The organism is Sodalis sp. RH19 (assembly GCF_047324215.1).
In the GTDB taxonomy this organism is placed as follows: Bacteria; Pseudomonadota; Gammaproteobacteria; order Enterobacterales; family Enterobacteriaceae; genus Acerihabitans.
Genome location: NZ_CP178734.1, coordinates 688,043 through 745,594, shown reverse-complemented (window position 1 = coordinate 745,594; position 57,552 = coordinate 688,043). Strand labels below are relative to the sequence as shown.

Annotated in this window: 50 protein-coding genes (2 of these 50 only partly in view); 21 read left to right on the top strand and 29 right to left on the bottom strand. The window is 60.5% G+C overall.

The window, feature by feature from the left end; all coding sequences use genetic code 11:
- Positions 1 to 393: the end of a sugar kinase gene (locus ACL2XF_RS03420; RefSeq protein WP_413727997.1), read on the top strand. 609 nt of this gene lie to the left of the window's left edge; 393 of the gene's 1,002 nt are visible here — the last part of the coding sequence; the start codon falls outside the window, past its left edge; it ends in the stop codon at positions 391 to 393.
- Between the two features lie 193 nt (positions 394 to 586).
- Positions 587 to 1,597 carry an NAD(P)-dependent oxidoreductase gene (locus ACL2XF_RS03415; RefSeq protein ID WP_413727996.1) on the top strand — a complete coding sequence of 337 codons (1,011 nt, stop codon included), beginning with the start codon at positions 587 to 589 and terminating at the stop codon, positions 1,595 to 1,597.
- A gap of 47 nt (positions 1,598 to 1,644) precedes the next feature.
- Here the strand turns inward: ACL2XF_RS03415 and ACL2XF_RS03410 are convergent, their stop codons facing one another.
- The 3 genes from ACL2XF_RS03410 to apbC form a co-directional block, all read right to left on the bottom strand.
- The gene (locus tag ACL2XF_RS03410; protein ID WP_410014341.1) at positions 1,645 to 2,055 is read right to left on the bottom strand and encodes a type II toxin-antitoxin system VapC family toxin; all 411 of its coding nucleotides are present in this window, start codon (positions 2,053 to 2,055) and stop codon (positions 1,645 to 1,647) included.
- Position 2,056: 1 nt separating this feature from the next.
- Complete coding sequence (locus ACL2XF_RS03405; protein WP_410014340.1) at positions 2,057 to 2,308, bottom strand: type II toxin-antitoxin system Phd/YefM family antitoxin; 252 nt, start codon at positions 2,306 to 2,308, stop codon at positions 2,057 to 2,059.
- A 176-nt stretch (positions 2,309 to 2,484) separates the two neighbouring features.
- The gene (gene apbC, locus ACL2XF_RS03400; protein WP_410014339.1) at positions 2,485 to 3,597 is read right to left on the bottom strand and encodes an iron-sulfur cluster carrier protein ApbC; all 1,113 of its coding nucleotides are present in this window, start codon (positions 3,595 to 3,597) and stop codon (positions 2,485 to 2,487) included.
- A gap of 141 nt (positions 3,598 to 3,738) precedes the next feature.
- Between apbC and metG the strand changes: the two genes are divergently transcribed.
- A complete protein-coding gene (metG, locus tag ACL2XF_RS03395) occupies positions 3,739 to 5,775 on the top strand; it encodes a methionine--tRNA ligase (protein ID WP_413723263.1) in 2,037 nt (678 codons plus the stop codon).
- Positions 5,776 to 5,961: 186 nt separating this feature from the next.
- The gene (locus ACL2XF_RS03390) at positions 5,962 to 7,185 is read left to right on the top strand and encodes an MFS transporter (RefSeq protein ID WP_410014337.1); all 1,224 of its coding nucleotides are present in this window, start codon (positions 5,962 to 5,964) and stop codon (positions 7,183 to 7,185) included.
- A 1,398-nt stretch (positions 7,186 to 8,583) separates the two neighbouring features.
- Here the strand turns inward: ACL2XF_RS03390 and ACL2XF_RS03385 are convergent.
- Positions 8,584 to 8,826 carry a hypothetical protein gene (locus ACL2XF_RS03385; RefSeq protein ID WP_413727995.1) on the bottom strand — a complete coding sequence of 81 codons (243 nt, stop codon included), beginning with the start codon at positions 8,824 to 8,826 and terminating at the stop codon, positions 8,584 to 8,586.
- Positions 8,827 to 8,895: 69 nt separating this feature from the next.
- A complete protein-coding gene (locus ACL2XF_RS03380; protein WP_410014336.1) occupies positions 8,896 to 9,801 on the bottom strand; it encodes a dihydrodipicolinate synthase family protein in 906 nt (301 codons plus the stop codon).
- A 253-nt stretch (positions 9,802 to 10,054) separates the two neighbouring features.
- On the opposite strand from ACL2XF_RS03380, the gene ACL2XF_RS03375 reads away from it, so the two are divergent.
- From ACL2XF_RS03375 to ACL2XF_RS03350, 6 genes are all read left to right on the top strand, one after another.
- On the top strand, positions 10,055 to 10,459 hold the full coding sequence (locus tag ACL2XF_RS03375; RefSeq protein ID WP_410014335.1) for a CidA/LrgA family protein: 405 nt from the start codon (positions 10,055 to 10,057) through the stop codon (positions 10,457 to 10,459).
- Positions 10,459 to 11,154 (top strand): CidB/LrgB family autolysis modulator, encoded by a 696-nt coding sequence (locus ACL2XF_RS03370; RefSeq protein WP_410014334.1) that lies wholly within the window; start codon positions 10,459 to 10,461, stop codon positions 11,152 to 11,154. The genes ACL2XF_RS03375 and ACL2XF_RS03370 overlap by 1 nt, the downstream gene beginning before the upstream one ends.
- Positions 11,155 to 11,367: 213 nt before the next feature.
- Positions 11,368 to 12,399, top strand: coding sequence for a cytidine deaminase (cdd, locus tag ACL2XF_RS03365; protein ID WP_413727994.1), 1,032 nt, complete (start codon positions 11,368 to 11,370; stop codon positions 12,397 to 12,399).
- Positions 12,400 to 12,589: 190 nt separating this feature from the next.
- A complete protein-coding gene (locus ACL2XF_RS03360; protein ID WP_410014332.1) occupies positions 12,590 to 14,287 on the top strand; it encodes an NAD-dependent malic enzyme in 1,698 nt (565 codons plus the stop codon).
- Positions 14,288 to 14,405: 118 nt separating this feature from the next.
- Positions 14,406 to 15,161 (top strand): outer membrane permeability protein SanA, encoded by a 756-nt coding sequence (gene sanA / locus ACL2XF_RS03355; protein ID WP_413727993.1) that lies wholly within the window; start codon positions 14,406 to 14,408, stop codon positions 15,159 to 15,161.
- A gap of 273 nt (positions 15,162 to 15,434) precedes the next feature.
- Positions 15,435 to 15,668 (top strand): YgdI/YgdR family lipoprotein, encoded by a 234-nt coding sequence (locus ACL2XF_RS03350; RefSeq protein ID WP_410014330.1) that lies wholly within the window; start codon positions 15,435 to 15,437, stop codon positions 15,666 to 15,668.
- A gap of 154 nt (positions 15,669 to 15,822) precedes the next feature.
- On the opposite strand, the gene ACL2XF_RS03345 is transcribed toward ACL2XF_RS03350, so the two are convergent.
- The 13 genes from ACL2XF_RS03345 to ACL2XF_RS03285 all read right to left on the bottom strand — a co-directional run bounded on the left by ACL2XF_RS03345 (position 15,823) and on the right by ACL2XF_RS03285 (position 28,917).
- The gene (locus ACL2XF_RS03345) at positions 15,823 to 16,275 is read right to left on the bottom strand and encodes a type II toxin-antitoxin system HigA family antitoxin (protein ID WP_410014329.1); all 453 of its coding nucleotides are present in this window, start codon (positions 16,273 to 16,275) and stop codon (positions 15,823 to 15,825) included.
- Positions 16,272 to 16,583 (bottom strand): type II toxin-antitoxin system HigB family toxin, encoded by a 312-nt coding sequence (locus tag ACL2XF_RS03340; RefSeq protein ID WP_410014328.1) that lies wholly within the window; start codon positions 16,581 to 16,583, stop codon positions 16,272 to 16,274. The genes ACL2XF_RS03345 and ACL2XF_RS03340 overlap by 4 nt, the downstream gene beginning before the upstream one ends.
- A gap of 124 nt (positions 16,584 to 16,707) precedes the next feature.
- Positions 16,708 to 17,718: a galactose/methyl galactoside ABC transporter permease MglC gene (mglC, locus tag ACL2XF_RS03335; protein ID WP_410014327.1), complete on the bottom strand. Its 1,011-nt coding sequence runs from the start codon at positions 17,716 to 17,718 to the stop codon at positions 16,708 to 16,710.
- Positions 17,719 to 17,736: 18 nt separating this feature from the next.
- On the bottom strand, positions 17,737 to 19,257 hold the full coding sequence (mglA, locus tag ACL2XF_RS03330; RefSeq protein WP_410014326.1) for a galactose/methyl galactoside ABC transporter ATP-binding protein MglA: 1,521 nt from the start codon (positions 19,255 to 19,257) through the stop codon (positions 17,737 to 17,739).
- Positions 19,258 to 19,327: 70 nt separating this feature from the next.
- Positions 19,328 to 20,329 (bottom strand): galactose/glucose ABC transporter substrate-binding protein MglB, encoded by a 1,002-nt coding sequence (gene mglB, locus ACL2XF_RS03325; RefSeq protein WP_410014325.1) that lies wholly within the window; start codon positions 20,327 to 20,329, stop codon positions 19,328 to 19,330.
- A 182-nt stretch (positions 20,330 to 20,511) separates the two neighbouring features.
- The gene (galS, locus tag ACL2XF_RS03320) at positions 20,512 to 21,552 is read right to left on the bottom strand and encodes an HTH-type transcriptional regulator GalS (protein ID WP_410014324.1); all 1,041 of its coding nucleotides are present in this window, start codon (positions 21,550 to 21,552) and stop codon (positions 20,512 to 20,514) included.
- Between the two features lie 320 nt (positions 21,553 to 21,872).
- Positions 21,873 to 22,169 carry a hypothetical protein gene (locus ACL2XF_RS03315; protein ID WP_410014323.1) on the bottom strand — a complete coding sequence of 99 codons (297 nt, stop codon included), beginning with the start codon at positions 22,167 to 22,169 and terminating at the stop codon, positions 21,873 to 21,875.
- Positions 22,170 to 22,178: 9 nt separating this feature from the next.
- The gene (pmrB, locus tag ACL2XF_RS03310) at positions 22,179 to 23,261 is read right to left on the bottom strand and encodes a two-component system sensor histidine kinase PmrB (RefSeq protein WP_410014322.1); all 1,083 of its coding nucleotides are present in this window, start codon (positions 23,259 to 23,261) and stop codon (positions 22,179 to 22,181) included.
- Complete coding sequence (gene pmrA / locus ACL2XF_RS03305; protein WP_410014321.1) at positions 23,258 to 23,935, bottom strand: two-component system response regulator PmrA; 678 nt, start codon at positions 23,933 to 23,935, stop codon at positions 23,258 to 23,260. Before pmrA ends, pmrB begins: the two co-directional genes overlap by 4 nt.
- Positions 23,932 to 25,584: a phosphoethanolamine transferase EptA gene (gene eptA, locus ACL2XF_RS03300; protein WP_413727992.1), complete on the bottom strand. Its 1,653-nt coding sequence runs from the start codon at positions 25,582 to 25,584 to the stop codon at positions 23,932 to 23,934. The genes pmrA and eptA overlap by 4 nt, the downstream gene beginning before the upstream one ends.
- Positions 25,585 to 25,752: 168 nt before the next feature.
- Positions 25,753 to 26,913, bottom strand: coding sequence for a DUF418 domain-containing protein YeiB (gene yeiB / locus ACL2XF_RS03295; RefSeq protein ID WP_410014319.1), 1,161 nt, complete (start codon positions 26,911 to 26,913; stop codon positions 25,753 to 25,755).
- A 57-nt stretch (positions 26,914 to 26,970) separates the two neighbouring features.
- Entirely contained in the window at positions 26,971 to 27,636 is a 666-nt protein-coding gene (gene folE / locus ACL2XF_RS03290; RefSeq protein ID WP_162368522.1) for a GTP cyclohydrolase I FolE, read from the bottom strand.
- 156 nt (positions 27,637 to 27,792) lie between these two features.
- On the bottom strand, positions 27,793 to 28,917 hold the full coding sequence (locus ACL2XF_RS03285) for a YbfB/YjiJ family MFS transporter (protein ID WP_413727991.1): 1,125 nt from the start codon (positions 28,915 to 28,917) through the stop codon (positions 27,793 to 27,795).
- A gap of 102 nt (positions 28,918 to 29,019) precedes the next feature.
- On the opposite strand from ACL2XF_RS03285, the gene ptrR reads away from it, so the two are divergent.
- Complete coding sequence (ptrR, locus tag ACL2XF_RS03280; protein WP_410014317.1) at positions 29,020 to 29,934, top strand: putrescine utilization regulator PtrR; 915 nt, start codon at positions 29,020 to 29,022, stop codon at positions 29,932 to 29,934.
- Positions 29,934 to 30,782 carry an S-formylglutathione hydrolase gene (gene fghA / locus ACL2XF_RS03275; protein ID WP_413727990.1) on the top strand — a complete coding sequence of 283 codons (849 nt, stop codon included), beginning with the start codon at positions 29,934 to 29,936 and terminating at the stop codon, positions 30,780 to 30,782. The genes ptrR and fghA overlap by 1 nt, the downstream gene beginning before the upstream one ends.
- Positions 30,783 to 30,899: 117 nt before the next feature.
- Here fghA and ACL2XF_RS03270 read toward each other — a convergent pair whose 3' ends face one another.
- The 3 genes from ACL2XF_RS03270 to yieE form a co-directional block, all read right to left on the bottom strand.
- A complete protein-coding gene (locus tag ACL2XF_RS03270) occupies positions 30,900 to 31,997 on the bottom strand; it encodes an oxidoreductase (protein ID WP_413727989.1) in 1,098 nt (365 codons plus the stop codon).
- Positions 31,998 to 32,231: 234 nt separating this feature from the next.
- Positions 32,232 to 33,755 (bottom strand): amino acid permease, encoded by a 1,524-nt coding sequence (locus tag ACL2XF_RS03265; RefSeq protein WP_413727988.1) that lies wholly within the window; start codon positions 33,753 to 33,755, stop codon positions 32,232 to 32,234.
- Positions 33,756 to 33,942: 187 nt separating this feature from the next.
- Positions 33,943 to 34,827 carry a DNA-binding transcriptional regulator YeiE gene (gene yieE / locus ACL2XF_RS03260; RefSeq protein ID WP_410014313.1) on the bottom strand — a complete coding sequence of 295 codons (885 nt, stop codon included), beginning with the start codon at positions 34,825 to 34,827 and terminating at the stop codon, positions 33,943 to 33,945.
- Positions 34,828 to 34,952: 125 nt separating this feature from the next.
- Here yieE and ACL2XF_RS03255 point away from each other — a divergent pair, with 125 nt between their 5' ends.
- The gene (locus tag ACL2XF_RS03255) at positions 34,953 to 36,026 is read left to right on the top strand and encodes a YeiH family protein (protein ID WP_413727987.1); all 1,074 of its coding nucleotides are present in this window, start codon (positions 34,953 to 34,955) and stop codon (positions 36,024 to 36,026) included.
- Positions 36,027 to 36,100: 74 nt separating this feature from the next.
- On the top strand, positions 36,101 to 36,958 hold the full coding sequence (gene nfo, locus ACL2XF_RS03250; protein WP_413727986.1) for a deoxyribonuclease IV: 858 nt from the start codon (positions 36,101 to 36,103) through the stop codon (positions 36,956 to 36,958).
- A 74-nt stretch (positions 36,959 to 37,032) separates the two neighbouring features.
- On the opposite strand, the gene narI is transcribed toward nfo, so the two are convergent.
- The 5 genes from narI to ACL2XF_RS03225 all read right to left on the bottom strand — a co-directional run bounded on the left by narI (position 37,033) and on the right by ACL2XF_RS03225 (position 45,321).
- Positions 37,033 to 37,710 carry a respiratory nitrate reductase subunit gamma gene (gene narI / locus ACL2XF_RS03245; protein WP_410014310.1) on the bottom strand — a complete coding sequence of 226 codons (678 nt, stop codon included), beginning with the start codon at positions 37,708 to 37,710 and terminating at the stop codon, positions 37,033 to 37,035.
- Positions 37,711 to 37,712: 2 nt separating this feature from the next.
- Positions 37,713 to 38,498, bottom strand: a complete 786-nt coding sequence (gene narJ / locus ACL2XF_RS03240) for a nitrate reductase molybdenum cofactor assembly chaperone (RefSeq protein ID WP_413727985.1) — start codon at positions 38,496 to 38,498, stop codon at positions 37,713 to 37,715.
- A complete protein-coding gene (gene narH / locus ACL2XF_RS03235; RefSeq protein WP_410014308.1) occupies positions 38,491 to 40,032 on the bottom strand; it encodes a nitrate reductase subunit beta in 1,542 nt (513 codons plus the stop codon). The genes narJ and narH overlap by 8 nt, the downstream gene beginning before the upstream one ends.
- Positions 40,029 to 43,811 (bottom strand): nitrate reductase subunit alpha, encoded by a 3,783-nt coding sequence (locus ACL2XF_RS03230; protein ID WP_413727984.1) that lies wholly within the window; start codon positions 43,809 to 43,811, stop codon positions 40,029 to 40,031. The genes narH and ACL2XF_RS03230 overlap by 4 nt, the downstream gene beginning before the upstream one ends.
- Positions 43,812 to 43,896: 85 nt before the next feature.
- Positions 43,897 to 45,321, bottom strand: a complete 1,425-nt coding sequence (locus ACL2XF_RS03225) for a NarK family nitrate/nitrite MFS transporter (RefSeq protein WP_413727983.1) — start codon at positions 45,319 to 45,321, stop codon at positions 43,897 to 43,899.
- Positions 45,322 to 45,647: 326 nt separating this feature from the next.
- On the opposite strand from ACL2XF_RS03225, the gene narX reads away from it, so the two are divergent.
- A complete protein-coding gene (narX, locus tag ACL2XF_RS03220; RefSeq protein ID WP_413728759.1) occupies positions 45,648 to 47,504 on the top strand; it encodes a nitrate/nitrite two-component system sensor histidine kinase NarX in 1,857 nt (618 codons plus the stop codon).
- 12 nt (positions 47,505 to 47,516) lie between these two features.
- Entirely contained in the window at positions 47,517 to 48,167 is a 651-nt protein-coding gene (gene narL, locus ACL2XF_RS03215; protein WP_413723280.1) for a two-component system response regulator NarL, read from the top strand.
- 100 nt (positions 48,168 to 48,267) lie between these two features.
- Here narL and fruA read toward each other — a convergent pair whose 3' ends face one another.
- From fruA to fruB, 3 genes are read right to left on the bottom strand one after another with little or no spacing between them, the layout of a single operon-like run.
- Entirely contained in the window at positions 48,268 to 49,965 is a 1,698-nt protein-coding gene (gene fruA / locus ACL2XF_RS03210; protein WP_413727982.1) for a PTS fructose transporter subunit IIBC, read from the bottom strand.
- Positions 49,962 to 50,918, bottom strand: coding sequence for a 1-phosphofructokinase (gene fruK, locus ACL2XF_RS03205; RefSeq protein ID WP_162368505.1), 957 nt, complete (start codon positions 50,916 to 50,918; stop codon positions 49,962 to 49,964). Before fruK ends, fruA begins: the two co-directional genes overlap by 4 nt.
- The gene (gene fruB, locus ACL2XF_RS03200; protein ID WP_410014303.1) at positions 50,915 to 52,048 is read right to left on the bottom strand and encodes a fused PTS fructose transporter subunit IIA/HPr protein; all 1,134 of its coding nucleotides are present in this window, start codon (positions 52,046 to 52,048) and stop codon (positions 50,915 to 50,917) included. The genes fruK and fruB overlap by 4 nt, the downstream gene beginning before the upstream one ends.
- 428 nt (positions 52,049 to 52,476) lie before the next feature.
- On the opposite strand from fruB, the gene ACL2XF_RS03195 reads away from it, so the two are divergent.
- The 5 genes in view from ACL2XF_RS03195 to ACL2XF_RS03175 are tightly spaced (at most 53 nt apart) and all read left to right on the top strand, a layout consistent with a single transcriptional unit that may run on beyond the window.
- Complete coding sequence (locus ACL2XF_RS03195; protein WP_413723472.1) at positions 52,477 to 53,727, top strand: sugar efflux transporter; 1,251 nt, start codon at positions 52,477 to 52,479, stop codon at positions 53,725 to 53,727.
- A gap of 30 nt (positions 53,728 to 53,757) precedes the next feature.
- Complete coding sequence (yeiP, locus tag ACL2XF_RS03190) at positions 53,758 to 54,330, top strand: elongation factor P-like protein YeiP (protein WP_410014302.1); 573 nt, start codon at positions 53,758 to 53,760, stop codon at positions 54,328 to 54,330.
- Positions 54,331 to 54,367: 37 nt separating this feature from the next.
- Positions 54,368 to 55,858, top strand: a complete 1,491-nt coding sequence (locus ACL2XF_RS03185) for a mannitol dehydrogenase family protein (protein WP_413727981.1) — start codon at positions 54,368 to 54,370, stop codon at positions 55,856 to 55,858.
- Complete coding sequence (locus ACL2XF_RS03180) at positions 55,858 to 56,835, top strand: CobW family GTP-binding protein (protein ID WP_413728758.1); 978 nt, start codon at positions 55,858 to 55,860, stop codon at positions 56,833 to 56,835. The genes ACL2XF_RS03185 and ACL2XF_RS03180 overlap by 1 nt, the downstream gene beginning before the upstream one ends.
- Positions 56,836 to 56,888: 53 nt before the next feature.
- Positions 56,889 to 57,552 carry the 5' portion of a phosphatase PAP2 family protein gene (locus ACL2XF_RS03175; RefSeq protein ID WP_413727980.1) on the top strand. Its footprint extends 50 nt past the window's final position, so the window shows 664 of its 714 coding nt (coding positions 1–664); its start codon is at positions 56,889 to 56,891; its stop codon lies beyond the right edge, outside the window.

Genomic DNA, 57,552 nt, shown 5'->3' with positions numbered 1-57,552 from the left:
TATGTGCTGCCGGGAATTAAGGAAGGCCTGATCCTGACCGGCCACGAAAGTCCTGAGGCGATTGCGGATTTTTACCTGGCGCACGGCGTGCGGGCGGTGGTGATCAAGACCGGCGCGGACGGCGCGTATTATAAAACCGACGCCGGTGCTGAGGGCGTTGTGCCTGCGGTGCGGGTGGTTAACGTGGTGGATACCGTGGGCGCCGGCGACGGTTTTGCGGTGGGCGTGGTTAGCGCCCTGCTGGAGGGGCTGACGCTTGATGAGGCGATTGTGCGCGGCAACCATATCGGCGCGCTGGCCATCCAGGTTATCGGCGACAGCGAAGGATTGCCGGATCGCCGGCAGCTGGCGCGGGCCATGGCGGGTAGCACCACCGGCGCACTGACGGCGTAAAGGACGTCACCAGACCGCGCGATACGCCGTGCGGCTGCCGGAGGTAATGCACCTGCGGGTCAAACCGGCCCCACCGTCGCGCCCCTGCCGCCGGGCAGGCGCCGCTGTGCCCCGGGAGCTGCCCGGGGCAGAGACATACGGCTCCGTCCGGCAATCCGGGCGCGGCTGATAACCAATTGCAAAAGGAATCGTTATGAAACCCAACGTCGTCCTGTATAAAACTATTCCCGCCGATCAACTGGCGCGGCTGCAGGCTGCTTTTAACCTGACCCGATTCGACAGCATCACCGACGCCAACCGGCAAGAGGTCATAGCCTCTCTGCGCCATGCGCAGGGCCTGATCGGCGCCAGCCATCCCATCGGCAACGAACTGCTTGATGCCGCGCCCGGATTGCGCGCCATTTCCACCATTTCGGTGGGCTATGATCAGTTCAGCGTGCCGGAACTGACGCGCCGGGGCATTACCCTGATGCATACCCCGGGCGTATTGACCGAAACCACCGCCGACACCATTTTCACCCTGATCCTGACCAGCGCCCGGCGCGCCGTGGAGCTGGCGGAGCTGGTGAAGCGCGGGGAATGGCGGCGCAGCATCGGCGAGGAATATTACGGCACCGACGTCAACGGCAAGACCATCGGCATCCTCGGCATGGGCCGTATCGGGTATGCGGTGGCCAAACGCGCGCATCTGGGATTCGGCATGCCGGTGATGTATTACAATGATAAGGTGAACGAACAGGCGGAGAGCCTGCTCCATGCCCGCCGCGCTACCCTGGATCAGGTGCTGGCCGAGGCGGATTTTGTCTGCGTGGTGCTGCCGCTATTGCCGGAAACCGAGAAATTGATCGGGTACGCCGAAATCAGCAAGATGAAGCCGGGCGCCATCCTGATTAACGGTTCGCGCGGTAAAATCATCAATGAGCCGGAGCTGATACGCGCCCTGCAAGACGGCGTGATACGCGGCGCCGGGCTGGATGTGTTCGAGCAGGAGCCGCTGCCGGCCACCTCGCCGCTCCTGGCGCTGCCCAACGTGGTGGCGCTGCCGCATATCGGTTCGGCAACGCATGAAACACGCCACGCCATGGTGGCCTGCGCGGTGGACAACCTGATTGCCGCGCTGGCGGGCGATGTGACTCAAAACTGCGTTAATCCTGGGGCGTTGCGCAACGTGGCAGCTACTGGCAATGAATTTAAGGGAATGTAACGACAATCCCGATCAATCCCCGCCCCTGGCGGCGGGGCAACTGGCCGTCACAGCCAGGGATTTAATAACGTTACGCCGGTTAATCCGAAATCTTTCGTGTTGCGGGTAACAAGCGTAAGACGGTTCGTTATGGCGGTTGCTGCGATTAATGAGTCTGTCATACATTTAGGGTCAGGGACATGCATTTTGGCACAGCATAGCGCTACAGCGGCATCAACTGCCAGGATCCTGTCATGAAAACCTTTTATTACTGTATGCTCAAACCAAGACCGCAATTTGACCGCTTGCGTTAAATCTTTCCTTTCTTTTAGTAAGATACCTTTTTCAATTTCCATAATAACTAATGCGGAAGTATACATTTCATAGTGTTCGTTACTTGCCGCCCATTCCCTGACGTTGGGATCAGCTTTATCCCCCTTAAAAAGCTCGGATATCACATTGGTATCTAACAGAAACATATTAAAACTCAACAGGCCTTGCTTGAATGTGCGCGCGTTCCGTTTCTAGATCGAACGATTCACCATCGGGGGGAGACAGCGCGTCAAGAATACTTTTACGCCCCCCCGTGATACTGCGGTAGGCTTCTTCGCTCAGCAGAACATGGGTTATTTTGTTGCGGGATTTTATAAACACCGGACCTTTGACAGCATCCCGTTTTGCTTTGGTAATGTTTTGATTGAGTTCCCGACTTGATATGTAGGTTACGCTCATCTTATCACCCCCTCATAACACAGCGTATGTAGTAACATTACTACATTACCGTTACCCGGGCAAGTAAGGAAGATAGCCTCACCGGCGACGTCAAGGGCAGGAACCGTGGGTCCGGCACGTCATCCATTTTTATCACCCCGTGCCGGCCATAACACATAAGCAGGATTATTCTGCCCTTATAATGCCTTAAACGATATCTCGGTGGGGATAACCTCGCCCTGCCAGTACAGCTGCGCCGCCACCTGTCCCGCCAGTTGGCGGTAGAGCTCGGTGAACTCGCTGTCCGGCCGGCTGACCACCGTCGGCTGGCCACGGTCCAGATCTTCGCGTAGGCTGATATGCAGCGGCAGTTGCCCCAGCAGCGCGCAGTGGTACTGCTCGGCGAGTTTTTCGGCGCCGCCGGTACCGAAGATGGCCTCCAGATGGCCGCAGTGGCTGCAGATATGCACGCTCATGTTTTCCACGATGCCGAGCACCGGCACGCCGACTTTTTCAAACATCACGATACCTTTGCGCGCGTCGGCCAGCGCGATATCCTGCGGCGTGGTCACCACCAGCGCGCCGGTGACCGGGATATTCTGCGCCAGCGTCAGTTGGATATCGCCGGTGCCCGGAGGCATATCCAGCACCAGGTAATCCAGCTCCGGCCACAGGGTGTCGTTAAGCAGCTGCAGCAGCGCCTTGCTGGCCATCGGCCCGCGCCAGACCATGGCGTTATCTTCCGTTACCATATACCCGATGGAGTTGGTGGCCAGGCCGTGCGCCATGATGGGGGCCATATGCTGGCCGTCCGGCGACGTGGGGCGTTCCTCGGTGGTGCCGAGCATGGCGGGAATCGACGGGCCGTAGATATCCGCGTCCAGCAGGCCGACGCGGGCGCCCTCGGCGGCCAGCGCCAGCGCCAGGTTAACCGCGGTGCTGGATTTGCCGACGCCGCCCTTGCCGGAGCTGACGGCAATCAGGTTGCGCACGTTTTTTACCCCGGGTTGATCCTTGACCCGCTTGAGCGTGGCGATATTGTGGGCCAGCGTCCAGTCGATGGCCCGCGCCCCGGTGACGCGCAGCAGGTCCGCGCTGGCGGATTCCTTCAGCTCCTCAAAGGCGCTGTGCCAGGCGAAGGGCATGATTAGTTCGATATGCAGCGTGCCGTCCAGCAGCGCGCAGTGGTTCAGCGCCTTGAGTTCGGCCAGGCCGCGTTTGAGCGTGGGGTGCTTGAAGCGGGCGAGCACCTTGGCGACCTGGGCGCGCAGCACCTCGGGAGTAGACTGTTCGGGTGATGGAGGATTCATCACGGCTCCTTAATTTCTCATTCTGGGGGTGGTAACCGATGCCCATAGCATAACAGAACTGGCGGCGCTTGTTTACGTGAGGTGTCGCTATCGGTTACCATCGAAACTCTTTATTTCATCTGATAAAAGCACATTCCCAACATGACTCAAGTCGCGAAAAAAATATTGGTAACCTGTGCGTTACCATACGCTAACGGTTCAATTCATCTCGGCCATATGCTGGAGCATATCCAGGCAGATATTTGGGTCCGTTTTCAGCGAATGCGCGGCAATCAGGTTTATTTCATCTGCGCTGATGACGCGCACGGCACGCCGATCATGCTTAAGGCCCAGCAGCTCGGCATCGCGCCGGAAAAAATGATCGATGAAGTGAACCAGGAGCATCAGAAGGATTTTGCCGGTTTCGGCGTCAGCTATGATAACTACCACTCGACGCACAGTGATGAAAACCGCGAGCTGTCGACGCTGATTTACCATCGGCTGAAAGATAACGGCTATATCAAGACCCGCACCATTTCCCAGTTGTTCGACCCGGAAAAAGAAATGTTCCTGCCGGACCGGTTTGTCAAGGGCACCTGCCCGAAGTGCAAATCCCCCGATCAGTACGGCGACAACTGCGAAGTGTGCGGCGCCACCTACAGCCCGACCGATTTAATCGATCCTAAATCGGCGGTGTCCGGCGCCACGCCGGTGATGAAGGAGTCGGAACACTTCTTCTTCGACCTGCCGGCCTTCAGCGATATGCTGAAAGCCTGGACCCGCTCCGGCGCGCTGCAGGAGCAGGTGGCCAACAAAATGCAGGAATGGTTTGAATCCGGCCTGCAGCAGTGGGATATCTCCCGCGACGCGCCCTACTTCGGCTTTGAAGTGCCGGACGCGCCGGGCAAGTATTTCTACGTCTGGCTGGACGCGCCCATCGGTTATATGGGGTCGTTCAAGAACCTGTGCGACAAACGCGGCGACATTGATTTCAACGAATACTGGCGCGTGGGTTCCGATGCCGAGCTGTATCATTTTATCGGCAAGGATATCGTCTATTTCCATAGCCTGTTCTGGCCGGCGATGCTTGAAGGCAGCGATTTCCGCAAGCCGACCAATTTGTTTGTCCACGGCTATGTGACGGTGAACGGCGCCAAGATGTCGAAATCGCGCGGTACCTTTATTAAGGCCAGCACCTATCTTAAGCATCTTGACGCGGATTGCCTGCGTTATTATTACGCCGCCAAGCTGTCGTCGCATATCGACGACATCGACCTGAACCTGGAAGACTTCGTCCAGCGGGTTAACGCCGATATCGTCAATAAGGTGGTTAACCTGGCCTCGCGCAACGCCGGTTTTATCGCCAAGCGCTTTGACGGCCGTCTGGCCGATACCCTGGCTGACCCGGCGCTGTACCAGACCTTTACCGATGCCGCCGTCGGCATCGCCGAGGCGTTCAATGCCCGTGAATCCTCGCGCGCCATCCGCGAAATCATGGCGCTGGCCGACCTGGCCAACCGCTATGTGGACGAGCAGGCGCCCTGGGTGGTGGCGAAAGCGGAGGGACGCGAGGGGGATCTGCAGGACATCTGCTCAATGGGCATTAACCTGTTCCGCGTGCTGATGACCTATCTCAAGCCGGTGCTGCCGTCGCTGGCGGAACGCGCCGAGGCGTTCCTGAACGTGCGGCTTGACTGGGACGGCATCCACACGCCGCTCACGGGCCATAGGGTTACGACCTTCAAGGCGCTGTTCAGCCGTATCGATCCCGCGCACGTGGCGAATATGGTTAACGAATCCAGGGAAGAAGCGGATGCCGCCGGCGCCAAGGCCGCCGTCGCCGGTCCGCTGGCGGATGAGCCGCTGCTTGAGACCATCGCCTTTGACGATTTCGCCAAGGTGGATATGCGCATTGCGCTTATCAAGCGCGCCGAGCTGGTGGATGGATCGGATAAGCTGCTGAAGCTGACGTTGGATATCGGCGGCGAAACCCGCCAGGTGTTTTCCGGCATCCGCGCGGCCTATCCCGATCCGCAGGCGCTGGAGGGCCGCCTGACGGTGATGGTGGCCAACCTGGCGCCGCGCAAGATGCGGTTTGGCGTTTCCCAGGGCATGGTGATGGCGGCGGGACCGGGCGGCAGCGACATATTCCTGCTTAGCCCCGACGCCGGCGCCCTGCCGGGCATGGCGGTTAAATAATTCCTTAAGCAAGGTGTAAAACCGGGTCGCGGTACTCTGCGGCGACCCGGCAGATTTTCCGTGTAAAAACCCCCCTTTTGGCAGCAGCCTAATACCTTCATTTCGTTATCAATTTAACTCCACATGGTGCGCAATTTAGATTAAGGTTGGGTGTACGCCTTATTATTTACCATGAGAAAATTGGTCATGAAAGGATTCCCGCCCATTATCCGGCTGTTGTTAATCACATCGTTAATATTAACCATCGGCCGCGGGCTGACGCTGCCGTTTATTGCCATCTATCTGTCCAGGCAGGGCGGCATGCCGCCGGGAAAAATCGGCCTGGTGCTGGGTATGGGGCTGACGCTGGGCATTATCTTTAGCCTGTATGGCGGCTATCTGGTAGACCGGTTTAATAAAAATCGCCTGATTATTTGCGCCATCATGGTATTTGCCCTGGCGTTTTTTCTGCTGCCGCTCGGCGGGGGCGCTTTGTTGCCGATGATTATACTGGTGGCGCTGATTAATTCGGCGTACAGCCTGTACTCCATTACCCTGAAGGCCAGCATTGCCGAATGGCTGACCGTTGAGCGGCGCATCAAGGCGTTTTCCGCTAATTACACCCTGATCAACGTCGGCTGGGCCATCGGCCCGCCGCTGAGCGTGTTATTGGCGAAAAGCAGCGCCGTGCTGCCGTTTTATTTATCCGGCGTCCTGGCCGCCGCGGCCACGCTGACCCTGGCAATGCTGCTGCCGCGCTATGGCCGCCCGCCGGCCCGGGCGGATGATAACGTGGCGGCGGTAACGGAAAAAATCAACTTCCGTACGACCCTGGACGTGCTGCGCCACGATAAGCGGCTGATTTTTTTTACCCTGGGAGGCGCACTCGGCAGCCTGGTATGCAGTCAGTTCGCCAGCTGTATTTCGCAATACCTGATGGTGGAGTTCGACGCTGTGTTTGCTTATCGGGTGGTGGGGATTATCCTGCCGGTCAACGCCGCTATCGTCATCACCCTGCAATATGCCGTCAGCCGTAATATCCGCCGCGAGACCCTGATGCCGTGGCTATTACTGGGCAGCCTGTTTTTTATTATTGGCCTGCTGGGCTTTATGCTGGCGGGCAATGCCCTGCCGCTATGGATGATCGCGGTTGCCCTGTTTTCGCTGGGGGAAATTATTATTATCCCGGTGGAATATATGTTTATCGACTTTATCGCGCCGGCGCATTTAAAAGGCAGTTATTACGGCATGCAAAACCTGGGTAATCTCGGGGGCGCCGCCAATCCGCTGCTCACCGGCGCCATCCTGACCTATGCACCGCCGGTCTCGCTGTTTATGGTCTTGATACTTGCCACGCTGCTTAGCCTGTGGTTATTCCACCGCGGGTTTCACCACACCCGCCGCGCCGCCGTAACAACACATTCTTTGTGATTGAGTCCCGGTTTTTAGCCGGGAAAGTGAAGAAAGCACGTGATTATCCGCCCGCCAGACCGCGCAGGCAGGCCGCAAATTGAATGGTCCAGAGCTATAGCGCGGTTTTAAAGCCGGCATACAGCACGGCGACGACGGGGTTTTGTTTGCGGCATGGCCTATGTCGCCCCGAGGGGCGTTTGCGGCATGGCCTATGTCGCCCCGAGGGGCGTTTGCGCCATGGCCTATGTCGCCCCGAGGGGCGTTTGCGCCATGGCCTATGTCGCCCCGAGGGGCGTTTGCGCCATGGCCTATGTCGCCCCGAGGGGCGTTTGCAGCATGGCCTATGTCGCCCCGAGGGGCGTTTGCAGCATGGCCTATGTCGCCCCGAGGGGCGTTTGCAGCATGGCCTATGTCGCCCCGAGGGGCGTTTGCGCCATGGCCTATGTCGCCCCGAGGGGCGTTTGCGCCATGGCCTATGTCGCCCCGAGGGGCGTTTGCGCCATGGCCTATGTCGCCCCGAGGGGGTTTCGCTTGCCATGCGTGAGGTGTTCATAGGTAGTGCCGGGCGCCGGCAAGCGACAAAGAGGCCGTACCGCGACGGCCTCCTTGACCTCCGCGCGCCCGGCAGATCGCGCGTCGCTGCGCGATACCTTCCGACGCCAGTTCCCCCGTTATGCACCGGCCCGGTTAGCGCTCCCGGCGCCACCGGGCCTTTCGCCGCTCCCGGCGGCTCATGCCGGGGGCACAGGCGCCGTCAGCGCGCTTTATGCCGGTCCACATGTCGCTGTTGGCCATGCGTTTTATGAAGTGGCTGCGGCGCTGTTGCTTAGGATAGAGACTTGCGCCGGGATGGGATTGACCATTATGGGAGGCAATGGCTATGGAATGCAGCTGACACAGAGAAAAGTTGGACATGCAGTCATGCAGTCATGCAGTCATGCAGTCATGCAGTAAGGCGTTCATCATTCAACTTTATGCTTAAGTTTTAACAGTAAGCATTAAGCATTAAGCCATTAGCCATCAAACTGTAAGCTTTAGCGCAAAATGAATACTGATACCTTTCCCGGTAAGTGCATGCCGCAAGAAACCCAAAAAAGCTATTTTACTCACAGGCGATGGTGTTGACGTGGTGCCGGCATAGAGTGCGCCGGCGGCGCACATCGCGGCTGGATGAGCCGCCGGGAGCGGCGAAAGCTAAGGGCCGCGCCGGGAGCGCGTCCCGTGCGGTCCAAAAGCCGGGATGGGTGATGCCGGGAACCGCGCAGCGGCGCACGATCTGCCGGAAGCCCGGGGTCCCGGGGCGGGGGCGACTGCCCGCCCCGGGTCGATTGCCCGCACGGTGCGGCATAAAAATCCGCCTCGCATGGCAAGCGAAACCTTCTCCCATGCCAACAAACGCGCCCGCCCAGGCAAAACCTACCCCCATGCCAACAAACGCGCCCGCCCAAGCAAAACCTTCCCCATGCCGATAAACTCGCCCGCCCAGGCAAAACCTACCCCCATGCCAACAAACGCGCCCGCCCAGGCAAAACCTACCCCCATGCCAATAAACGCGCCCGCCCAGGCAAAACTTACCCCCATGCCAACAAACGCGCCCGCCCAGGCAAAACCTTCCCCCATGCCGATAAACGCGCCCGCCCAGGCAAAACCTTCTCCCATGCCAGTAAACACCCCTAGGCAAGCTCAACCCCCTGCCCAGCCGTAGTCCCACCAACCGCAATGCCCCTCTTAAATTACCCCGCTCCTGACCAGCGCGCTCCTTACCTTCTCCTTCAGCTCTTCCGTAAGCGGCGACGCCGGCCAAAGCGAATTCACCGAAATATCCACCCCGGTCAGCTTAATGGCGTATTTCACCACGTTATAGAACGGCAAATCATAATTATACAATTCCGGAATATACGACAGGCGCTGCTGCAGCTTGACCGCCTGGGCATAATCCTGTTCCTGCCAGGCCCGGTAGATGCCGCAGGTCAACTGCGGGGCAAAATTCGCGCTGGCCGGAATACAGCCGTCGCCGCCGAGTATCAGGGTGCCGAACAGATATTCGTCATAGCCGGAAAATACGGCAAAATCCGGACGCACGGGTTTAACCGCGTGGATGGTTTCCCGAATATGGTTAAGGGTATCCACCGTATCCTTAAGGCCGACGATATTCGCGCAGGTCTCCGCCAGCCGACGGATCACCGCCACCGGAATCGATTGGCCGGTCAGCCCCGGGAAGTTATAGATGATAATCGGCAGGCTTAGCGCGTCGGACAAATGCTTATAATGCAGATAAAGATTTTCCTCGCTCAGCGGATTGTAAAACGGATTTACCGCCACCACCCCATCGGCGCCAATCTTCTGTGCGTGCAGGCCGTAACGGATGGCCTCGCGGGTACCGGAATGGGCAATGCCGATTAAAACCGGTTTACGCTTGTTGACGTAATTAACGCAGAACTCCGCCGTCTGCAGGCGCAACGCTTCCGACATATGGGCAAACTCACCGGCGCTTCCCAGGAAAAACAGGCCGTTGACGTCAGAGGCAATCAGACTGTCCAGCAGTTTCGCCATGCTGTCTTCATCGAGTTGCTCATCGGCGGTAAAAAGGGTGGGAACGGGCGGAATAACACCATAAAAACGTGGAATAGCCATAGTAAAAACCTCTTCTGATCGCAAACACGCCTGACGAGGATCCTTCGTCGGCAAATGAATCTACTTTGTTAACAGTTTGGCCGGGAGATTGCCGTGCGATAAGTCATACATTTAAATCCGCCTTGGTCACGGCACGATTTTTACCGGCATAGCTGATAAGCTGGCCCGGTCATTTCATCGGACGAACCGTGAGCGGTGGCACGGTGTCAGAATTAATTGTATGATAAACGCGATTAGAAATAAGGTTGAGATAATGCGCAATATCATCGTAAACGGCTGGGCCTTTATTCGCGCCTTTGCCTTGATTTACCTGTGCCTGTTCGTCGGTGATTTCCTTTCCACGCTGTTGCCGATTACCATTCCGGGCAGTATCCTGGGCATGCTGATCCTGTTTATCCTGCTCTGTCTGCAACTGCTGCCGCCGTTATGGCTCAAGCCCGGCTGTCATCTGCTGATCCGCTATATGGCGTTGTTGTTCGTGCCGATAGGCGTGGGCGTGATGAACTATTACCACGAGCTGTCGTCGCAGTTCGGCCCGCTGGTGGTGTCTTGCGTTATCAGTACTCTGATTGTCATGGTGGTGGTGGGCTATAGCTCGCATTACATCCACCGTGAACGTCCGGTGGCCGGCCAGCCGCGCCCCCCTGAGGATCAATAATGTTAGCCAATTTCTGGTGGTCGCTGCCGCTTACGCTTGCGGTATTTTTTGGCGCCAGGCGGCTGGCGGCGAAATTTCGCATGGCGCTGCTCAATCCGCTGCTGATTTCCATGGTGGTGATTATCCCGCTGCTGTTGCTCACCGGCATTCCCTACGCGCGTTATTTTGCCGGCAGTAAAATTCTCAACGACCTGCTGCAACCGGCGGTGGTGGCGTTGGCCTTCCCGTTGTATGAACAGCTGCACCAGATCCGCGCGCGCTGGAAATCCATTATCAGCATCTGTTTTGTCGGCAGCGTTACCGCCATGGTCAGCGGCACCGCCATCGCGTTGTGGATGGGCGCCACGCCGGAGATTGCCGCCTCGATCCTGCCTAAATCGGTGACCACGCCGATTGCCATGGCGGTGGCGCAGTCCATTAACGGTATTCCGGCCATCAGCGCGGTATGCGTGATTTTTGTCGGTATCCTGGGCGCGGTATTCGGCCATACGCTGTTCAGGCTGCTGGGTATCACCACCAAAGCCTCCCGGGGCTTGGCCATGGGCACCGCGTCCCATGCGCTCGGCACCGCCCGCTGCGCCGAGATGGATTTTCAGGAAGGCGCGTTCAGTTCCCTGGCATTGGTGATCTGCGGCATTATCACCTCGCTTATCGCGCCGTTCCTGTTCCCGCTGCTGCTGCGGGCGTTCGGCTGATCTCGCCGCGCCGGCATCCGTCCGGGCTGATGCGATAATTTGCTTGACCCGGCCGCCGCCGGCACCCGCCGGCGACCCGTCCAGGCTGATGCGATAATGTGCTTGACCCGGTCGTCGCCGGCAACCGCCAGGCCGCACGATAAGATATTGATCATATTTATTTAAGCCTACAACGTCTAAAATGATTCCATAATAAATGCTCAGGGAATCATTATGCACGCACGGTTTACCCCCTCACTGGACGCCCTGGCACCGGCCCTGCGGTCCGCGCTGGCGCATGAACTGGACCAGGCCGATTTCAGCGGCTGGCTAAGCGCCGCCCAGGCCGCCAGCCTGATGCGGGCCGGCGGGATGGACGAAGACGCCTTATGCTTCGCGCTGCTGCCCCTGGCCGCCGCCTGCGCCCTGGCGCCGGTCTCGCGGTTTAACGTCGGGGCGGTGGCGCGCGGCGTTAGCGGCAACCTCTATTTCGGCGCCAATATGGAATTTATCGGCGCGCCGCTGCAGCAAACGGTGCATGCCGAGCAAAGCGCCATCAATCATGCCTGGCTGCGCGGTGAAAAACGCCTGCGTGGCATCAGCGTCAACTACACGCCATGCGGCCATTGCCGGCAGTTTATGAACGAGCTGAACAGCGGCACTGACCTGATGATTTACCTGCCCGACCGTTCGCCCGCCACGCTGGGCAATTATCTGCCCGACGCGTTCGGCCCGCGCGATCTGGCCATTCATACCCTGCTGATGGACGGCGTGGATCATCAGTACGGCATGATGGCGCCCAATGGGCGCGGCGCCAGGGCGGTGAAATCGCCGGGCGCGCGCGCGGATACGCTTTACGCCGCGGCGCAAGGCGCGGACCCGGTCCAGGCGGCGTCCGGACAGCCCGCAGCCGGCAGCCCGGGGAAAAGTGCCGATGGCGTCAACGATCCCCTGGCGCAGCAGGCGTTGCAGGCCGCCAACCAGAGCCACGCGCCTTATAGTCAGGCGCATAGCGCGGTGGCGCTGCAAACGGCGGATGGGCGCATTTTTGCCGGCCGCTATGCGGAAAACGCAGCGTTTAATCCCAGCCTGCCGCCGCTGCAGTCGGCGCTGATATTACTGAATATGGCCGGCGCCGACTGCGCGACCCTGCAGCGCGCGGTACTGCTGGAGCGCGAAGGCGCGCCTTTTTCGCAGTGGGACGCGACGCGATCGACGCTGACGGCGCTGGGCTGCGGCGAGATCTCCAGGTATTGGCTGACATAAGCCCCTTTCCCGCCGATAACGTCTTCGACGGCGGCGCTGCGTTGCCGCCGGGCGGTGCCGATCGGGGCCGGCTGGAGTATCCAATTATTTATAAGTTAATCATTAAATAACAAATTACCAATGAAAACATGCATCCTTCGCCACAATCTTTTATCCTTTTGGAATCTTTTGCGAAGCGATGGGAAAAGTCATGGAATTGGAACACGAAAGCAAGCGTCCCCTCTATATCCCCCATGCGGGTCCGGTACTGCTGGAATTTCCGCTACTGAATAAAGGCAGCGCGTTTACCATTGAGGAGCGCGATAACTTTAACCTGCATGGCCTGCTGCCGGAAGCGGTGGAGAGCATTGAGGAGCAAACCGAACGCGCCTGGCGGCAGTATCAGGACTTTACCAGCGATATCGATAAGCATATCTACCTGCGCAATATTCAGGATACCAATGAAACGCTGTTCTACCGTCTGCTGGACGGTCATCTGAGCGAGATGCTGCCGATTATCTACACGCCGACCGTGGGCGAGGCCTGCGAGCATTTTTCCGATATCTACCGTCGCGCCCGGGGGTTGTTCATCTCCTACGGTAACCGCGACAAAATCGATGATATGCTGCAAAACGCCACCAAACAGAATGTAAAAGTGATTGTGGTCACCGACGGCGAACGCATCCTGGGCCTGGGCGATCAGGGTATCGGCGGCATGGGCATTCCCATCGGCAAGCTGTCGCTGTACACCGCCTGCGGCGGCATCAGCCCGGCCTATACCCTGCCGGTGGTGCTGGATGCCGGCACCAATAATCCCCAGCGTCTTAACGATCCCCTGTATATGGGCTGGCGCCATCCGCGCATTACCGGCGAGGAGTATGATCAGTTCGTCGACGCCTTTATCCAGGCGGTGAAGCGCCGCTGGCCCGATGTGCTGTTGCAGTTCGAGGATTTTGCCCAGAAAAACGCCACCCCCCTGCTTAACCGCTATCGCGACGAACTGTGCTGCTTTAACGATGATATCCAGGGCACCGCCGCGGTAACCCTGGGCTGCCTGCTGGCCGCCAGCCACGCCGCCGGCAGCCGTCTGCGCGATCAGACCGTGGTGTTCCTGGGCGCCGGCTCCGCCGGCTGCGGTATCGCCGAACAGATCGTCGCGGAGATGCGCACCGAGGGCCTGAGCGAGGACCAGGCGCGCGCGCGGGTGCTGATGGTCGACCGTTTCGGCTTGTTAACCGATAAGCTGGCCAACCTGTTGGATTTCCAGAGCCGCCTGGTGCAGCACAGCGACCAGATTGCCGATTGGCGGCTGGACAGCGACACGATTTCGCTGATGGATGTGGTGCGCAACGCCAGGCCGACGGTGCTGATCGGCGTTTCCGGCCAGCCTGGCCTGTTCAGCGAGGAAATTATCCGCGAGATGCACGCTCACTGCCCGCGTCCCATCGTCATGCCGTTGTCCAATCCCACCTCCCGGGTAGAGGCCACGCCGGAAGACGTGATTCGCTGGACCGACGGCGCGGCGCTGGTGGCCACCGGCAGTCCGTTTGCGCCGGTGCGCTATAAAGACCGGGTTTATCCTATCGCCCAGTGCAACAACGCCTATATTTTTCCGGGCATCGGCCTGGGCGTCCTGGCCTCGGGCGCGACGCGGGTGACGGAAGCCATGCTTATCGCCGCCAGCCGCGCCCTGGCCGACTGTTCGCCGCTGGTTAACGGCGCCGATGGGGCGCTGTTGCCGGATATCAACGATATCCAGGGCGTGTCGAGAGTGATCGCCATGGAAGTCGGCAAGGCGGCGCAGGTGCACGGTGTGGCGATGGTCACGCCGGAGGAGGTGCTGTCCATCGCCATCGAGCACAATTTCTGGCATCCGCAGTATCGCCACTACCGGCGCACGCCGTTCTGACGCGCCTCAACAAATTGTCACATTGGGCGTATTCAGCCGCCACGCTCCTTGCTTCGGCCGGGCAGGTAAAGTAGCCTTGGGCAATGACTTTGCGGCAGGATAGGTTAAGGCTTACGGCATGTGGAAGCGCCTGATATATTCCCTGATTATTATCGCGGGCGTTTTGCTGTTAACGGCATTCGGACTGGATCGCTGGATCAGTTGGAAAACTGCGCCTTATATCTATGAAGATCTGCAACTGCTGCCCCACCGCCAGGTGGGCGTGGTGCTGGGTACCGCCAAATACTACCGCGCCGGCATCATTAACCAGTATTATCTCTATCGCATCCAGGGCGCGCTTAACGTCTACAATAGCGGCAAGGCCAACTATCTGCTGCTAAGCGGCGACAACGCGCTGCAAAGCTATAACGAGCCGGTCACCATGCGCCGCGACCTGATTGCCCACGGCATGCCCGCCGGCGACATCGTGCTCGACTACGCCGGCTTTCGTACCCTTGATTCGATCATCCGCACGCGCAAGGTCTTCGACACCAACGATTTCACCATTATCACCCAGCGCTTTCATTGCGAAAGGGCGCTGTTTATCGCCATGCGCATGGGTATCCAGGCCCAGTGTTTCGCCGTGCCCTCGCCCAAGAATATGTTCTCGGTCCGGCTGCGGGAAATCGGCGCCCGCCTTGGCGCCCTGTCGGACTTGTACCTTATGAAACGCGAACCCCGCTTCCTGGGGCCGCAAATCCCCATTCCCGCGCCGCACGAAATTCCCGAGGGCACCCAAGGCTACCCGGCGGTATCACCGGAGCAACTGCTTGAAACCCAGCCCAAACCCGAACCGAACAACGATATCAGCGATCGTCTGCCGGATATGCGCTAACCGCACCAGACCCTACCTATTGGTGCGAAACGCACCTGACTGAGGGGTTGCCGCCCCGATAACGACCCGGTCCCTTGTCCTACCGCCGTAGGTTCCCGCCGGTAGGCCGATGGGTGGTTTAGCATTGAAAATGAACAAATAATCGCCAATATTCCTAAAATAAAGACCAATGGCACGGATACCTCATCAACCGGCTCGTAAACAGTCAACTCTCTGCTAGATTTTAAGATGAAAAATTCACAATCTAATTAACGTTCATCAGAGGAGATTATAATGATTAAAAATATAGTGGTTTCAGTGGTTTTCAGCTGCGCTTCGCTGTTTTTACTGACCGCCTGCTCATCCAATCAGGCGATAAAAACCACCGACGGCAGGACCATCGTCACCGATGGTAAACCACAGATTGATGATGATACCGGCCTCGTTTCTTACAAAAACGCCGAGACCGGCAAAACTGAGCAGATTAATCGCGATCAGGTTAAATCCATGGGCGAATTGGATAACTAATAGCGGAGCCGGGGTTTATATCGCCTGGGGAGGGTTTCGCGCTCGCCAGCGAAACTCTCACCGAGGGCCACAACAGCCCTTTTTGACAGCAAGCCCGGGCCGCCTTTGCCTTTTTATCATAAAATTCTGGTATTTCAGAACGACAATTCAACCGCTAAATGAACATTTCGGCAGGAATGTGAAAGCGCTCAGAGAGTGCTTTTATATGATGTACAGTCAATGCACGCCGTCCGTTCAGTATGTTGCTTACGTTGGATTTAGAACCTAATTCACTCTCAAGATCCGCCGCTTTGAGTCCAAGCTGATCCATAATCGTGCGCAAAACTGCAATTCCACCTGGTATCCCGTCAAGCGCTTTGTTTAATTCAGCGAACTCCGGCGCACTGCTCTCATATTCGGCGATTTTTGCCGCTAGCGGTTCAAACAACGGATTATCAAGCTCGTCGTGGTCGATCAGGTACTCAATCAACTCCAGCGCCTGGTGGTATTCCGTTTCACTTTTGTTGCCCGTCATCAGGGGGATAATTTTCACGACGTTCCCAAATGCGGAAATTATGCCTTCGGCACTGGCGGCATTGAGGTGATTTTTACCATAGAGCGTAGTCATTCTTTATGCTCCCGATAATATTTTGTCAATTTGTCATAGTCGGCATGACTGGCGATATGCTTGATGAAAACCTTTTGCAATTGAAAATCGATAAACGCGATGATCCGTAGCGTATTTCCTGATACATCAATCACCCACCACTTCTCCCGATACTTAAAATTGTCTAGAGAAGATATCGCCTTTTTCATCGACTCCGGGCTGCTGAAACTGCCTTTTTCCAATGTCATTAGCAGATCAACAAGTGCAGTAGCGCTATTGGGGAATTCCGCCCGCGCCTCGTTGAACGGCAGCCTGCTGATAACGTGCAATCGTTTTGCCTCCCAGCATGACGTTTTCAACTTGAAAACATTCTAGTCTCTTCTCTGTACGTTTTCAAGATGAAAATACGTAAGCGCGGGGCCATTGACAACCCCGCACCTACGCCTGAGGCTGTTATTTCTTCTTCGCGTATTTCAGTGAATCCAGCGCCACCGCAAAGATAATAATCGCCCCTTTAATAATGTACTGCCAATAAGGATTTACGCCGATATAGGTCAGCCCATAGTTGATAACCGTAAAGATAATTACCCCGGTCACCACCCCCGCCACCGTGCCGACCCCGCCGGCGAACGATACCCCGCCCACCACGCAGGCCGCAATGGCGTCCAGCTCGTACATAAAGCCCAGGTTATTGGTGGCGCTGCCGATACGCCCGGCTTCCAGCATACCGCCGAAGGCATAGAACACCCCGGACAGGGCATAAATCATAATCAGGTTCAGCGGCACGTTGACGCCGGAAACCTTGGCCGCTTCCGGATTGCCGCCGATGGCGAAGATATTTTTACCGAAGCGGGTCTTGGTCCAGATCACCCAGACAAACAGAATGGCAAACACCGCGTAAAACGTAATATAGGAAAGCTTAAAATCGCCGAAGCGCAGGAACCCTTGGGTAAAGGTGGAAAAATGGGAATCAAAGCCGGCGATGGGCGAGGCGCCGACAATATCGTAATACAGCGAGTTGACGCCATACACGATGATCATAGTACCCAGAGTGGTAATAAAAGGCGTCACATTAAGATAAGCAATCACCACGCCGTTAATCAGGCCGATAAAAGCGCCGATCACGCATACCGTCAGGATAACCACCGGGATCGGCAGGGTTTGCATATCCGGAAAGACTTTATTGACGTTTTCCATTGATTGCAGCAGGGTCGCCGAGACCACCGCCGCCAGCCCCACCTGGCGCCCGGCCGACAGGTCGGTGCCCTGGGTAACAATCAACCCCGCCACGCCGAGCGCGATAATAATACGCACCGATGATTGGGTCAGGATATTACTTAAGTTTATCAGGCTTAAAAAAGTCGGATCCTGAAAAATGATAATAGCCAGCAGTACCAATAACACCACATAAATGCCGCCCTCTTTTAAATAAGTGAGCATGCTTTTCTTATTCAACACATTCATAATAAGAACCCTATAAAATTAAAGATGCACGGAAGCAAGACGTAAAATTTCGTTTTGCGAAGTTTGTTTCGTTTCCACAATCCCCGCCATCAGACCGTTACTCATTACCAGTATCCGGTCGGTGATCCCCAGGAGTTCCGGCATCTCGGACGAAATAATAATAATGCCCTTACCGCGTTTCGCCAGCTCGGTAATTAATTGATAAATTTCAAATTTAGCCCCGACATCAATCCCGCGCGTCGGTTCGTCCAGCAGCAGGATTTCCGGTTGGGTCAATAACCAGCGGCCGATAATCACTTTTTGCTGGTTGCCGCCCGACAACGAACCGATATTGGTCTGATGGCCCGGCGTTTTTACCCGCATGGAATCGATAACCCATTGGATATCGCTTTTCATGCGCGAATTATCCAGCAGCCCGATTTTGTTTTTATAATTGCGGATATTGGAAATCAGCGAATTAAAGCCGACATCCAGATAGGCGTAGATACCGGTGGCCCGCCGCTCCTCGGTCACCAGGGCAAAACCGTTGTTGATCGCCTCGTTGGCGCTGTTGTTTTTGATGGTCTTGCCATGCAGGATGATGGTGCCGGTCACTTTTTCGCGAATGCCGAACAGGGTTTCGACAATATCGGTGCGCCGGGCGCCCACCAGGCCCGCGATGCCGAGAATCTCCCCTTTGCGCAAGTCGAAGGAGATATTGCGGATCGACGGCTGGCGCAGCGAGGTCAGGTTTTTCACCTCCAGGATCACCTCGCCCGGTTCGCCTTCGCGCGTGGGGAAGCGCTGGCTGAGCGAACGCCCCACCATCATGGAGATAATCTTGTCCATGGTCAGGCCTTCCACCTGTTGGGTGGCAATCCACTGGCCGTCGCGCAGGATGGTGATTTCATCGCACAGCTGGAAAATTTCCTCCAGCTTATGGGAAATATAAACAATGCCGCACCCGCGCGCCTTGAGCTTGCGGATAATACTGAACAGATGATTGACCTCGCGTTCGGTCAACGACGAGGTCGGTTCATCCATGATGACGATTTTGGCATTATAGGAAAACGCCTTGGCAATCTCGATCATCTGCATTTGCGACACTGACAGGGTGGCCACTTTATCATAGGGATCGATATTAATGTCCAACTCGTCAAATATGGCCTTGGTGTCGGCGTACATCTTTTTGTGATCGACAAACAGGCCTTTGCGCGGATAACGCCCAAGCCACATATTGTCCATGACGGTACGCTGTAATACCAGGTTCAGTTCCTGATGCACCATGGAAACGCCATGTTCCAGCGCCTCTTTGGAACTTTTGAAATCGATTTCCTTTCCCTGGAAAATAATACTACCGGAATCTTTTTTATAAATGCCGAACAGGCACTTCAATAACGTGGATTTACCCGCGCCGTTTTCGCCCATCAAGGCATGGACGGAGTGGGAGTGCACCTTGAGGTTCACATTATCCAATGCTTTGACGCCAGGAAATGATTTACTGATGTTGTTCATTTCCAGCAGCCATTCGCCTGGCTGTTCGGTCGTAATATCGGCCATAGTTATACCCGGCTAGGATAAGACAGAAAAATCCCCCCTCGGGCGTCAGGCCCAATGGGGGGAGTGGGGATTATTTCTTAATAAACTGCGTTAAATTATCTTTATCGACGCCGACATAGGGGATGCGGACGACTTTATTATCCAGTTTCCAGTTGGTGCCTTCCGCCGCCGGTTTGCCGTCGGCCAGATTTTTCGCCAGGTCGAAGGTGGCCTTGGCCTGGTTGTCGGCATCGTTCAGCACGGTGCCGGCCATAGCGCCGGATTTAACCATCGCCAGCGCTTCAGGCAGGGCATCGACGCCGAATACCGGAATGGCCGATTTATTGTGGGCTTTCAGCGCTTCCACCGCGCCCATGGCCATGGCGTCGTTATTGGCGATCACCACTTCAATCTTGTTGGCGTTCGGACCCGACATCCAGGCATCGGTTTTATCCTTGGCCTGGGCGGTATCCCACATGGCGGTATCCAGCTGCAGCTGCTGTACCTTGATCTTTTCCTGGTCGGTCAGGGTCTTGACCACATAGGCGGTGCGCGCTTCGGCATCGGGATGTCCCGGCTCGCCTTTAAGCAGTACATATTGGATCACGCCGTCTTTATTCAAATCCCATTCCGGATGCGCCTTCCAGTGCTTGGCGATAAGCTCGCCCTGGATAATGCCCGACTGCTTGGATTCGGTACCGACGTAATAGGCCTTGTCATAGCTGTCCAGGTCTTTACGGCTGGGTTCTTTGTTGTAAAACACCACGGGAATATTGGCGCCGCGCGCTTTTTCGATAATCACCGGCGCGGCGGCGGGGTCGACCAGGTTAATCGCCAGGGCCTTGACGCCCTTGGCAATCAATACGTCCACCTGGTCGTTTTGTTTTGACTGGTCATTTTGCGAGTCATTCATCAGCAGTTGCACGCCTTTGGCTTCTTTGGCGTCTTTTTCTATTGCCTTGCGCACCACCGACATGAAGTTATCGTCATATTTATAAATAGTTACCCCAATGCGGGTATCGGCGGCATGAGCGGCGACGGACAGCAACAGGCCGGTTGCCAGAGCGGTAAGGGTTAATGCCTTCTTATTCATTAGTTTCTCCGGAAATAGGTAGGTTTACTCAAAGGCAGACAAATTCCTTCCGTGGTTTTACCGACATCCCTGTACGAAAAGCCCTCGCGATGTTGACCTGATAGCATCGTGAGGGAATAACACCATTAGCATAGAGGGATCAATGTTAAGAAACTGTGAATATTCTCACAGTTTGGAAGCGGTTACATCTCATCTTCTGATGACGACGCGATCGCCGCCACGTTTTTCCAGGGCGCCACGGAATGGCGGCGCACCAGCGTCGGCATAAACAGGTGCGTTTGCTTCTCGTCGATGCGCCCCGCCGTGCCCAGCAGCGCCAGCTCGGTGGCGGCGACCGCCATGGCGAAGATGGGATAGCGCACCGTGGTAAGATTGGGGCTGGTATAGCGGGAGATGGGAATATCGTCGAACCCCACCACCGAAAATTGCGTCGGCACCGCGATACCGTTTTCTTTCAGCGTCGCCAGGGCCCCCACCGCCATGCCGTCGTTATAGACAAACACCGCCGTCAGCTGCTGGTTGCGCCCCAGCAGCTCCACCATCGCCTCCTCGCCGCCCTGCAGGTCCGGCGAGCTGAACGCCTGCCAGCTTTGCGGCGGCGCGATCCCCTCCTCCGCCATGGCCTGCAGGTAGCCCTGGCGCCGCTGCCGCTCATCCTCGATGGGATGGTTGGAACCGATATAGCCAATCTGCCGGTGCCCCTGCTTGAGCAGGGTACGGGTGGCCATCAGGGCGCCGCTGACGTTGTCCAGCCCCACGCAGCGGTGCTCGAAGCCCGGCAGGATGCGGTTAATCAACACCATGCCCGGCTCGCGCACCATAAAAGGGATCATCTCTTCGTCGGACAGGATCTTGGCGTGGACCACCAGCGCGCTGCAGCGCTGGCGGATCAGCACTTCAATGGCATGGCGCTCTTTATCCGCCTGGTGGTAGCTGTTGTTGATCAGGACGTTTTTTTTATGCCGCTGCGCCACGGTGTCCACCGCTTTCACCAGCGCGCCGAAAAACGGATCGGATACGTCCATAACCACCACGCCGATGGTGTCGCTGATTTGCGTGGCCAGCGCCTGCGCATTGGCGTTAGGCCGGTAACCCAGTTCCTTGACCGCTTTCATCACCTTGTCGCGCGCTTCCTTGCTGGCGATAGCGCTATCGTTTAATACCCGTGACACCGTTGCCACCGATACCCCGGCCAACCGCGCCACATCACGAATAGTGATCATCTCATCCCCTGTTAATGGTGCTTTTCGCCCAGGTATTCTCGACCAAACCGGCGGACATTGATGGTTTATGCCCTCCTGACGCTCCTGATTGTCATAACACTTATGAAACATAAAGCGCTATCCTAACCGGTTTAATCGCAACACAGCGTGAATCAGGTCACAGGACCGGAACCGTTTACATACATTATTGGCATTTTATCTGCCAGGCGCTTTCGCACGCATTGGCCGGAGGGGAAGGATCGGTGAGGGGATACTTGGTGGATGTTGTAACTATTTAGGGGCTTTTTTTTGTTATTTCACCCTATCCTATCACGAAATACTTAATCATCGCGGCGGCGGCGGTGTTTTTTCGCCCGGGAGTAAAATGACAGCGACCAGGCGCTGACCACCGAAACCAGCACAAAGGAGGCATTGATAAGCAGCACTATGTAGCAGGCGGCGGCCGGGCTGGATGCGTCGATACGGCTGAAAACCGTCGCCGCGGCGGCAAGCGTGCCCGCCAGGCTGAGGATGATATACAAAAACGCCTTATTCCACGCCAGGTGCGCGTAACCACTGGCCAGCAACGCCAGGATAAACAGGTTATACAGCCAGGGGGCGGACGCGTCGGATAGCATGGCGGTCTCCTAGGCCGGTTCGGTTAGGAACAGGCGGGCGATGGTGCCGGAGTGGTCGTCGCGGTTGACCAGCTCGAAGCGGCCGTTGTGCAGCTGCGCAATGCGGGTGACAATACTTAATCCCAGGCCGATGCCGTTATAGCGCTGATCCATGCGCACGAATTCCTTCGTCAGTTCCACCGCTTTCGCCGGGTCGACGCCCGGCCCTTCGTCAATCACCTGAAGCTGGATGCCGTCAGCGCCGTCATGCGTGAGCCGCACGACGATAATACTGTCCGCCGGGCTGTAGCGGTGGGCGTTTTCCACCAGGTTGCGCAGCAGCAGCCGCATCAGGATGGCATTGCCCTGGAAAATGATTTCCGTTTCCGGCAGCAGCCAGCGTATCCGCTGTCCGCGCTGTTCCACCATCTCGTCCAGTTCGCTTTGCTGTGGGATGATAACGTCGTCCCTGAACCTGACCGTTTGGTAATGGCCGGAGGAAAAATCGTGGCGAATGCGCGCCAGCAGCAGCAGCTGTTCCACGGTATAGGACATATTGTCCACCCGCTCGATAAGCGGCTGGCAGTCGATACCGTACTGCTTTTCCTGTACCTCCAGGTGCAGCCGGATGCCGGAAAGCGGCGTGCGTAATTCATGGGCCACGTCGGAGGTAAACTGCCGGTCCTGCTGCAAGGTGGTATTCAGCCGGAACAACAGCTGGTTAAGGCTGCGGGTGACGGCGATCACCTCGCGGATATTGCCGAGCTCCGGCAGCGGCTCAAAGTTTTCCGCGCCGCGCGATCCCAGCGCGTCCTGCAGGCGCGAGAGCGGCTGGGTTATCCAGTTCACCGCCTGGAAGCAGAAGAACAGCGTGAACATAATCATCATCAGCGACGGCACGCTGAGCGCGGCGATGGCCTCGCGTATTTCCTGGTTAACGTGCTCGTTACGCACGCTCTCCGCCAGGGTACGGTTGACCAGCAGGTCGATTTGTTCTTTGCTTTCGTGCCATAACCAGATAACGGTAATCAGTTGGCAACACAGCAGGATAATGCCCAGCACCACGATAAGCCGCCAGCGCATGCTGGTCATCGGACCGTCGGCGGCTTTCATGACGGCTCCCCTGCCGCGGTTTTGGTCAGCAGGTAACCGAATCCGCGCAGGGTGCGGATACGATCCTTGCCGATTTTCGCCCGCAGATTATGAATATGGACCTCGAGCGAGTTGGACGAGGGGTCGTCATCCCAGTTATACAGATCCTGATGGAGGATTTCGCGGTGGATGCGATGCCCCGCCCGCAGCATCAGCCGGGAAAGAATGGCGAATTCCTTCGGCGTCAGTTCGATAATCTTGCCGTCCAGGGTCACTTCGTGGCTGTTCAGGTCGAGTGAAATATTATCCACCCACAGCTGATTGTTACTTTTGCCCTGATGGCGGCGGATAATGGCGCGCACCCGGGCCAGCAGCTCGCTGAGGGCAAAAGGCTTGACCAGGTAATCGTCCGCCCCCAGGTTTAGACCGTGCACCCGTTCATCGATGCCATCGCGCGCGGTCAGGATCAGCACCGGCACGTCGTTTCCCGCCTTGCGCCACAGATTCAGCAGCGACATGCCGTCACCGTCCGGCAGGCCCAGGTCGAGTATTGCCAGGCTGTAGGCGGTGCTGTCCATCAGATGTTCCGCGTCGCGCAGATTACCCGCGCAGTCGCTGGCGTAGCCTTCCTGCTGCAGGGCCATTCGCAGGCCGTCCTGCAATAACTTATCGTCTTCGATGATCAGAATTTTCATTGCTGCGCATCCCGGCAAGGTTGTAAAACATCAAGATCCGGCTGATAGAGTTGCGTTTTGACATCGGTCAGTCCAAGCAACGTAGAGAAGAGATTATCGTGTGAGTAGGCCTGTCGTTTTGCCCGGTCTCGCAGGCAGTCTTCCCGGACGGCATGCGCCTGGATATAGTCGGGCGACAGCCAAATCAGCATCGGGATATGGGTTTGCTGGGCCGGCGCCACGGCGTAAGGCATGCCGTGCAGATAGATACCGTTCTCGCCCAGGGATTCGCCGTGATCTGACAGATAGACCAGGGCGGTATTGAACCTATCGCCATGAGCTTGCAGCAATTTTATGGTCTTATCAAGCATGTCGTCTATATAGACAATAGTATTGTCATAAGTGTTAACCAGCGCCTGGTTCGAACAGGTTTGAATCTCGTTGGTGTCGCAGGTGGGGGCAAAGGCGGCGGCGGTTTTCGGGTAGCGCTGGTAATAAGTCGGGCCGTGGCTGCCCATGGTATGCAGCACGATAACCGTATCCTTGGTGCGCGCGTTGATGTAGCCGTCCAGGTTGCGCAGCAGGGCTTCGTCCAGGCAGACGCCTTCGGCGCAGAGTTCGGGTAGATGCCAGGTGCTGAGCTGTTCGGTGGGCACCCGCAGGCAGACATCCTTGCAGCCGCCGTCGTTTTCCCGCCACAGCACATCCACCTGCGCCCGCTGGATGATATCCAGCGCGTTGCTTTGGCTGTCGGCTTTTTCGCCGTCATACTGCCTGCGCGTCATACCGGAAAACATGCAGGGTACCGATACCGCCGTGGCGGTGCCGCAGGACGAGGTGTCCGGAAAATAGATGACGTTGTCCGCCGCCAGCTTGGGGTTGGTCAGTTGGCCGTAGCCGCCCAGCGAAAAATCCTGCGCGCGGGAGGTCTCGCCCACCACCACGATGATCAGGTTCTTTTTATGATTGTCATGAATCGCGGGGACAATATGCGCGTCCTGGCCGCGCTCGGTGAAGGGCATTTTCTTGACGTAATCATGCTTGTAATAGGAATAGCCGCCGAGCGCCATATCGCTGGGGACCAGGTTTTTCACCAGCTGCTGGTTATTGCGCATCAGCGAAGCGTAGTCTTTATAAAAGAAAGAGGCCACCAGCGCGATAACACAGAGCGATACCAGGACATTCAGGAAATGCAGACCGATATTCGACCAGGAAAACGCCACCGGCCTGACCTTGATCCACAACACCAGCAGCGAGGGCAAAATACCGAAGACGATCAGATACAGCGCCAGGCGCGGCGTCAGCAGGGCGACGCTTTCCACAAGCGTGGTGTCAAGGGTGTTCTGGACCATGCCCCGATCGATAATAATGCCGTACGCCTGCATAAAATACTGCGCCAGGGCGTCGCTGAAAAACAATAGGATGACGATGGGCTTGCGGATATAAGGCAGCAGGATCACGCTGAATAATAAATTGAGCGCGAACAACAGGGTAACGGGCATGCTGATAAAAAACAGTAAGTTGTAGCCTACTGATATATCGACGAGCTGCAGGACTTTTCTAAAATAAACGATATTCTGGAAAAAAGTAATGACCAGCGCCACGATAATATTAAAAAACCACGGGCTGACCGTGGGGCGCGGCGCCGCTTTCGCAATATTAAACCACATATTCAGGTTAGCTCAGGGAAATATTAGCGCCAGTTAACCATGAAAAAATTAACCTAACCTTAAGCGGGCACATGCTTTGATGAATGATTAAAGTAATGGCGCACTCTCCCGGCAATCCCGCCTCCGCCAGGGTTAATGGATAACGATGCCCCGCCGCGGGGAAGGACCTTAGTCCGCCGCGCGCGCCGGGGCGCCGGCGGTCAGCCGGGTGAGGCGGCGCCATGTCCATTCCATCGGCCCCTGGGGGAAAAACCGCAGCCACAGGGTGGAAAACAGGATATTGGCCAGCCAGACGGGGGGCACCAGCAGCAACAGGCCGGTGCGGCCGAAGGACATAAACAGGCCGAACTGGTTAAACACCAGGGTGCACAGCAGTGTTTGCAGCAGGTAGTTGCTCAACGCCATGCGTCCGACGTTACTCACCCAGCGCACGACGCGCAGGCCGCCGATGGCCGGCCAGAAGCCGTAGCACAGCGCCACGTAGCCGAGCGCCTGGAACGGGGCGCCCAGCTCGCGGGGAATTTGCAGCAGGAACGCGCACCAGTGATAAGCCCAGCCCGATTGCCACTGCGCCACCACCGACGGCAGGTTTATCGCCAGCCCCAGGGGAATAAGCCAGGACGCCATGGCGCGGTAGTGGGCGGGACTTCTGTTGCCCGCCAGCCAGCCGCTGCGCATCAGCCCGGCGCCAATCAGCATGGCGCCGGCCAGCAGCCAGCCGTACTGGGCCGCCAGCGACATCAGGCTCGATTGCAATAACGCCAGGCGCACGCTCCAGGCTTCGGGACCGCCGGTGGTTTGCCAGTAGTATTCGTAAATGCGATCGGCCACGCCGGGCAGCCAGAACCGCCCCGGCGCGGCGCCGGCCAGCATCGCCTGCATCAGCACCAGGATGCCGAGGCCGATGGCGTACAGGGCGATGCCGGCGCCGATCAGGCGCCCGGACGATATATCGTGGCGAATGGCGCCCAGGCACAGCAGCCCCACCAGGCCGTAATCCAGCAGGATATCGCCGTCCCAGAAAAAGATGGCGTGGATCAGGCCAAAGGCCATCAGCCAAAACAGCCGCGAGCGTATCCAGCGGCCGCCGCGCGGCAGCAGCATTTGCAGGCCGGCGCCGAACAGCAGGGCGAACAGGGTCAGGAACTTGACCTGCGCCACCATGTCCATCACGGCCCAGGTCCAGGCATCGGCCAGGGAAGGCGCGCCCATAAACGCCGGATTGAGATAGGCCGCCTTCGGCAGGCCGAAGGCGGTAATATTCATCAGCAGGATGCCGAGAATCGCCATCCCCCGCGCGCAGTCCAGCATGGCGATGCGCTCGCGCATGGGCAACCTCTTTTATCAGGCGGCGCGCACCGCGCCGTAACGCATATCAGCGCCGCATCAGCCGTTGTGGTGGCGTACGGCCCGTAAAAATTCCTGGCGCGTATTCTGGCTGGATTTAAACAATCCGCCCAGGGACGTGGTGGTGGTGGCGCTGGTGGCGTCGCGGATACCGCGCGCTTTCACGCAGTAATGCACCGCGTCGATGGACACCGCCACGTTCAGGGTGCCGAGCAGGGTTTGCAGCGCCACCAGGATTTGCTGGGTCAGACGCTCCTGCACCTGCGGGCGCTGGGCGAAAAACTGCACGATGCGGTTGATTTTGGATAAGCCAATCACGCTGTCCTTCGGGATATAGGCCACGGTGGCCTTGCCGTCGATAATCACGAAGTGGTGTTCGCAGGTGCTGGTCAGGGTGATATCCCGTACCGTGACCATTTCATCCACCTTCATCTTGTTTTGAATCAGGGTGATTTTGGGGAAATTGGCGTAATCCAGGCCGGAAAAAATTTCATCAACGTACATCTTGGCAATCCGGTGCGGCGTTTCCGCCAGGCTGTCGTCGGATAAATCCAGGTTAAGCAGGTTCATTATGGCGGTCATGTGCTCGGCAATCTGCCGTTTGCGGGTTTCCCCGTCCAGCACTTCCCCGCGCAGGGGCGTTTCGAGGCCGCGCGTCATTAAGGCTTCATGCACCAATGCGGCTTCTGTTGTCAGCGATAGCATACTTTTTCTTCTCCGGCAGGCCTGGCTGCTCTTGATCTCATCACGTCAAGATGCGCCCCCACTCTAGTAGAGAGCGCCGCGTTTATCCAGTGAATGTGTTGCATGCGCCATGAAATTTTTACTGGTTTTACCGCATCGCCGCCCGTGACTACCGGTTCAAGGCTGACGCCATGCCAGCGCGCCCGCGAGCGCCAGGGCGGCCACCGCCGTCATCAGCGCCGGCTCCAGCCGGCCGGTCAGGCTGCTGGCCAGCGCGGAGAGCATGGGGCCGATAAGCTGTCCGACCGCGTAGCCGCAGGTGAGCAGGCCGGTCATGTAGCGCATATGATCCGGCGCCTGGCGGCGGGAGCAGACCAGCGTCAGTTGCACCACGCTCAAAAAACCGCCGCCGGTGAGCACCGCGCCCGCCATCAGGCCGGCGACGCCGGGCATGGCGATCATCAGGCCGACGCCGAGCGTTTGCGCCCAGAGGGTCAGCGCCAGCCGTTGGCCGGCGCGCAGGCGATGACGCGTCAGAATGCCTACCCCGATGCCCGCCATGCTGGCGGCGCCGAACACCGGCCAGATCCAGTGGCCGGTCTCGCTGCCGGGAAACCGCGCGGCCGCCATCTGCGCCAGGAAGGTGGCCGGCAGAATATAACCGAAACCCGCCAGGGAGTAGCTCCAGACCAGGCTTTTCAGCCGTGGCGTCAGCGCCGGCCTGGCGGCGTCCGGGCCCTGGCGCGTCAGCGCGCCGCCTCTGGGCAGATGCGCGCTGATAAGCGCCACCAGCAGCAGCGCCGTAACGCCATAGACCAGCCAGGCGCCCGCGGCGTGGATATCCAGGCGATGCATGACCAGCGCCAGCAGGCCGCTGACCATGATGCCGGCGCCGGGACCGGCGAACACCGCGGCACTGAGCGCCGGGCGACGTAGTTGTACCAGCCGGTCGCCGGTCCAGGCCGCCACCAGCACCATTGCCCATCCGCTGGCCGCGCCCGCCAGCAAACGCAGCAGGCAGTGCGCCAGCAGGCTGTGGGTAACGGCGCAGAGCAGCGTGATGGCCACCGTCCCCCACAGCCCAAGCCACAGCCGTATTTCCAGCCCCCTGCCCGCGCGCATGGCGTCATAGGCGCCCACCAGGTAGCCCAGATAATTACAGGCCGCCACCACCCCCGCCCCGGTAAGGGTTAACTGCCCCGCGCTTATCATCAGCGGTACCTGCGGCGTAAAGGCGAAACGGCCGATACCCATCGCCACCAACAGTGCCAGAAAGCCGCTCAGGGCCACTTTTATCGCCATACCTTCTCCACAAGAAATATTCATCTTGCCAATAGCATGCACGATCACTAAACTCACGAAAAATGAATAATCAAGACCAACTTACTGACAAATAGAGAACACATGGATCTGACCCAGCTGAAAATGTTCTGCGCCGCCGCCGATACCGGTTCGCTGGCGCGCGCCGCCGAGCAGTTGCATCGCGTGCCGTCCAACCTGACCACCCGGCTGCGGCAGTTGGAGCGGGAATTGGGAACCGATCTGTTTATCCGCGAAAAACAGCGCCTGCGGCTCTCGCCCATGGGGCATAATTTCCTGGGCTACGCCACGCGGATCCTGGCGCTGAGCGAAGAGGCCATCAGCATGACCCACGCTGGGGAACCGACGGGCAATTTTGCCCTCGGCTCCATGGAAAGCACTGCGGCCATCCGCCTGCCCGCGCTGCTGGCCACCTATCATCAGCGTTTTCCCCGGGTGTCGTTGTCGCTGGCGACCGGATCCTCGGGGGAGCTGGTGGACGGCGTGCGCGCCGGCACCCTGGCCGCCGCCCTGGTGGACGGTCCGGTGAACTATGCTGAAATAGAAGGTTGCTACAGCTTCGCCGAGACGCTGGTATTGATTGCCGCGCTCGATCAGCCGCCGATCGACAGCCCGGCAGAGATTGCCGGCAAGACGTTGTTCGCCTTTCGCCCCAGCTGTTCTTACCGCCGGCGCTTTGAAGCGTGGTTTGCACAGCAGGGCGTGGCGCCCGGTCCGATCCTGGAAATTCAGTCGTATCATACCATGCTGGCCTGCGTCGCCAGCGGCGCCGGCGTGGCCATGCTGCCGCTGACGGTGCTGCGTCAATTACCGGATCGGCGGCGGGTGTCGGTGCATGAATTGCCGGCGCCCACCGCCGATGTGGCGACGTGGCTTATCTGGCGCGCCGATGCGTTCAGCCCCAACGTGGCGGCGCTGAAAAAACTGATTATTGAGCAATACCCGCCCGCGCCCGGGAACGGGTGTGCGGTTAACGATGTGGTCCTGGAGAATATGTGATGGATGCGATGCCTGAGTGTATTGATGAGCACCGGCTGTTCGGCGGCCGGCAATGCCGTTTTCGCCATCGTGCGGCGAGTACCGGCGGCCTGATGACCTATAGCCTGTTCGTGCCGCCCGCCGATCGGCACGCGGCACCGCCGCATATGGTGTTCTGGCTGTCGGGACTGACGTGCAGCGATGAGAATTTTTCGCAGAAAAGCGGCGCCCAGCGGGTGGCCGCCGAGCTGAACCTGTTGCTGGTGATGCCGGATACCAGCCCCCGAGGCGCGGATGTGCCGGATGACGAGGCTTATGATCTGGGCCAGGGCGCGGGGTTTTACGTTAACGCCACGCGGCAACCCTGGGCCGGGCAATTCCGGATGTTTGATTATGTGGCCGAAGAGTTGCCGGCGCTGGTGCGACGGCAGTTTGCGGTAAGCGGCCGGCAGGCGATCATGGGGCATTCCATGGGCGGCCACGGCGCGCTGATGCTGGCGTTGCGTTTCCCGGGACGGTTTAGTTCGGTGTCGGCGTTTGCGCCTATTGTCAATCCGGCGGAGGTGCCCTGGGGGCGTAAGGCGTTTAGCCACTACCTGGGGGATAACACGCAGGCGTGGCGGGAATACGATAGCTGTGTCCTGCTGGCGGGGGATGCGGCCAGGCCATTGCCGATACTGATAGATCAGGGCGATGCCGATCAGTTTCTGGCGACGCAGCTGCAGCCCGAGAAGTTTGCGGATCTGGCGCGGCGGCGGGACTGGCCGTTAACGTTGCGCATCCAGCCGGGTTATGATCACAGCTATTTTTTCATCGCCAGTTTTATCGAGGATCATCTGCGCTTTCACGCGCTGCATCTTAACCGTTAACGCCCGTCCACTGTGAATCCGCCGACAGCGAGCCTGGCGAAACGGGGGCGTCCGGTGCCCCGAAACGCCGTGGCTGCTTCGGCCTCATAGGCACGCTTTCCCTTTTACCCGCCATGCTTACGCTGCCGCACCGGCGGCGACAGCCTCGACGTCGCGCAGCGCCTGCAGCACAATAGCCTCGTTTAAAGCGATCGGCACCAGATGGATGGATTCTCCCGGCTGGAGCGTGCGGGCAATGAGCTGGCCGACGGCGTCGCGGTCGTTGATATCCACGCGCATGGCCGCCAGCGACGTCGGCAGGCCGAAGCGGCTCCAGGCGGCGCTGAGCGCGCGCAGGACGTCATGTTGTCCCAGCAGGGCGCACTGGACCAGGATGCCGTAGGCGACTTTGGTGCCATGCAAAAAGGACGCGGTGGCGGGCAGCGCCGTTAAGCCGTTATGGACCGCGTGCGCGGCCGCCACCCGCGTGTAGCGTTCGCCCAGGCCGCCCACCATGCCGCCGGCGGCGATAATGGCGTCCACCACATCAAGAAAATCCTGGCTTAGCTCGCCCCGGTCCAGCGCCGTCAGAGCCGCGGCGCTTTGGTTGAGCAGCACATCGCGCGCCGCCAGCGCGGTCTGGAGCCCCAGGCGTACGGTAAGCGGCAGTTTTTCCGGTTCGGCACTGAGCACCACCGCCTCATACCATTTCGCCAGCGTATCGCCGATGCCCGCCAGCAGGTAATCTTTCGGCGCCGCCAGGATAATGCGCGGCTCCACCAGTACCAGGTGGTTGGCATCGGCGAAGATTTCAAAGCGCAGGGCTTGCCCGGCGTCGTCGTACCAGACCGAGAGCGGCGTCCAGGCGGCGCAGGTGGCGGCGATGGTGGGGATAGCCACCAGCGGGATGCCCAGGCGACGGGCCACCACCTTGGCGGTATCCAGCACCGCCCCGCCGCCGACGCCTATCACCACACGGCGGTCGCCGCCGGCCCGGCGCGCCAGATCCGCAACGTCGCGCTCGCTGCAATGGCCGGCAAAACCGATGCGCACCGCGCCGGGGGCGTCAAAGGACGCCGGCAGGTAGGCGCGCGCCGCCGCCAGCGCCCGTTCGCCGTAAATCCAGACCGCGTTCGCCAGCACGTCCGCAGGATAGAAATGGACCAGCTGTTCGATGGCGCCGGGGTAGGAATAGTAATTATCGGGAGATACCTGTACACGGATTGCGTATGACATGCCTTGGCCTGTATAAAACCGCGCGCCGTGCGAACTGACCTAGCCGACCCGGCCCGCGCTGGAATGGGAAGAATATCTTATTGGGTATCCGGGCAATGGGTAAGCATTTTTTCGGCATATAAAAAGCCAATCGCGCTATAAACCCAGGCCGGCGCGCCGCCCGGGATCACCCGAGGGGACGACGCGCGCGACAGGCCGGGCGGACGGTGGGCGCATCATTCGCCGTCCCGCGGCTCAGCTCTCCGAGCGCAGGGGCGCGGGCGCTGCTGCGGCGTCCTGGCGTTCAGCGGCATCGGGCCGGGCGGGGAAAATCATCTCCCGATAAGGCACCAGGCGCGAGCCGTGGCTCCATTTGTAACCCAGCCAGATAACCAGGAACAGCGGGATGCCGATATAGGTGGCGGTGACGCTGTACCAGTCGATGCGATCCTGTAAAAACGCCTGGTAGTTTTGCCCGAGCGTGATAAGCAGGCACAGCACAAAGGCGAAAATCGGCCCCAGGGGAAAAAAGCCCGAGATATACGGCAGGTCGCTGAGCCGGCGGCCCTGGATAATATACCCTTTACGAAAGCGGTAATGGCTGATGGCGATGCCCAGCCAGGCGATAAAGCCGGTCATGCCGGAGGTATTAAGCAGCCACAGGTAGACCGTCTGGTTGCCGTACATCGAGGTCAGAAAGCACAGGCCGGCCATGATGGTGGTCAGGTAGAGCGCGTTGCGCGGCACCCCGCCCCGGGATAACTTGGCGAAGATTTTCGGCGCCTTGCCTTCGCAGGCCAGCATATACAGCATGCGGGTGGAGGCATACATGCCGGAGTTGCCGGCCGAAAGCACGGCGGTCAGGATCACCGCGTTCATTACGGCGGCGGCGGAGAGCAAACCGGCGTTGCGGAACACCAGCGTAAACGGACTGACGGTAATATCCTTGACGTCGTTGCGCAGCAGGTTCGGGTCGGTATAGGGGATGATCAGGCTGATGATCAGGATGGCCAGCACGTAGAACAGCAGGATACGCCAGAACACCTGGCGCACCGCGCGCGGAATATTCTTGCCCGGATCGGCGGACTCGCCGGCGGCGACGCCGATAAGCTCGGTGCCCTGGAAAGAGAAACCGACAATCATCGCCACCCCGATCATCGCCGGGAACCCGCCGGCGAAAGGCGCGTCCCCCACCTGCCAGTTATGCCAGCCCGCACCCTCGCCGCCGCGCAGGATACCGGCAATCATCAGTACGCCCACGGCGATAAATATCACCACCGTGACCACTTTGATCAGTGAAAACCAGTATTCCGCCTCGCCGAAGCCCTTGACCGAAATGGCGTTAAGCAAAAACATAATGGCAAGGAATATGGCGCTCCAGATCCAGCCGGGCACCGTGGGGAACCAGTAGTTCATTACCAACTGCGAGGCCACCAGATCGACGGCGATGGTCACCGCCCAGTTGTACCAGTAGTTCCAGCCCAGCGCAAAACCGAACCCTTCCTCGACGTAGCGCGCGCCGTAGGTGGCGAACGAGCCGGACACCGGCATGTAGGCCGCCAGTTCGCCCAGGCTGGTCATCAGGAAATAAACCATCAGGCCTATCAGGATATAGAAGAGCAGCGCGCCGCCGGGACCCGCCTGGGAGATGGTCGCCCCGGAGGCGACAAACAGCCCGGTGCCGATGGAGCCGCCGATGGCGATCATGGTCAGGTGGCGTGCCTTAAGTTCACGCCGCAGGCCCGGCGCGGCCTGGGGTTCGATGCGGTTTTGCAACATGGTTGTTCAGTCTGTCCGTACAAAAATCGAGGGCGGATTGTAACAAATCAGGCGGCGGGGGATAGCGCAACGCGCCGGTTATAAGAGACCTTCATGATCGGCAGGAAATTATAAGCAATACGGCGGAAGATTGCCGCTTTTTGCCGCGGCCGCCGGTCCGGGACGGTGGCGCGACATCGCCGGACGCTCAGCGCGGGAGCATGTCGAACTGGCGGCAGTAGTCCTGGAAACGAGCCAGCGCCTGGGAAAGGTGTTTTTGCCGGTGATGCACCAGGTAAAGCGTGCGCATCAGCGGCGGCAGCGGCAGATCCAGCGTAACCAGGGTGCCGAGCGCCAGCGCCTCCGCCACCACCCGCCGCGACAGGCAACTGATGCCCAGGCCGTGGCGCACCGCGTGCTTGATGGCTTCCGAATTGCCGAGTTCCATGACCGGCAGAAAGCTTGGCAGCCGGGCCAGCAGCAGGTAATCGACGATTTCCCGGGTGCCCGATCCCTGCTCGCGCAGGATCCAGGGCGCGCCGGCCAGCTCCGCCAGCGCCAGCCGGCGTCCCGCCAGCGGATTATCCGGCGCGGCAAACGCCACCAGCTCATCCTGCAGCCAGGGCTGGGTAACCAGATCCGGATTGTGGCTCGGGCCTTCAATCAAGCCCAGGTCGACGCGAAAATCAATGACGGCATTTACCACGTCCTGGCTGTTGCCCACCTGCAGCTCCAGCGAGGTGTCGGGATAATCGCGGCGATAGCCGGCAATCAATTCCGGCAGGATATAGTTGCCGATGGTGCTGCTGGCGAACAGGCGCAGCGCGCCGTTGCCGCCATGGAACAATTGCTCGATTTCCATCACCCGCTCCAGCAGCGCCATCGCCTTGGGATACAGCAGTCGTCCGTGCTCGTTAATCGCCAGCCGTTTGCCCACCCGATCGAACAGCTGCAGGTTCAGCTGGCTTTCCAGCTCGGTCAGCGCCGCGCTGACGGCGGACTGGGACAACGCCAGCGCCAGGGCGGCCTGAATGGTGGAGCCGCTTTTAACCACTTCGGTAAAGACTTCAAGCTGGCGCAGGGTGATATGCATCAGATACGGGTTCCTTGACGTGACGCTTAACCACTAATAACGATAGGTTATAAACATATAATCAATTTCTCTTTTATGCCAGCGCCCATTACCCTGTTTTTATCCGGGAATAGAGGAGCGAAACGATGTTATCCCTGCGCCATGAAAAGTTATTACCCCCGATCCGCCTGGCCGGGCGCCGCCTGTCCGGGCTGTTGCTGGCGGCGGCCATTACCCTGGCGGCCATACGCGCCGGCGACCTGCCCGCCGTTGCCGGCCTGGGGCTTGGCGCACTGACGCTGGCGATACTGGCGGGCATGGTGCTGGGCAATATCATCACGCCGGCCTGGCTTCATCAGTGTGACCCCGGCGTGCAGTTCGCCCGGCAGCGGCTGCTGCGCCTGGGCATTATCCTGTATGGTTTTCGCCTGACTTTCCAGCAAATCGGCGCTGTCGGCGCCACCGGGGTGGTGATTGATGTGCTGATGCTGTCCTCGACCTTTTTGCTGGCCTGCCGGCTGGGATGCCGGGGGCTGGGGCTGGACCGGCAGACCGCCATGCTTATCGGCGCCGGCAGCAGCATCTGCGGCGCGGCGGCGGTGCTGGCCACCGCGCCGGTGCTGAAAGCGGATGCGGATAAAACCGCCGTGGCGGTGGCGACGGTGGTGCTGTTCGGCACCGCCGCCCTCTTTCTCTATCCGGCGCTGTTTGCGCTGAATGCGCATTATCACTGGCTGAGCGTCAGCGCCACCGCCTTCGGTATTTATACCGGTTCCACCCTGCACGAGGTGGCGCAGGTGGTGGCGGCGGGCCATGCCGTCGGTCCGGAGGCGGAAAACGCGGCGGTGATCAGCAAAATGATCCGGGTGATGCTGCTGGCCCCGTTCCTGCTGCTGCTGTCGGCCTGGCTGCGGCGGCGCACGCCAGGGGCCCATGGCCCGGCCGGCGCCCCCCTCGCGTTTCCCTGGTTTGCCCTGGGATTTATCGCGGTGGCCGGCGTGAACTCATTGCAGCTGTTGCCGCCACGGCTTATCGCGGCCATCACCACCCTGGATACCTGGCTGCTGGCCATGGCAATGGCCGCCCTGGGGCTGACCACGCATATCGGGGCGCTTAAACGCGCCGGACTGCGGCCGCTGCTGCTGGCGCTGGCGTTGTTTCTCTGGCTGATGGCGGGCGGCGCCCTGGTGAACGCCGCCGTACAGCGCCTGCTGGGCTAAAAGGGATGTTTTTTTCCCTTTCGGGCGTTTTAGCGGCATTATCAGTGCGATAATAACGTCAAAAAGGAGAAGACATGAAGTATATAGGTGCCCATGTAAGCGCGGCGGGCGGCGCGGACCAGGCGGTTATCCGCGCCCACGAACTGGACGCGACGGCGTTTGCGTTATTTACCAAAAACCAGCGGCAATGGAAAGCGGCGGAACTGAGCGACGAGGATTGCGAAAAATTCCGCGCCGCCTGCGCGGAATATGATTTTTCTCCCGATCAGATCCTGCCCCACGACAGTTACCTGATTAACCTGGGACACCCGGTGGCGGACGCGCTGGAAAAATCCCGCGACGCCTTTATCGACGAACTGACCCGCTGCCAGCAGTTGGGGCTGACGCGGCTGAATTTCCATCCCGGCAGCCATTTACAGCAAATTGACGAGGAAACCTGCCTGGCGCGCATCGCCGAGTCGATTAACATCGCGCTGGAACGCACCCAGGGCGTGACGGCGGTGATCGAGAACACCGCCGGCCAGGGCAGTAACCTGGGCTTTCGCTTTGAACACCTGGCGGCGATTATCGACGGGGTAGAGGATAAAAGCCGCGTGGGCGTGTGCATCGATACCTGCCACGCCTTTGCCGCCGGCTACGATTTACGTACCGAGGATGCCTGCAGCCATACCTTTAGCCAGTTTGAGCATATCGTCGGCTTTTCCTACCTGCGCGGCATGCATCTGAACGACGCCAAAAGCGCGTTCAACAGCCGGGTGGATCGCCATCACAGCCTGGGGGAAGGTAATATCGGCAAAACCGCGTTCGAGTGGATCATGGCCGATAAGCGCTTTAACGCTATCCCGATGATCCTGGAGACCGTTGAGCCGGCGATCTGGGCGCAGGAAATCGCCTGGCTGAAATCCCTGGACCCGGATCGGCGCGAAGTCTAACGGTCCCGGCCGGCGATCGGCAATGCGCGGCGCCGGACCGCACAAGCCCGGGCGCCGGCACCGGCGAAGTTGCGTTAGCGCCGGTTGCGCACCACCTGGTAGCGCCGCGTCAGGTATTCCACCGGCGCGCTCCAGATATGCACCAGCCGACAGAACGGAAACAGCACGAACAGCGTCATGCCGAGGATCATATGCAGCCGGTAGATAACCGCCACGCCCTCAAGGTGCGCCGACGCGCCGGGGTGGAAAGTGACCACCGCCTGCGCCCAGCCCACCAGCTTCATCATCTCCGCACCGTCCATATGCCTGCCGGATACCGGAATAGTGAGCAGCCCGAGGATCACCTGGACCACCAGCAGGGTCAGGATCAGGATATCCCCGACGCTCGAGGTGGCGCGGATGCGCGGATTAAGCAACCGGCGTTTTAATAGCAGGCCCCCGCCCACCAGGGTCAGGATGCCGCAAACGCCCCCCGCCCCCATCGCCATTTTCTGCTTTAGCGCTACGGACAAAAACGGCTCATAGACCCAGTGCGGCGTCAGCAGGCCGAACAGATGACCGAAAAAAATACCCAGGATGCCGATATGGAACAGATTGGACGCCAGGCGCATCCCTTTTTTATCCAGCATCTGGCTGGAGCCGGCGCGCCAGCTGTACTGGCCATAATCGTAGCGCAGCCAGCTGCCGGCCAGGAAGATGGTGCCGGCTACATAGGGATAGATATCAAAAAAGAACAGATTGAGAAACGACATGGCTAGTCTCCTTTCTTATCGGTGGCGCGCCGGGGCGCGTCAACCGCGGCGCCGCTGTGCGCGCGGCCGCGGGCCGGGCCGGGAGCGGCGCTGAAATCACTGCTCAGGTACTGCGGGATAACCGCGCCGGCAAACCGGCGCTGATGGCGGACCTGTTCGCCGGAGGCGCAGTCCGGCGGGGCGAGGAATTTGACCTGTTCCTCCTCCCAGACCGCGTCCAGCGCCGCCGGGGTATCGTCCCGCGCCTCAAGGGCGACGTTGTTATCCAGGCTGGCGCCGCGCAACTCGCTGCCGGAGATCGCCAGCAGCATGTCGAACAGCAGGGCATAATGGTTAGACCGCGCCCGCAGCCGGGCGCCGAGCAGCGCCAGGATGGGCGCGATATCCGCCAGACCCTCGCGGCCCGCCGCCTGGTCGCGGCTGGAGAGATATTCCAGATAGAGCGGCAGGAAATCAGGCAGTTCGCGGCTGTCCAGCGCCAGGCCGGCCGCCCGGTACTGCGCCAGCAAATCCACCATCGCCTGGCCGCGATCGCGCGATTCGCCGTGCACATGCTCGAAGAGCAGCAGCGAGGTGGCGCGGCCGCGATCGAACAGGCCGCAGTAAGCCTCCTGCGCGTCGAGCAGCGGTTGGGCGCAAAAATCGCCGATAAACCCGATCAGGCGGGCCGCCTGCCGCAGGGTTAATTCCCCGGCGCCGCCCAACGCCGCGATCAGTTCCTCCCGCGCGGCCCAAAGGGGCTCGTCCGGATAATCCAATAAACGTCCGATAATCTTCAGGCTAATCATGGGGGGTGCCACCGGTTTTTACGCTGACGTCAATGGCGTCGATGCGCTTGCTGTTAAACAGATTAAAACGGGTATTGCTGCCGTGGCAGCCGTCGCCGAAGCTGAAACCGCAGCCCTTGCTTTCCGGGAACGCGTCGCGGGCCAGCTCGCGGTGGCTAGAGGGGATGACAAAGCGGTCCTCATAGTTGGCGATGGCCAGGTAGCGGTACATTTCCCGCGCCTGGGCCTCGGACAGGCCGACCTGCTCCAGCGCGCTGGTGTCCACCCGGCCCTCCACCGTTTCGGCGCGCTTATAGTGGCGCATCGCCAGCAGGCGGCGCAGCGCCAGCAGCACCGGAGCGGTATCGCCGGCGGTGAGCAGGTTGGCCAGGTACTGCACCGGGATGCGCAGGCTTTCCACGTCCGGCAGCACGCCGCTGTGCGGTAAGGCGCCCGCGTCGTCGGCGGACTGGATGGGCGACAGCGGCGGCACGTACCAGACCATCGGCAGCGTGCGGTATTCCGGATGCAGCGGCAGCGCCAGCTTCCAGTCTATGGCCAGCTTATAGACCGGTGATTTCTGCGCCGCCTCGATCACCCCCTGGGGAATACCGTCCGCCAACGCCTGCGCCACCACCGCCGGATCCTGCGGGTCGAGGAAGATATCCAGCTGGCTTTGGTAGAGATCCCGCTCCTGCCCGGCGGCGGCGGCCTGTTCTATCCGATCGGCGTCGTACAGCAGCACGCCCAGGTAGCGGATGCGCCCGACGCAGGTCTCCGAGCAGACGGTCGGCTGGCCGGCCTCGATGCGCGGATAGCAGAAAATGCATTTTTCCGACTTGCCGCTTTTCCAGTTGAAGTAGATTTTTTTATAGGGACAGCCGGTCAGGCACATGCGCCAGCCCCGGCAGCGCTCCTGGTCGATAAGCACGATACCGTCCTCTTCGCGCTTGTAGATGGCCCCGCTCGGGCAGGTGGCCACGCAGGCCGGGTTCAGGCAATGCTCGCACAGGCGCGGCAGGTACATCATAAAGGTGTGTTCAAACTGGCCGTACATGGCCGTTTGCATATGCTCGAAGTTTTTGTCCCTGGCGCGATGCTCGAATTCGCCGCCGAGGATTTCCTCCCAATTGGGGCCGCCGGTGATTTTTTTCATCCGCCGCCCGGTAATCAGCGAACGGGGACGGGCGACGGGCTGATGCTTGCCCGCCGCCGCGGTGTGCAGATGCTGGTAGTCGTAATCAAAGGGCTCATAATAATCGTCGATTTCCGGCGCGTGGGGATTGGCGAAAATGTTCGCCAATATGCCCACCCTGCCGCCCATGCGCGGCTGCAGCCTGCCGTTGATCTTACGGATCCAGCCGCCCCGCCATTTATCCTGGTCCTCCCAGGCGTGGGGGTAACCTATGCCCGGTTTGCTTTCGACGTTATTGAACCAGGCGTATTCCATGCCTTCGCGGCTGGTCCAGACGTTTTTGCAAGTCACTGAGCAGGTGTGGCAGCCGATACATTTGTCGAGGTTCAGCACCATGCCGACCTGGGAACGGATTTTCATTGTGCTTTCTCCTGCGGGCGGTGGGTGCCGGCGAGCGCATTGCCCTGCGCATCATCGTTATGTTCGTCGTCCAGCCAGTCGATACGGTCCATTTTGCGCACCACCACGAACTCGTCGCGGTTGGAGCCGACGGTGCCGTAATAATTAAAGCCGTAGGCCAGCTGGGCATAGCCGCCAATCATATGGGTGGGCTTGGGACAGACCCGCGTAACGGAGTTATGGATACCGCCGCGCTGGCCGGTGATTTCCGAGCCGGGAATATTCACGATGCGCTCCTGGGCGTGGTACATCATGGTCATGCCCGCCGGCACGCGCTGGCTGACCACCGCGCGGGCAATCAGCGCCCCGTTGGCGTTGAACGCCTCGATCCAGTCGTTATCGATGATGCCCAGCTCGCGGGCGTCGTCTTCGCTCAGCCAGACAATCGGCCCGCCGCGCGACAGGGTCAGCATCAGCAGGTTGTCGCTGAAGGTGGAGTGAATGCCCCATTTCTGGTGCGGCGTGAGGAAGTTCAGCGCTTTTTCCGGGTTGCCGTTGGGCTTGGCGTTAAGCAGCGGCGCCGCGGCGCGGGTATCAATGGGCGGGCGGTACACCAGCAGGCTTTCGCCAAAGGCGCGCATCCATTCATGATCCTGGTACAGCTGCTGGCGGCCGGAGAGCGTGCGCCAGGGGATAAGCTCATGCACATTGGTATAACCGGCGCTGTAGGAGACATGCTCATCCTCCAGCCCGGACCAGGTGGGGCTGCTGATAATCTTGCGCGGCTGGGCCTGCACGTCGCGAAAACGGATTTTCTCGTCTTCCTTGTTCAGCGCCAGATGACGGTGATCGCGCCCGGTCATGACGCCCAGCGCCGCCCAGGCTTTTACCGCCACCTGGCCGTTGGTCTCCGGCGCCAGCGATAAAATCACCTCGGCGGCGTCGATGGCGGTATTGATATTGGGACGGCCGGCGGCGGCCCCCGTGGTTTTGGTCAGGTTGAGTTTTTTCAGGAAATCAATTTCCACCTGGGTGTTCCAGCCGATGCCTTTACCGCCGTTGCCAAGCTTGTCCAGCAACGGTCCAAGGGAGGTAAAACGCTCATAGGTATTCGGGTAATCCCGTTCCACCACCATGATATGCGGCGCGGTTTTACCGGGGATCAGCTCGCATTCCCCTTTTTTCCAGTCCTCCACGCCCAGCGGCTGGGCCAGTTCGGCGGCGGAATCGTGCTGGATAGGCAGGGTCACCACGTCGGTCTCCAGGCCCAGGTGCCCCTGGCAGACGCGCGAAAACGCCGCGGCGATGCCTTTATAGATCTCCCAGTCGCTTTTCGAATCCCAGGCCGGGTCCACCGCCGCCGACAGCGGATGGATAAAGGGATGCATATCGGACGTATTCAGATCGTCTTTTTCATACCAGGTGGCGGTGGGCAGCACGATATCGGAATACAGGCAGGTGCTGGACATGCGGAAATCCAGGGTCACCACCAGATCCAGTTTGCCTTCGCCGCCCTGCTCCCGCCATTCCACTTCTTCCGGCATAACGCCGCCCTGGCGCCCCAGATCCTCGCCCTGGATACCGTTTTCGGTGCCCAGCAGGTATTTGAGCATATATTCATGGCCCTTGCCCGACGAGCCGAGCAGGTTGGAGCGCCAGACGAACAGGTTGCGCGGGAAATTCTGCGGCGCGTCGGGCTGCTCGGCGGCAAAACGCAGCGCCCCGCTTTTCAGGCCGGCCACGGTATAGTCCACCGGCGACAGGCCGGCATCCCGCGCTTTGGCGGCGATATGCAGCGGATTGACGTTCAGCTGCGGCGCGGAAGGCAGCCAGCCCATGCGCTCGGCGCGCACGTTAAAGTCGATCAGGCTGCCGGTAAAGCGCGCGGGGTCCGCCAGCGGCGACAGCAGTTCCTGCGGCGCCAGGGTTTCATAGCGCCATTGGCTGGAGTGATTATAGAAAAACGAGGTGCTGTTCATATGGCGCGGCGGACGCTGCCAGTCCAGGCCGAACGCCAGCGGCAGCCAGCCGGTCTGCGGCCGCAGCTTTTCCTGACCGACGTAGTGCGCCCAGCCGCCGCCGCTCTGGCCCACGCAGCCGCAGAACACCAGCATATTGATCAGGCCCCGGTAGCTCATGTCCATGTGATACCAGTGATTCAGCCCGGCGCCGACGATAATCATCGAACGGCCGTGGGTTTTATCGGCGTTATCGGCGAATTCGCGCGCGATGCGGGCGATATTGTGCCGCGACACGCCGGTGATCTTCTCCGCCCAGGCCGGGGTATAGGCTTTGATATCGTCGTAATCGCGCGCGCAGTTGTCGTCGCCCAGTCCGCGATCGAGGCCGTAGTTGGCCAGCATCAAATCGTAGATGCTGGTCACCAGCGCCTCGCCGCCGCCGGCAAGCGTAAGGCGCTTGACCGGCAGTTTATGCAACAGGATATCGTTGAGCGGCACCGGGCTGAAATGCTCGCTGGGCGTGCCGCCAAAGTACGGGAACCCCACCGCCACCACCTGGTCGTGGCGGCCCAGCAGGCTGAGCTGTAATTTCACCTCCTGCCCGCTGCCGCCGTCGCGCTGCTCCAGGTTCCATTTGCCCTGCTCGCCCCAGCGAAAGCCGATCGTCCCCTGCGGCGCCGTCAGCCCGCCGGTGTTTTCATCAATGGCCACGGTCTTCCACTGCGGGTTATTGTCCTGCCCCAGGCCGTCCACCAAATCGGCGGCGCGCAGCAGGCGGCCGGCGGCGTAAAATCCCTGGGGCCGAGGTTCGAGCAGCACCAGCATCGGCAGGTCGCTGTAGCGCCTGACATAATCGAGGAAATAGCTGCTTTGCCGCTGCAGGTAAAACTCGCGCAAAATCACATGGCCCATCGCCAGCGCCATGGCGCTGTCGGTGCCCTGTTTCGGGCTGAGCCATTGGTCGCACAGCTTGGCGATTTCGGCGTAATCGGGCGTCACCGCCACGGTCTTGGTGCCTTTATAGCGGGCCTCAGTAAAAAAGTGGGCGTCCGGGGTGCGTGTTTGCGGCACGTTGGAGCCCCAGGCGATGATATACGATGAGTTATACCAGTCGGCGGATTCCGGCACGTCGGTTTGCTCGCCCCAGGTCATCGGCGAGGCCGGCGGCAGATCGCAATACCAGTCGTAGAAACTCAGGCAGACGCCGCCTATCAGGGAAAGATAGCGCGCGCCGGCGGCATAGGAAATCATCGACATGGCCGGGATCGGCGAAAAACCGATAATGCGATCCGGGCCATAGGTCTTGGCGGTATAGACATTGGCGGCGGCGATCAGCTCATTCACCTCGGCCCAGCTGGAGCGGATAAAGCCGCCGCGTCCGCGCGCCTGCTTATAGGCCCGGGTGGCCGCCGCGTCGCTCATGATGGCGGCCCAGGCGTCCACGGGATCGGCGTGCCGCGCGCGGGCTTCGCGCCAAAGGGTGAGCAGCAGCTTACGCATCAGCGGATACTTCAGCCGGTTGGCGCTGTAGAGGTACCAGGAATAGCTTGCTCCCCGGGGACAGCCGCGCGGCTCATGGTTCGGCAGGTCCGGGCGGGTGCGCGGATAATCGGTCTGCTGGGTTTCCCAGGTGACCAGCCCGCTTTTGACATAAATTTTCCAGCTGCATGAACCGGTGCAGTTTACCCCATGGGTGGAGCGCACGATCTTGTCATGCTGCCAGCGGCTGCGGTAGCCTTCCTCCCAGTCGCGATTGGTGTTCATCGCCTGGCCGTGCCCGTCGGCAAAGGTCTGGTCCAGCTGTTTGAAATAACGGAACCGGTCGAGAAAATGGCTCATCGGATGTTCTCCTGCAAGACAGGTCCCGTGGACCTGCGGTCAAAATACGAGCCCGGACGCCGCGCAATCGCCGGCGCCCAGGTCCTCAACGTGGTTTTTTGGTCGCCATGCCGCGATGGAGGTTGCGGCCGTAAACCAGCCACGTGACCAGCACGCACACCACATAAAACGCCAGGAATACTTTCATCGCGCCGGCCGGCGAACCGGTCAGGGCCAGCGAGGTGCCGAAAGCCTGGGGAATAAAAAATCCCCCCGCCGCGCCGATGGCGGAGATAAAGCCCAGCGAGGCGGCGGATTCCGTGGCCGCTTCGCGCTGCGCCTCGTCGTCGCTGCCGCCCCGCGCCTTGACCCGGTCCAGGGTAAGCTTGCGCAGGATCACCGCGATCATCTGGAAGGTGGAGCCGCTGCCGAGCCCCGCCGTCAGAAACAGCAGCATAAATACGGTGAAAAAAGCAGCGAACGAGCCGTCCTGTCCATTGGACGGCAGGGTCAGGAACAGCAGAGCGGCAAACAGGGCCATCAGCACAAAGTTGACCAGAGTCACGCGGATGCCGCCCAGCCGATCGGACAGCGCTCCGCCGGCCGAGCGCGCCAGCGCGCCGATCAGCGGACCAAAAAAGGCGTAATGCAGGATCTGCACCGCGGGAAACTGGGTCTTCGACAGCATGGCGAAACCGGCGGAAAAGCCGATAAACGAACCGAAGGTCGCCAGGTAGAGAAAACTCAGGACCCACATATGGCCGCGCTTGAGCACCACCATTTGCTTACTCAGGGACGCTTTGGCGGTAGCCAGATCGTTCATGCCGAACCAGGCCACCACGGCGGCAATCAGCAGCAGCGGCACCCACATCCAGGCGGCGTTTTCCAGAAATAACCGGCTGCCGTCCGCCAGCACCCGCCCGGTGCCGCCAAAGACGGCGAACAGCGACGTGGAGATGACCAGCGGCGCGACCAGTTGCATCACGCTGACGCCCAGGTTGCCCATGCCGCCGTTCAACCCCAGCGCCCCGCCCTGGCGGGCCTTGGGGAAAAAGAAGCTGATATTGGCCATGCTGGAGGCGAAGTTGGCGCCGGCAAAGCCGCACAGCAGGGCGATGGCGATAAATACGCCGTAGGGCGTCAGCGGGTCCTGTACCGCCACGCCCAGCCAAAGGCAGGGGATCACCAGGAACAGCGTGCTGATCGCCGTCCAGCGCCGCCCGCCTACCAAAGGCACCATAAAGGAGTAGGGCACCCGCAGAATAGCGCCCGACACCGCCGGCAGCGCGGTAAGCAGAAACAGCCGATCGGTGGAAAAATTAAATCCCACTTTATTCAGGTTGACCGCCACGGCGCTGAACAGCATCCAGACGCAAAACGACAGCAGCAGGCAATAAATGGAGATCCAGAGATTGCGGCGGGCCACCGGCTGGCCGCGGGTGCGCCAGAACTCGGGCTGTTCCGGCTGCCAATCCTCGATTACGGCGCCCCGGCGGCGTGGTGCGGCGTCTGAACGGGAAAGTAGAGTCATAAAGTCCTCGGGCATGTAGGGGGATTCGTTGTGATATCCGCCACCCTAGGCAAGGCGGGGACGGGCGAACTTGATGCAAATCAAGGGATAACCCGTTAGCCGGCGCGGCGTCCGGCCGGTCCTATCATTTGTAAGTAGTGCTTTTTTTCCGGCAAGGCCCTATGATTCATCAGGTTATGGCCCGGCCACGAAGAGAGGGGTAACCCCTGCCCCGCTCACGGCTATTTGTGGGTACTCCTAAAGGGGTATAGGGTTAACGCCGGGGATCAGGAACAATGGCCCCATCCGCCGCTCGCCTGCGCTTGACCTGGGAACGCTGCCTTATGATCAAAGCTCTTTTCGCGCCGTTATCCATCGTCCAGCAGGTGGCGCTGCTGATGCTGCTGTCGGGCATATTGGGCATCGGCGGCATGAGCCTGTCGTTATGGATGGCGCAAAGCATGCAAGGCAACGCCCATGCCATCAATAAGGCCGGCTCGCTGCGCATGCAAAGCTACCGGCTGTTGTCGCGCGTGCCGCTGGATCAAAGCAGCGACCCCTTGCTCGCCGAACTGGAACGGGACCAGTTAAGCGACGATCTGCGCCAGCCGGTGAAGCGCGAAGGCCTGACCCCGCAGTACCTGGATTTGCGCGACCATTGGCACGGCACGCTTAAGCCGCTGCTGCTGCGGGCGCAGCGCCCCGCGGACGCCGCCCGGGGCGTTGCGGAGTTCGTGCGCCGGCTGGATGCGCTGGTGTCGGATCTCGATCGCAATACCGAGCGCCGGCTGGCGCTGGTGGCCCTGGTGCAGAAAATCATCATCGCCCTGACCCTGCTGGTGCTGACCGGCACCATCCTTTACCTGCGCCGCCGGCTGCTGCGTCCCTGGCGGCACCTGCTCAACCAGGCCAGAGCGGTAAGCCGCGGCGATTTTAGCCAGCGCTATCCGCTACCGGCCGGCGCTGAACCGGGCGGATATCATGAAATGGATCAGCTGGGCTTTACCCTGAACAGTATGTCGCAGTCGCTGTCGCAGATGTATACCGAGCTGGAGCAGCGGATCGCGGACAGCACCGCCGATTTGCGGCAAAAAAACCGCGTGCTGGATTTTCTCTATCGCGCCAGCCGGCAATTGCATACCGGCGCGCCTTTGCCCGGCCGCCTGCGACCGGTGCTGGAGGAATTGCAGACCCTGATCCCCTTGCGGGAAATCCAGATCCGGCTCTATGAAAACGATCGCGATCCCGGACTGGATGGCGTCCAGGCAGACGGCGAGGCGGCTTCGCCGGATGCCGGGGCGATCGCGATACAGGGCGGGATGGCCGACACCGCGGGCGGACCCGCGCCTGTCGATACGGCGCGGATTGCCGCCCGGCCGCCGGCGCCCGACTTAAGTGAAGCCGGGACGGAGCAGCTCAGCTGGCGCCTGCACGATAAATTAGGTCAATACGGCGTGATGCTGGCGCAGTATCCGCCGCGCCATAGGCTGGATGATACGCAGCGCCGGCTGGTGGCCACGCTGGTCGAACAGCTGACCAGCACCCTGGCGCTGGAACGCCAGGCCGAGCATCAGCAGCAGCTGATGCTGATGGCCGAGCGCACGGCCATTGCCGGCGAACTGCACGACAGCATCGCCCAGTCGCTCTCCTGCCTGAAGCTGCAAATAGGCGTTCTGCAAATGCAAAATACGCACGCCGCGCCTGAAAATCAGCTGCTGATGCAGCAAATGCGCGACGAGCTTAATACCGCCTACCGCCAGCTGCGCGAGCTGCTGACCACCTTTCGCCTGCGCCAGACGGAGCCGGGCCTGCGCGCGGCGCTGCAAACCACGGTGGAGGAATTTTCGGCGCGGCTGGGGTTCGCCGTTGAGTTCATCTATCGGCTGCCGGCGCAAGCCGTCTCGTCCCATCAGGCCATCCACCTGACGCAGATCGCGCGCGAAGCGTTAACCAATATCGTCAAACACGCCGGCGCCAGCCGGGTGACGCTTACCGCCGACCTGGAGGCGGATGCGCTGGTGCTCAGCATCCGTGACAACGGCCGCGGCCTGCCGGAGGAACATCAGCGCCAGCATCATTACGGCGTGGTTATCATGCAGGATCGCGCCAGGAACCTGCACGGCGACTGCCGGGTGGCGAATCTCCCCGGCGGCGGCGCCGAAGTACGGGTAACCGTGCCGCGGCAACCGGCATCATCCTATTAACAGGAACAGACCATGAGCGAATCCGACGTCGCCACGATTTTATTGATTGACGATCACCCGATGCTGCGCAGCGGCGTGCGGGCGCTTATCGGCATGGACCCCGGCCTGAAAGTGGTTGCCGAAGCCGCCAACGGCGAGCAGGGGGTGCTGTTGGCCGAAACGCTGGATCCGGATTTGATCCTGCTCGATTTAAAGATGCCGGGCATGAGCGGGCTGGATACGCTGGACTGCCTGCGCCGGTTGCCCCTTTCCGGGCGCATCGTCGTATTCAGCGTCTCGAACCATCAGGACGATGTGATTACCGCCCTGAAACGCGGCGCCGATGGTTACCTGCTGAAAGATATGGAGCCGGAAGATCTGCTGGCGGCCATCCGCCAGGCCGCGGCGGGCAGGATGGTATTAAGCGAGGCGCTGATGCCGGTGCTGGCGGCCGGCCTGCGCGATGACCGTCCCGGCGGCGCGCGGGATAGCGGGCAGTTGACGCCGCGCGAGCGCGATATCCTGAAGCTTATCGCCCACGGCCTGCCGAATAAAACCATCGCCCGCAGGCTCGATATCAGTGAAAGCACCGTGAAGGTACATGTGAAACATCTGCTGAAAAAAATGGGGTTGAAGTCACGGGTGGAGGCGGCGGTATGGGCGCTGCAAAGCAAGGTGTTCTGACGTGGCGTTATAAAAAACGCCCCGCGCGGGACGATAGCGCGCGGGGCGTAAAAGAAGCATCGGCGCCCCGGAGCATTGAGCCCCGGGGTGCCGGGCCGGGTCAGGCCAGCGCTTTCGCCAGTTCGGCGTCCGGACGTTTCAGTACCGAGTACATTACGCCCAGCAACAGGGTGCCCGCCGCGATGGCGACCAGGTAACTGAGCACCGGCGTAATGGCGCCCGGGATCAGCAGCACAAACATACCGCCGTGCGGCGCCATCAGCTTGGCGCCGAAGAACATCGACAGCGCGCCGGTGACGGCGCCGGAGATCATGGCAAGCGGGATCACCCGGAACGGATCGCGCGCGGCGAAGGGTATCGCGCCTTCGGAGATAAAGCACAGCCCGAGGACAAACGCGGCCTTGCCGGCCTCCCGTTCCGGTTTATCGAACTTATTGCGCGCCAGCAGGGTGGCGACCGCGATGCCCAGCGGCGGCACCATGCCGGCGGCCATAATCGCCGCCATCGGCGCATAGGTTTGCGTACTGAGCAAGGCGACGCCAAAGGCATAGGCGGCTTTGTTGATCGGCCCGCCCATATCGCTGCACATCATGGCGCCGAGGATGGCGCCCAGCAGTACGGCGTTGGCGGTGCCCATCGACTGCAGCCAGTTGGTCAGGCCGGTCAGGATCCTGGCCACCGGCGTGCCCACCACATAGATCATCACCAGGCCGGTCACCAGGCTGGCGATTAACGGTATGATCAGTATCGGTTTCAGCGCCGCCATGCTTTGCGGCAAAGGCAATTTGGTGCTGATAAGCCTGGCCACGTAGCCGGCCAGAAAACCGGCGATAATACCGCCGATAAATCCGGCGCCGGTGCTGACCGCCAGCATACCGCCCACCAGGCCCGGCGTCAGGCCCGGACGGTCGGCGATGGAGAAGGCGATAAAGCCCGCCAGCACCGGCACCATCAGGGCGAACGCTGATTTACCGCCGATGGTCATCAGCGCCGAAGCCAGGGTTCCCGGCTGTTCAAAGGCATGGATGCCGAAAACAAAGGATAACGCGATGCACAGGCCGCCGGCCACCACCATCGGCAGCATATAGGAAACACCGGTCAGCAGATGGCGATACGGACCGGGAGAGGCTTTTTTGGTCTCGCCGGATTCAGTATTGCCGCCCTGCGCGGACGGCTGGTACACCTTGGCCTCCACCACCGCCTTATCCAGTTCCTGGGCGGTTTTTTTCAGCGCCAGGCCGGTACTGGTGCGATACATCGGTTTGCCGGCGAACTTGCTCAGATCCACCTCTATATCGGCGGCCACGATCACCAGGTCCGCCTGCTGCACTTCCTCGGCGGTGATGGCATTACCCGCCCCCACCGAGCCGCGGGTCTCCACCTTCACCCACCAGCCGCGTTTTTTGGCTTCGCCATCGATGGCTTCCGCCGCCATATAGGTGTGCGCCACGCCGGTCGGGCAGGCGGTGATGGCCACCAGCCGTTTGGGTCCGGTGACGGCAAGCGCCGCCGCGGGCGTGGTTTCCGCCGACGCCTGGTACAGGCTGGCCTCGGTCTTGGCGCGGGCGAGGAAAGCTTCCGGCTGGCTGGCCGCCTGGGACGGTTCGCCGGTAAACACCCGCTTGCCGTTCAGGGCGGCATCGGGGGTAAGGCCGCCCACCGCCACCACCAGTTCGGCGTCGGCGGCGGAGTCAACCAGGGTCAAACCCGCTTTCGGCGCGGCATCGACCAATATTTTTTTCACCAGGTGGCATCGTGCCTGCCCCAGCGAGCTGTCTATTTTCAGCAGCGTTTTCATTGTGCCTCCAACTGGTCATTAAACGGTTTTAAATCCACTCGGGCCATCATGGCGGCCAGCTGCGGCCGATCGGTGATGCCGACATTGCTTTGACTGACCGCCAAAGCCGCCACGGCGGTCGCCAGGCGTAACGTATGTTCACTGGACTCGCGCATCAGCAGGCCATAGATCAGGCCGCCGACCATGGAATCGCCGGCGCCGACGGTGCTGACCACTTCACAGGCCGGCGGCTTGGCCAGCCAGGCGCCCGAGGCGTTGACCCACAGCGCGCCTTCGGCGCCCAGTGAAATCACCACATGGGCGATGCCCTGCTCGCGCAGCGCATGGGCGGCCACCACCACGTCGGCCAGGGTGGGCAGCTTGCGGCCGGCCCAGATTTCCAACTCGCGCCGGTTAGGCTTGACCAGCCAGGGCGCGGCTTTCAGCCCGGCCACCAGCGCTTCGCGGCTGCTGTCGAAAATAATGCAGGGGCAGTGGCTGCGCAGTTTGATCATCCATTCAGTAAAGGCTTCCGGCGGCACGCCCGCCGGCAGGCTGCCGCTGACCGCCACCATATCGAACTGGCCCAGCCAGGTCAGCGAATCGTTGACAAAGCGTTCCCAGTCCTGCGGCGTGACGTTAAATCCGGAAAAATTGAAATCGGTCACGTCTCCCTGCTTCTCGGTCAGCTTGACGTTGATGCGGGTACGCCCCTGCACGACCTGGAAACGGTTGGCAATGCCCAGATCGCTGAACAGCAGTTGGAAACCGTCCTGGTTTTCCTTGCCGAGAAAGCCGCCGACGGTGACGTCGATGCCAAGATCCTTCAACACCTTGGCGACGTTTATCCCTTTTCCCGCCGCGTGCAGTCCGGTCGTTTGCACCAGGTTAACCTCCCCGCGTTCAATTTCGGGGCAATAGCCGACCAGGTCGTAAGCCGGGTTCAGCGTAATGGTGGCGACGCGTCTGCTCATGCCGCGCCCTCCCCGAGTCCCGCGGCAATCGCCGCGCCGATGGCTTGCAGCGCCTGTTCGGCGTCGGCGCCTTCAGCGGTGAAACGCAGGCGATGGCCGCTCTTCACGCCCAGGGCCACCACTTTCATCAGGCTGCGTCCATTGGCCGGTTTGCCGGACCCGTCCAGGTTGGTGACGGTAATGACGCTGTCGAACTGTTTGATCACGTTCACCAGGGCGGTGCCGGGGCGGGCGTGCAGGCCATGCTCATTACGCACCACGAATTCCGCGCTTAATACCCCATCCGTCGCCGCGGCTTCGCCGCTGAGCAGGGCCAGCAGGGCGGGAGCGTCGGCGGTCAGCAGGCGGCTCGCCTCGCCGGCCAGCAGCAGGTCGCCGATGACGTTCAGCACGTCAAGCGGCCGATCGTCTGCCATGGCGACGGTAATCAGCAGCGCCACGCTTTCACCGTCCTCGACAAACGCCGTCGCCGGGCGACTGATCGCCACGGCGCTGGCCAGATTGCCGCGCGTGCTGTCGTTCAGCCAGACGCCCTGCCCCAGGTTCAGCGGGCGGCCGCTGATGATATCGCTGACGAACGCGACGTCCACCGCGCCCGCCAGCTGCAGGCGGCCGGCATTGAGCGCCTTGAGGGTGACCATGTCGCCGGCGGGGACGCCCAGGGCCATCAGGGAGATATCGAACAGGAACGGCGCCGGCTGCTTTTCACCCGTCAGCGCGGCGCGCAGTTCTTCGGCCGACGTGGTGCTCGCCAGGCGCGCCGCCACGGCATCGTCGCTTAAGACATGGGTAAGCTGGCGCAGCAGCGCGAGATGCTCGTCGGAGCGCGCGGCGATGCCGATCACCACATAAGCCGTCTGGCCCTCGCCCCAGTCAATCCCCTGCGGAAACTGAAATACCTGCACGCCGGTGTTCAGCACCAGGTCGCGGGTATCCGTGGTACCGTGCGGGATGGCGATGCCGTTGCCTAAAAAAGTGGACGTCTGCTGCTCGCGCTTCATCATGCCGTCCACATACCCGGCGTCGACATAACCCGCCTGCGTCATGGCCGCGGCGATCTGGGCGATAGCCTCCGTCTTGCTCTGCGCCTGGGCGCCGAGATGAATATCTTTTAATGACAAATCAAACATATCTCTCCTCGCTTGCTGATATTGCTAATATTGAATCGATTCAGCTTCGATACGCACCAACAGCGGGATGGTCCGGGGCATCGCCTGTCTAATCACGCTGAAACGTTTCAATAAAGTCTCCGACGTTGGCGACGTGATTGCAAGCGCCCGTCGACTATTCCTGTCGGATCTTTGAAGCGCCGCACAGTTTATCGTTATTCAGGCACGTCCCGGCCCGCCGGGACGGCTTTTGCTGACGCGCTGCTGAAGACCCCATCCCCCATGCCCGCCGCGGCCTGACCGGGGCCGCCCGCGCAGCGATCCGGCGGCGCGCCTTGCCGCCGGCCGACGTCATGCTGAAGTGGATTTATTTTCGCCGCCGGCTGTTGTTTTTCGCCAACAGGCGTATTATTCGGGCGTCCATTTGTCCTGATCCCGACGCCATTATCATGCATACGCCTATCGCCCTCCCGCGGCGCCTTCCGGATATGACCGCCCCGGCCTTTCTGGTTATCGCTTTTCTCTCCGGCATCGCCGGCGCACTGCAGCTGCCGACCCTGAGCCTGTTCCTGTCCACGGAAGTGGCGGCCCGGCCCTTTATGGTGGGCCTGTTCTATACCGGCAGCGCGGTGATAGGCATCGCGGTCAGCCAGTTCCTGGCCGGCCGGTCGGATAAAAAAGGCGATCGTAAACGGCTGATCCTGCAATGCTGCCTGCTGGGCGCGGCAGGCTGCGTGCTGTTTGCCTTTAACCGCAGTTATTTTGTCCTGCTGGCCTGCGGCGTGTTATTGACCAGCTTCGGTTCCACCGCCAACCCGCAGATGTTCGCCCTGGCGCGCGAACATGCCGAGCAGACGGGGCGCGAGGCGGTCATGTTCAGTTCGGTAATGCGCGCGCAGGTGTCCCTGGCCTGGGTCATCGGACCGCCGCTGGCCTTTGCCCTGGCGCTGGGCTTTGGTTTCAAAGTGATGTATATGATGGCCGCCGTCACCTTCGTGGCCTGCGGCGCGCTGGTCTGGCTGGCGCTGCCGTCGATGCGCAAATCGGCGCTGAAAACCGCCGCGGTGCTGGAGGCGCCCCGCCGCAACCGCCGCGACGCGATGCTGCTGTTCGCCGCCTGCACGCTGATGTGGACCTGCAACTGCATGTACCTGATCAATATGCCGCTCTATCTCATCCACGAGCTGCAACTGCCTGAAAAACTGGCCGGAATGCTGATGGGCACCGCCGCGGGCCTGGAGATCCCGACCATGCTGGTGGCCGGCTATGTGTCCAGGCGCTTTGGCAACCGGCTGCTGATGCGCATCGCCGTCGGCGCCGGGCTGCTGTTTTACCTGGGGCTGCTGGTGTTTACCGCCCCTATGGCGCTGCTGGCGCTGCAGTCGCTGAACGCGGTGTTTATCGGCATTCTGGCCGGCATCGGCATGATCTATTTTCAGGATCTGATGCCGGGCCAGGCCGGCGCCGCCACCACGCTGTTTACCAATACCGGACGGGTGGGCTGGATTATCGCCGGTTCGGCCGCCGGGCTTATCGCGGAAATCTGGCAGTACCATACGGTGTTTTTTGTGGCGCTGCTAATGATTGCCGGCGCCGGTTATTGCATGTGGCGCATTCGTGATGTAGATTCGCCGCTGCCCCGCGACACGCACTTTTCCCCCTTGCCTGAAGGCCCGGGCAACGGTAACGTGTCGCCATAGACTCCGATACAATTATACAGGTCCACTTTGATGGCTAGAGCAAACGAAATTAAGCGCGGCATGGCGGTAAATTACAACGGCAAACTCCTGCTGGTAAAAGACATTGATATCCAGAGCCCAAGCGCGCGCGGGGCCAGTACGCTGTATAAGATGCGGTTTTCCGACGTCCGCACCGGCCTGAAGGTGGAAGAGCGCTTTAAGGGCGACGATATCCTCGAGACCATCAACCTGGTGCGCCGCTCGGTGACGTTTTCCTATATCGACGGCGAAGAATATGTCTTTATGGACGACGAGGACTATACCCCGTACCTGTTCAAGAAAGACCAGATAGAAGACGAACTGCTGTTTATCCCCGAAGGCGGCATCCCCGGCATGCAGGTGCTGACCCTGGAAGGCCAGGTGCTGGCGCTGGAACTGCCGCAAACGGTGGATCTGGAGATTATCGAAACCACGCCCGGCATCAAAGGCGCGTCGGCCAGCGCCCGCACCAAGCCGGCGCTGATGAGCACCGGCCTGACCGTCTCGGTGCCGGAATACCTGAACAGCGGCGAAAAGATCCGTATTCACGTGGCGGAACGTCGCTATATGAGCCGCGCCGACTAACCATTTCCAGGCCAACGGCCAGACGGGGTGCATCATCATGGCGACCCTTGCCTCGCATCACCTTCCCGCCGGGGTGCAACAGCCCGGCTACGATCGCGGCCTGCTTAAGAGCCGCATCGTACATATCGGTTTCGGCGCGTTTCACCGCGCCCATCAGGCGGTAATGACCGATCGGGCGCTTAACGCCGTTGGCGGCGATTGGGGCATCTGCGAGGTCAGCCTGCACAGCGCCGGTTTACTGCAGGCGCTGCGCGCCCAGGATCATCTGTTTACCGTGCTGGAAAAAGACGGCGCCGGCGAGCAGGCGCACGTTATCGGCGCGGTCCGCGAGTCGGTTATCGCGGCAGAGGTCGGCATCGCGGCGGTGCTGGAAAAGCTGGCCGAGCCGCAGGTGGCCGTCGTCTCGCTGACCATTACCGAAAAAGGCTATTGCATCGAGCCGGACAGCGGCGAGCTGGACCGCGCCAATCCGCGCGTCCAGGCGGATATCCTGCATCCCGGGGCGCCTGGCACCGTGCCGGGCATTCTGGTGGAGGCGCTGCGCCTGCGCTATGCGCGCGGCCTCGCGCCGCTGACCCTGCTGTCGTGCGACAATATTCCCGGCAACGGCCAGGTGCTCAGGCGGGCGGTGCTGGGCCTGGCCCAGGCCAGGGATCCGCTGCTGGCGGCATGGATCGGGGAACAGGTGTCGTTTCCGGCCACCATGGTCGACCGTATCGTGCCCGCCGCCACGGAAGAAACGCTGGCTGAGATTGCCGCCCTTATCGGCGTGGCGGACCCCTGCGCCATCGCCTGCGAACCCTTTATCCAATGGGTTATCGAGGATAATTTTGTTGCCGGCCGGCCGGACTGGCAGGCGGCGGGCGCGCAGTTTGTCCCCGACGTCGCGCCGTATGAAGAAATGAAGCTGCGCATGCTGAACGGCAGCCATTCCTTTCTGGCCTGGCTCGGCTATCTGGCCGGCTACCAGCATATCAGCGACTGCATGGCGGACCCGGGCTACCACGCCGCCGTGGCCGCGATGATGGCGCAGGAACAGGCGCCCACCCTGCGCCTGGGCGCCGGGGAAGTGGACCTCGCCGCCTACGCCGCGCAGTTGCTGGCGCGCTTCGCCAATCCGGCGCTGAAACACCGCACCTGGCAGATTGCCATGGACGGCACGCAAAAGCTGCCGCAGCGCATGCTGGACCCGGTGCGCTGGCATATCGCCCACGGCGACGGCTATCCCCTGCTGGCGCTGGGCATCGCAGGCTGGATGCGTTATGTGGGCGGCCGCGACGATCTCGGCGCGCCTATTGATATCCGCGATCCGCTCAGCGACGAGCTGCGGCGCATCGTCGGCCACAGCCCCGACGGCGAGCCGCGGGTGCTGGCGCTGTTGGCGCTGCGTTCGGTATTCGGCGCGGATCTGTCCGCCAGCCCCGCCTTTGCCGCCGCCGTCACCGCGGCGTATCTCGCGCTGGCGCGGGACGGCGCCAAAGCGACGGTGGCCGCCGCCCTCTCCCCGTCCGCCAGGGGACGACCATGATCGCCCGCACCACCCTGATTACCGGTTTTCTCGGCAGCGGGAAAACCACCACCCTCTTGCATCTGCTGGCGCAAAAACCGGCCGGCGAACGCTGGGCGGTCCTGGTGAATGAATTTGGCGAGATTGGCGTCGACGGCGCGCTCCTGGCCGACAGCGGCGCAATGCTCAAGGAAATTCCCGGCGGCTGCATGTGCTGCGTCAACGGCCTGCCCATGCAGGTGGGATTAAATACCCTGTTGCAGCGCAACACCCCCGATCGGCTGCTGATCGAGCCGACCGGGCTTGGCCATCCCAAACAAATCCTCTCTTTGCTCACCTCGCCGGTATATGAAAACTGGCTGACCCTGCGCGCCACCCTGTGCCTGCTGGACGCGCGCCAGCTCGGCGACGCACGTTACCGCGACAATGAAAACTTCCGCGACCAGCTGGCCGCCGCCGATGTCATTATCGCCAACAAGCAGGACAGCTACCAGCCGCAGGATCGCGTGCTGCTGGACGAGTGGGCCGCCGGGCACGGCGATGGACGCCAAATAGTCGACGCCGTCCAGGGCCGGGTGCCGCTGTCATTGCTGGACCTGCCGCGCCTGAACGCGCGCGAACTGCCCGACGGCGCCCACCATCACGCCCCCCCGGCGCCCAAGGCGGGACTCGCGGCGCTGCGGCTGCCGGGCAATACCGGCTGGCGGCGTGCGCTGAACCAGGGCCAGGGCTACCAGTCCTGCGGCTGGATTTTTGACGGCGCCACCACCTTCGATACCATCGGCCTGCTGGAGTGGGCGCGGCTGGCGCCGGTGGAACGGGTCAAGGCCGTGGTACGCATCCCCGAAGGCACCCTGCAGGTCAACCGCCAGGGCCAGGACTTGCGCATCGAGACTCTGCCCGCACCGCCGCCCGACAGCCGGATTGAATTGATCAATCCCGCCCCGGCGGATTGGAACGCGCTGCAAACGGCTTTGTTGAAGATTCGTTTAAATTAGCAGGAATACTATAATCACCTTAATTTAGTCACTTGTTTTATAGGTGCTGAGTCATGCGTCGCTTACCTGCCGTTATTTTGCTCAATATCCTGGGCATCGCGCTTTTTGTCTCATGGTACCTGCCTTCGCACCACGGATTCTGGTCGCGGCTGGATACGGCGATCTTCCTGTTTTTTAATCATATCGCCGCCAGTAGCCATAGTTATGCCGTGTTCCTGGCCGTCACCAACTATCGCGCGTTCGATATCACCTCCCTGCTGGCGATGGGCCTGCTTTACCTCCGCTGCCTGTTGCGCACCCCGCCGGATCGGCGCTATCAATTGATAAGCCTCGGCATCGTCATGCTGCTTTCGGCGCTGGTGCTTAACCAGCTGGGGCACCTGCTGCCGGTCAGCCGCCCCAGCCCGACGCTGTTTTTCCAAAATGAGGACGGCGTGGTGCGCGTGTCGCAATTTAGCCGCATTCCCACCAAGGACGCTTCCATGGATAGCTTTCCGGGCGACCACGGCATGATGCTGATGATTTTTGCCGCCTATATGCTGCGCTATTTCGGCGGCCGGGCGTTTGCCTGCGGCATGGCTATCGTGGTGCTGTTCTCCCTGCCCCGGGTGATGATTGGCGCGCACTGGTTCAGCGATATCGCGGTGGGATCGCTGTCGGTGGTGCTGGTCGGCCTGAGTTGGTGGCTGATGACGGATGCCAGCGATAAGGCGGTGA

Coding starts and splice junctions, on each gene's coding strand:
- ACL2XF_RS03415 (WP_413727996.1), top strand. CDS start 587: ATGAAACCCAACGTCGTCCTGTATAAAACTATTCCCGCCGATCAACTG.
- ACL2XF_RS03410 (WP_410014341.1), bottom strand. CDS start 2,055: ATGTTTCTGTTAGATACCAATGTGATATCCGAGCTTTTTAAGGGGGAT.
- ACL2XF_RS03405 (WP_410014340.1), bottom strand. CDS start 2,308: ATGAGCGTAACCTACATATCAAGTCGGGAACTCAATCAAAACATTACC.
- apbC (WP_410014339.1), bottom strand. CDS start 3,597: ATGAATCCTCCATCACCCGAACAGTCTACTCCCGAGGTGCTGCGCGCC.
- metG (WP_413723263.1), top strand. CDS start 3,739: ATGACTCAAGTCGCGAAAAAAATATTGGTAACCTGTGCGTTACCATAC.
- ACL2XF_RS03390 (WP_410014337.1), top strand. CDS start 5,962: ATGAAAGGATTCCCGCCCATTATCCGGCTGTTGTTAATCACATCGTTA.
- ACL2XF_RS03385 (WP_413727995.1), bottom strand. CDS start 8,826: ATGGGAGAAGGTTTTGCCTGGGCGGGCGCGTTTATCGGCATGGGGGAA.
- ACL2XF_RS03380 (WP_410014336.1), bottom strand. CDS start 9,801: ATGGCTATTCCACGTTTTTATGGTGTTATTCCGCCCGTTCCCACCCTT.
- ACL2XF_RS03375 (WP_410014335.1), top strand. CDS start 10,055: ATGCGCAATATCATCGTAAACGGCTGGGCCTTTATTCGCGCCTTTGCC.
- ACL2XF_RS03370 (WP_410014334.1), top strand. CDS start 10,459: ATGTTAGCCAATTTCTGGTGGTCGCTGCCGCTTACGCTTGCGGTATTT.
- cdd (WP_413727994.1), top strand. CDS start 11,368: ATGCACGCACGGTTTACCCCCTCACTGGACGCCCTGGCACCGGCCCTG.
- ACL2XF_RS03360 (WP_410014332.1), top strand. CDS start 12,590: ATGGAATTGGAACACGAAAGCAAGCGTCCCCTCTATATCCCCCATGCG.
- sanA (WP_413727993.1), top strand. CDS start 14,406: ATGTGGAAGCGCCTGATATATTCCCTGATTATTATCGCGGGCGTTTTG.
- ACL2XF_RS03350 (WP_410014330.1), top strand. CDS start 15,435: ATGATTAAAAATATAGTGGTTTCAGTGGTTTTCAGCTGCGCTTCGCTG.
- ACL2XF_RS03345 (WP_410014329.1), bottom strand. CDS start 16,275: ATGACTACGCTCTATGGTAAAAATCACCTCAATGCCGCCAGTGCCGAA.
- mglC (WP_410014327.1), bottom strand. CDS start 17,718: ATGAATGTGTTGAATAAGAAAAGCATGCTCACTTATTTAAAAGAGGGC.
- mglA (WP_410014326.1), bottom strand. CDS start 19,257: ATGGCCGATATTACGACCGAACAGCCAGGCGAATGGCTGCTGGAAATG.
- mglB (WP_410014325.1), bottom strand. CDS start 20,329: ATGAATAAGAAGGCATTAACCCTTACCGCTCTGGCAACCGGCCTGTTG.
- galS (WP_410014324.1), bottom strand. CDS start 21,552: ATGATCACTATTCGTGATGTGGCGCGGTTGGCCGGGGTATCGGTGGCA.
- ACL2XF_RS03315 (WP_410014323.1), bottom strand. CDS start 22,169: ATGCTATCCGACGCGTCCGCCCCCTGGCTGTATAACCTGTTTATCCTG.
- pmrB (WP_410014322.1), bottom strand. CDS start 23,261: ATGAAAGCCGCCGACGGTCCGATGACCAGCATGCGCTGGCGGCTTATC.
- pmrA (WP_410014321.1), bottom strand. CDS start 23,935: ATGAAAATTCTGATCATCGAAGACGATAAGTTATTGCAGGACGGCCTG.
- eptA (WP_413727992.1), bottom strand. CDS start 25,584: ATGTGGTTTAATATTGCGAAAGCGGCGCCGCGCCCCACGGTCAGCCCG.
- yeiB (WP_410014319.1), bottom strand. CDS start 26,913: ATGCGCGAGCGCATCGCCATGCTGGACTGCGCGCGGGGGATGGCGATT.
- folE (WP_162368522.1), bottom strand. CDS start 27,636: ATGCTATCGCTGACAACAGAAGCCGCATTGGTGCATGAAGCCTTAATG.
- ACL2XF_RS03285 (WP_413727991.1), bottom strand. CDS start 28,917: ATGGCGATAAAAGTGGCCCTGAGCGGCTTTCTGGCACTGTTGGTGGCG.
- ptrR (WP_410014317.1), top strand. CDS start 29,020: ATGGATCTGACCCAGCTGAAAATGTTCTGCGCCGCCGCCGATACCGGT.
- fghA (WP_413727990.1), top strand. CDS start 29,934: ATGGATGCGATGCCTGAGTGTATTGATGAGCACCGGCTGTTCGGCGGC.
- ACL2XF_RS03270 (WP_413727989.1), bottom strand. CDS start 31,997: ATGTCATACGCAATCCGTGTACAGGTATCTCCCGATAATTACTATTCC.
- ACL2XF_RS03265 (WP_413727988.1), bottom strand. CDS start 33,755: ATGTTGCAAAACCGCATCGAACCCCAGGCCGCGCCGGGCCTGCGGCGT.
- yieE (WP_410014313.1), bottom strand. CDS start 34,827: ATGCATATCACCCTGCGCCAGCTTGAAGTCTTTACCGAAGTGGTTAAA.
- ACL2XF_RS03255 (WP_413727987.1), top strand. CDS start 34,953: ATGTTATCCCTGCGCCATGAAAAGTTATTACCCCCGATCCGCCTGGCC.
- nfo (WP_413727986.1), top strand. CDS start 36,101: ATGAAGTATATAGGTGCCCATGTAAGCGCGGCGGGCGGCGCGGACCAG.
- narI (WP_410014310.1), bottom strand. CDS start 37,710: ATGTCGTTTCTCAATCTGTTCTTTTTTGATATCTATCCCTATGTAGCC.
- narJ (WP_413727985.1), bottom strand. CDS start 38,498: ATGATTAGCCTGAAGATTATCGGACGTTTATTGGATTATCCGGACGAG.
- narH (WP_410014308.1), bottom strand. CDS start 40,032: ATGAAAATCCGTTCCCAGGTCGGCATGGTGCTGAACCTCGACAAATGT.
- ACL2XF_RS03230 (WP_413727984.1), bottom strand. CDS start 43,811: ATGAGCCATTTTCTCGACCGGTTCCGTTATTTCAAACAGCTGGACCAG.
- ACL2XF_RS03225 (WP_413727983.1), bottom strand. CDS start 45,321: ATGACTCTACTTTCCCGTTCAGACGCCGCACCACGCCGCCGGGGCGCC.
- narL (WP_413723280.1), top strand. CDS start 47,517: ATGAGCGAATCCGACGTCGCCACGATTTTATTGATTGACGATCACCCG.
- fruA (WP_413727982.1), bottom strand. CDS start 49,965: ATGAAAACGCTGCTGAAAATAGACAGCTCGCTGGGGCAGGCACGATGC.
- fruK (WP_162368505.1), bottom strand. CDS start 50,918: ATGAGCAGACGCGTCGCCACCATTACGCTGAACCCGGCTTACGACCTG.
- fruB (WP_410014303.1), bottom strand. CDS start 52,048: ATGTTTGATTTGTCATTAAAAGATATTCATCTCGGCGCCCAGGCGCAG.
- ACL2XF_RS03195 (WP_413723472.1), top strand. CDS start 52,477: ATGCATACGCCTATCGCCCTCCCGCGGCGCCTTCCGGATATGACCGCC.
- yeiP (WP_410014302.1), top strand. CDS start 53,758: ATGGCTAGAGCAAACGAAATTAAGCGCGGCATGGCGGTAAATTACAAC.
- ACL2XF_RS03185 (WP_413727981.1), top strand. CDS start 54,368: ATGGCGACCCTTGCCTCGCATCACCTTCCCGCCGGGGTGCAACAGCCC.